We start from the raw sequence: 57,671 nt of genomic DNA on the forward strand, positions 1-57,671 counted from the left end.
ACGGCTTCAACGGTCGTGGGGCTGACATCGGGGAGAATTTTGCAAATCTCGGCTTTGGATAGCGGCGTCAGGCTGTTCAGGACGGTCGCCTCCACACGGGCTTTCTTCGTGATCTTCTTGCCGTGTACCACCGCAAACCGCTTGTCCAGTTCCTTATAGCACATATAGAGTGTGGACAGGAAATTCTCGATAAAGGGGAAATAGGAGTTTTCATTCGTTTCCCATCCTTCCGAGGATTGCCGTAGGGCTTCGTAATAATACGCCTTGTAGTTGTTGATCTGCTCCTCAAAGGACACATATTTACCGGCATCAAAGCCATTTTTGTATAGCAGCAGCAGCGAGAGCAGACGGGACATTCTGCCGTTGCCGTCCCGGAACGGGTGGATGCAGAGAAAGTCCAGAATCACGCAGGGAATCAAAAGAAGCTGATTGATATTCGCATCGCTTCGGGCATCCAGATAGGCAAGCTCCAACTGCTCCATTGCTTTCGGGGTTTCGCTTGCGGGCGTGGGACGGAAACGGACACGGCGGTTTCCGTCAGCATCGATCTCCAGAATTACATTGTCGTCTGTCTTGTACTGCCCGCCGTACTCATAACCCGCAAAGCTCATCATCATTTCGTGCAGCCGCAGAATGTCGCTCTGCCGGAAGTCGATATGCTCATATCCCAAGTGGATCTCGTTCAGCGCATCTCTGTACCCGGCAATCTCCGCCTCGTTGTGGTTCAGCGGGGCGCTGTTCTGATTGACAATGGCAGCGATACGCTCGTCGCTGGTCACAATGCCCTCGATGGCGTTGGAGCTTTTGATGGACTGCACCTTTGCGACAGCTTCCAGCTCCGTGAAGATCTGCGTGTATTCTTCCTTGCGCACGCCAGCCATAGTTTTGAGCGCCGCAATATTGGAAGTGAGGTTCACAAGGTTTGCCGGCAGCAAGCCGTTATTCAAAAAGGAGTAATCGAATCTTCTCATACAGCACCAGCCTTTCTGCATATAATTATAGCATATTATGTGCAGAAAAACAAGCTGATATCCCAATTATCTGCATATACTTCTTTGAGATATATGCAGATAGAGCATCCAAATAGGCAGTAATATGAGAAAACGGCACGGGGTTTCCGTGCCGTCTGCGTCAGATCGCCTTGACTTATTTGAAGCAGGCCGCGGCATTGGTAATTCAAGGCAACAAAGGCATCGTCGACCATGTAAGTGCAATATCCAGCAAGAGGGCGTCGCCATATCCTATTTTTAGTATACCGCATCCACCCTCGTCTTTTAACCTCCACCCCACCCCCCCCCGCGCAAACCCCCTCGATTTTGACCTCTCCCGTGCCTGAAACACCCCTCAAACACCCCATTTACAGGTCAATTTTTTGGCTGATGCGCACAGCTGCCAAACCTGCAAACCTTTGCGCGACAACGGCTTCAAGTCCTTGCCGATAGGGACTCTCTGGATTGGAAGGACTACGATGCGGACACCATCTGCAAGCGTGTGACCTCCAAGGTCCAGCCCGGCAGCATCGTGCTGTTCCACAACGCCGCGCTGCACACGCCGGAGGCGCTGCCCGCCATCCTCACCTGCCTCATCAACGATGGCTACACTGTGGTGCCCATCTCCCGGCTGATCCTGCCCCAGCCCTACACCATCGACCACACCGGCCGGCAGTTCCCTGCGGAAGAATTGTCTTAAAAATACCAAAATGCGCTTGTTTTTCAATAAGCGGAAATGCGGCGGAATTATATCTGACCCTCAAAAAGGGCAGGACCGACAACCACTGCCCATGCAGCGATTGTCGGTCCTGCCCCATATAAGGAAGGGGGTTAGATCATATACTTCAGAACATCTTGTACTCGTTCAGAGCCATGGCCACGCAGCTGATCATGGTGTTGATGTCGAACACGGGGACGTCCAGCTCGTCGCGGATGCGGGCGGAGTAGGGCGGCAGATCCGTACACTCCAGTACCACGGCGCCGATGTCGGGGTGCTCCTCCAGGCCCTTGCGGACCACACCCACCACCTCGTCGGTGACAGCCTCCAGATCGAACTCCTCGTTGGGATGGGTGTAGATACGGCCCCACTCCGGCTGGTCGTGGAGGCTCAGGATCACCAGTTCTTCCGTGCACAGGGCCGCGGGCGCAAATAGCTATACTTGTATATACAAAGCTCTACAACTATGATTTATGCAAAAATTGCTTGCGTTTACTTGTATGATCATGTATAATATATATAGATCGTCAAAGGTGCCGGATGCAGGGCAGCCGCGGCTGCCGCTGCGTCATTTTCATTTCTCCCGTTTTGTCATTTTGCTCAAAATTTGAGCCTCGATCATTCTTTCGGAGGACACAACACTATGGACCGTGCTGCGATGCTCACTCTTGACAAAGCCAATGCCAAACCTCTGCACATTCAAATTGAGGAATCTATCCTCCAGAAGCTGGAATCCGGAGAGTGGGCGCCCGGCAGGCTGATCCCCTCCGAAAACGAGCTGAGCCATATCTACGGCGTCAGCCGCACCACCGTGCGCAACGTCATCACCAAGCTGGTGCAGGAGGGACTACTGTTCCGCATTCCCGGCAAGGGCACCTATGTGGCTGAGCCCAAGATCGTGGCTCACTCCCTGACCTACGCCGGCATCCGCGAGCAGCTGGAGCAGATGGGCTACGAGGTCTCCACCCGCCTGATCTCCATGGGTCTGGAAACTGTGGACCAGAAGATCATGGAGCACTTCCCCGGTCTGGACGACCCCCACTTCTATGTGGTGCGCCGTCTGCGCATGCTGAAGGGCGAGCCCCTGAGCATCCACATCTCCTACCTCCCCCACGCCTACTGCCCCGGCATCGACCAGTACGACCTCAGCGGCGAGCAGCTGTGTACCGTGCTGAGCCGCGTGTACGGCCTGAACCGTGCCAAGGCGGTGGAGACGCTGGAATCCGTGGCAGCCAGCTCCACGGAGGCCTCCCTGCTGAACATCTTCCCCGGCCAGCCGCTGCTGCTGCTGCAGGATCGCATCCTGGATGCCAGTGGCCGCACCTTTGAGTACAGCAAGGTGGTGTTCCGCGGCGAGAAGATCAAGATCACCATGGAGATCTGACGCCGCGTCTCACAGAATACAGCAAAAAGCATCCATCCTTTCGGATGGATGCTTTTTTTGTCGCAGACAGCAGCTTTTATGCGTGGGATCACTTGTCGCACAGGTGACAGGCCACCAGATGCCCGGGAGAGACCTCCTTCAGTACGAAGATGATCTGGAGTTCCTGACGCATCTTCTTCATCTGGCGGGCGTTGTACTTGAATACCCACCTGCTGGAGATCAACCGCGCCATCGGCGGTGCCGGCATCGTGACCGCCGTGGGCGAGCATACCGCCACCGAGGTTCTGGCCGCCCTGAAGGCCGCCAAGAAGAACGGCGCCACCACTTCCTTCGACCTGAACTACCGCCACACCCTGTGGAGCAAGGAAGCTGCTCAGGCCGCCATGGTGGAGCTGATGCCCTACATCGACGTCATCATCGGCACCGAGGAGGCCTACGACGTGATGAACGGCGGCTCCGCCCGCGTCAAGCGCTGAATTTACTGATTACCACCTTCCTAAATATGTGCAGGAGGAGGACACCCATCGGGGGTGTCCTCCTCCTGCCTTTTCTGTTCCCCTGCCGCCCCATGTTAACGGCAGGTCCCCCATCCGCGTGAAGCCTGCGCCGCACTCAACCGGTGAAGCCGCCGCCCACATCCTGCCCCAGATCACAGGTGTAGACCCACTCCACCGTGTCGCCGTCCTGTAAGACGTACCGCGAGCAGCCGTAGTTGGGATACCAGCCGTTGACGGCGTACATCCAGCCGGACTCGCTGCCCGCATCGAACTCATAGAGGTTGCCGATGCCCTCGATATACGCGCTGTTGTATACCGGCGTGAAGCTGGATTCCATGTGGATCCTGTTCTCGCGGCACACCCGCTGCAGAACATCGTAGACGCTCTCGCCCTGGGAGAAGGTGACCTCCGTGGCGGGCAAAAGCACGCCGTCATCAGGCACCAGCGGTTTCTTACTGTCGGCGCACTTATCCCAGTTATCCAGGATCGTGGCGCAGGAGATGGAGATGGTACACGTCAGCTGGGTGCCGGTATCCACCACCGCGTCGTCCGGCTCCACCGGCGCGGGCTTGCCATCGGGCACGGGGTCGGTCTGGTACTGGTCCTTCCCCTCCGTCTGCTGGGCGCCGCCTGGCGGCGTATCCGCTGCGCCGCCCTGGACGCCGCAGCCCGCCGGCAGCAGCAACAGTACCGCCAGCAAAAGCGCCGCAATGGGCGATTTTTTCTGTTTCTTCATCATGCGATTCTTTCCCCTCAGTTTCTTTCGCGCGTTAAAGCGCCGCGCAGGGTTGTTTTTCACAGGCGCTCGCCGCCCAGATACACGGCCTGCCGCGCCAGCGTGTCATCGCACACCACAAAGTCGGCAGGCAGCCCGTCGGCGATGCTGCCGGTCTCCCCCGCCCTGCCGATCTCCCTTGCGGGGATGGCGGTGGCGGCCAGGACTGCCTGCTCCACAGGGACGCCGAAGGCGGCGGCGTTCCGCATGCAGTCGTACAAATTGGCAGCGCTGCCGGCGATGGTGCCGTCGGAGAGCCTCGCCACGCCGCCGGAAAGGAACACATCCTGTCCGCCCAGCGTGTACCGTCCGTCCGGCATGCCGCAGCAGCGCAGCGCGTCGGAGATGAGGCAGACGCGGTTTGGGAACAGCCTGAACGCCATGCGCACGGCGCTGGGATGGACGTGGTGGCCGTCGCAGATCAGCTCCGCCGTGACGCTCTCCCGCTCCGATGCCGCGCCGATGGGACCCGGGCGTCGGTGGTGGATGCCGGGCATGGCGTTATAGAGATGGGTCAGATGGGTGGCTCCCGCGTCAAAAACGGCGGCGGCCTCCTCGTAGGAGGCATCGGTGTGGGCCACGGAGACGGTACACTTTTCCGATGCGCGGCGGGTGAATTCCACCGCGCCGGAAAGCTCCGGCGCCACATCTGCGATGCGCAGCAGGCCCTCCGCCGCGTTGTACAGGCGGGCGAAGGCGTCGTAGTCCGGCAGACGGAGATACGCCGCGTTCTGCGCGCCCTTTTTCTTTTCGGAGAAGAAAGGCCCCTCCATCTGGATGCCCAGCAGGCGGGCGCAGCCCTTCGGCGCGATGCGGTGCAGCCGCACCGCCGTGCGGAACGCCGTTTCCAGCACGTCGTAGGGCAGCGTCATGGACGCGGGAGCAAAGGACGTGACGCCGTTTTTTGCCAGATAGGCGGCCATTTTTACAAGGCCGTCGTAGTCCCCGTCGGAGAAGTCCGCGCCGGAGTTGCCGTGGGTGTGTACATCCACCAGTCCGGGGATGACCCGCGCGCCGCGAAGGTCCACGCCCTCCCCGTCCGCCGCGTCCGCCAGCACGTGGGCGAACCGGCCGTCCTCCACAGAGAAGCCGCCGGAGACAAAACGGCCGCCCACAAAAATCAAACCGTTTTCAAACCGCATATCACACCTCCGGCAGACTGGCTGCCGCCACAGACTGGCCCACGCGGCGGAACTGCTCGTCCGGCAGGGTCACGGAAACGCGCAGCGCCGGATACTCCTCCGCCAGCACGCGGCGGCACTCGGATACGATGAGCTCGCCGCCGATGCCGGAGGCCACGCGGCCCAGCACCATCAGATTTTTCAACTCATACACCCCCGCGTACAGCGGCAGGGTGTGGCCCAGATACACGCCGATGTCACGGAAAATGGCCAGCGCCCGGGGATCGCCCGCCGCGGCCAGCTCCTGCACGGCGCTGAGCTTTTCGGCGGGGGTCAGCATCTCCGGCAGCGGAATACCGGCGGCAGGAGCCAGTCGGATCACGGCGTCCTGCGAGAAATACTGCCCGCCCACGCCGGTGTCGCCAGACCAATCGTCCTTCGCCGCCTGCGGGCTGAGGTCCACGGGGGCAAAGGCCAGCTCGTTGAACCAGCCCAGGATGCGGCCCTCCCCGTCCACGTAGCCTGCGGCCTGGCTGGTGCCCATGGCGAGGCCCATGACGCAGGTGTCCCGCAGGCTCATGGCTCCCGCCAGTGCCGTGACATCGCCGTCGTTGGCCACCGCCACCGGCACGTTCCCCAGCGCCGCGGCGGCGCGGGTATAGATGGTGCGGACCAACTCGTGCTTTTCCGGAGGCACCTGCACGAACAGAGACGACACCATGGGGGAATCATTCAAAATCACACCGGCGGAGGATACGCCGATGGCATCCACCCGCGGCAGATGGGCTGCCGCCGCACGGAGCGCCGACAGGATGCCGTCGTAGTGGTACTGGGGGTCCGGCTGCGTCTTGGGGTGCCAGACCACCTCCTCGGCATAGACCATTTCGCCGTTGATAACGGCGGAGACCTTCCGGTCGGAGCCGCCGGCGTCGAAGCCGATGCGGCAGCCGCCCAGGTGGCCGCCGATCTTCCGCGCGCCGCTGCGGGCGGCGGGAAAGTCCCGCTCCGCCACGGATTCCAGCGTGAAGGGACGCCGGAATACCGTCTCCATCAGCGATGCGTCAAAGGCCCGGGAGCCGTGGGACCCGTATATATCCGCCAAGCGGCGGGTCAGGCCGTCACAGCCGCAGATACGGACCCGCCAGCCGCCCACGCTCCACAGCAGCAGCTTCACGGTGCGCTCCAAAAAGCGCAGGTCGGCGGGGTCTGTCACGCCCCGCAGGCGGGTATCGAACACGGCCACCTGGCCCTCCTGCCGCTCCACGGCGATGCGGACGGGGCAATGGGCCTCCTTCAGATAAGCGTCCCGCCACGGAGCAAAGGGCAGGTACGCCGCGTCCAGGGCGGGACGGTTCTTCACCGCGCAGGGGACGCCCAGGTAGGCGGCGCCCATCACGCCTTCATGCCGCTCCAGGCGGCCTCGTCGCAGATCAGCGTCACGTCGGGGTGGAATTGCAGGATGGACGCAGGCACCCAGGGGGTCACGGGGCCGCAGAACGCCCTGCGCAGGATGTCCGCCTTGTCGGCGCCGGTGACGATCATCAGCACGCGGCGGGCCGCCATCACCGTGCCCACGCCCATGGTGTAGGCGGCGGTGGGCACCTCATCCCCGCCGGCGAAGAAGCGGGCGTTGGCCCGCCGCGTGGACTCCGTCAGCGCCACCTCGTGGGTGCGGACGGGGAAATGGTCGCAGGGCTCATTGAAGCCGATGTGGCCGTCATGGCCCAGACCCAGCAGCTGGAGATCCACGCCGCCCAGCTCCTCGATGGTGCGCTCGTAGCCGTCGCACATGGCGTCCACGTCCGTGGTCATGCCGTCCGGCACCCAGGTGTTCTCCGGCCGGATGGAGATGTGGTCGAACAGGTTCTCCTGCATGAAGCGACGGTAGCTCTGGGGATGGTCGGGGGCAAGGCCCTTGTACTCGTCCAGATTCACGGAGCGGACACGGGAAAAGTCCATGAGCCCCGCCTGCTCCCGCCGGATCAGCTCCCGATACAGGGGGATGGGGGTAGCACCGGTGGCCAGACCCAGCACGCAGGCGGGCTTGGCGCACACCGCCTGCTGGAGCTGGTCCGCCGCCAGACGGCCCGCAGCCTCGGCGTCCGCCGCCTTCAAAACCTTCACATGGTACATAACGATTCTCCTTTATTATATGCAGGGAGGGACGCCGCTTTCGCGCCCTCCGCCGGTTCCTTGCCCGTAGCATACACCATCCGCGGGGAAAAATGCAAGTGCCTTCTCCGGATGGGTTGGGAGAGAGGAGCCCTGCGGGGTCTCCCTCCCCCCTGTGCGCATCCTTCAGGCGTCTTTATTTTGCAGGACGGCGGGACGGATGATAAGGCGCTTTTGCTCTGCCAGCGTTTCGTCCATTTCTTGCGTTTTATGTTAATAATTCGTTAGGAAAACTACGGTTCCGTACTTGAAACTCCGCATACTTCATGCTATTATTGTAATATTTTCGAGAATTTTCGGCATAAATGCCAAAAATTGCGGAGCTTCCCGCGTATAACAGGGATTTCTATGGAAAAAGTATAGGGCGCGCACTGCCACCCTTTTCCAGCGCATACAGATATTACCAGCTGCACAGGAAGTCGTTTCCAATTTGTCCTGCGGGCGTGCAGAATGCGTCCGTTTTTGTCCGCGCAGGGCGGTCATGGCCGCGAACTGTGTGCAAATTCCCTGCAAAACCCGAGCTTTTCCTGAAAATATCGTTTTTTTCGCCGTATTGTGATTTCTGCAACAGACACACGGTGTTTCCCCTGCTATCATACTTCAGCTATTCCGTTGGAAAGGAGACCGCACATGGCCTATATGCGTTTGGGCGATCTGCTGATCGCCGCCGGCGCCATCACCGAGGAACAATTGCAGACCGCCCTGCAGACCCAGAAGCAGAGCGGCCAGCGTCTGGGCGACGTGCTCATCGACAGCGGCATTATCACCCAGCGGCAGCTCATCGATGCTTTGCAGATGCAGTTGGGCGTGGACTATATCGACCTGACCCGCGTGTCTATTCCGGTGGAGCTGGCCAAGTATGTGCCCCGCGCCATCGCCAGAAAGTACTGCGTGGTGCCGGTGAAGCTGGTAAAGGACGAGCTGTACGTGGCGATGAGTGATCCTCTGGACTTCGTGGCTCAGGAGGAGCTGAAGTCCGCGTCCCGCAGGCAGATCGTACCCATGATCGCCACCCGCCGCGCCGTGGAGCAGGCCATCGCCACCCTGTACGGCAACGAGGGCACCGCGCGCGTCATCGAGGAGATGAAGCGGGCGGCCGGCGACAACGGCCGCGACATCGTACCCGCCCAGATGACGGGCGGCCGCGAGGACGCCGACGCCGCGCCCACGATCCGCTTCGTCAACTCCCTCATCGAGCGGGCATTTAACGAGCGGGCCAGCGACATCCACCTGGAGCCTCAGGATGGAGAGATGGTGGTGCGTATGCGCATCGACGGACTGCTGCACAAGATGCTGACCGTCCCCGCCAATTTGCAGAATACCGTGATCTCCCGCCTGAAGATCATGGGCGGCATGAACATCTCCGAGCGCAAGATCCCCCAGGACGGCCGCGCTATGGTGCATATCCACCAGCACGAGCTGGACCTGCGTATCTCCTCCATGCCCACCATCTACGGTGAGAAGGTGGTGCTGCGTCTGCTGGACAAGTCCCGCCGCGACATCAGTAAGGAAGCCATCGGTCTCACCGGTGACGACCTGCGGAAGTATGAGGCCCTGCTGCAGAACAGCTCCGGCGTGATCCTTATCGTGGGCCCCACCGGCTCCGGTAAGTCCACCACCATGTGTGCCATGCTGCAGGAGCTGTGCAGCGAGGAGACCAACATCATGACGCTGGAGGACCCCGTGGAATACGACATCCCCGGTGTCAGCCAGTGCCAGATCAATGAAAAGACCGGTATGACCTTTGCCGCGGGCCTACGCGCCATCCTGCGCCAGGACCCCGATATCATCTCTGTGGGCGAGATCCGCGACGGCGAGACAGGTTCTATCGCCATCCGCTCCGCCATCACCGGACATCTGGTGCTGTCCACGCTGCACACCAACGACGCCGTATCCGCCATTCCCCGTCTGGTGGACATCGGCGTGGAGCCGTACCTCATCGCCAACGCCCTGCGCGGCGTCATCTCCCAGCGGCTGGTGCGGCGCATCTGTCCCCACTGCAAAAAGCCCCACCGTCCCTCCGATGAGGAGCTGTCGCTGCTGAAGCTGCCTGCCGATGCGGACATCACCTTCTACCGCGGCGAGGGCTGTCCCGAGTGCCGCCACACCGGCTTCCACGGACGCCGCGCGGTGTTCGAGATCCTGACGGTCAATGACAGGCTGCGCCGTCTCATCAGCCAGGGCGCCGACTACGACGCGCTGCTGAAGGCCGCGGCTGACACCGATTTTACGTCCATGCGGGACAACTGCCGCGCGCTGGTGCTCTCCGGCGAGACCACCGCTGCCGAGGCCGCCCGCGCCATCCACTCCACCATCGACTGAAGAGGAGCCTATGCTTTCACTGGATCAGCTCATTGAGAAGGCGCGCGCCATGCGGGCCTCCGATGTTCATATCGTCTGCGGCCTTCCGGCGAAGTGCCGTGTAGACGGAAACGTTACCGACCTCACCGGCGAGGTGCTCACCGCCGCCGACTGCGAGATGCTGGCCCGCGAGCTGGCCGGTGCGGAATACGAGGCCATGGCGGACATCGGCGAGCTGGACATGGCCCGCTCGTTCCCCGACGGGGGACGCACCCGCGTCAACCTGTTCCGCCAGCAGGGCAGCGTCTCCGCCGCCATCCGTCTGCTGGCCGACCATATCCCCTCGCTGGACGAGCTGTCCCTGCCGCCTGTGGTGGCGGATTTCGCCTCCTACCGCAGCGGCATCGTGCTGGTCACGGGCGAGACGGGCTCCGGCAAGTCCACCACGCTGGCGGCCCTGCTGGACCGCATCAACCACACCAGAAACGCCCACATCATCACGCTGGAGGACCCCATCGAGTACGTCTACGTGCCGGATCGCTGCATCGTGAACCAGCGGGAGATCGGCGCGGACACCCGCTCCTATGCCGACGGCCTGCGGGCCATCCTCCGCGAGGACCCCGATGTTATCCTCATCGGCGAGATGCGGGACCTGAACACCATCGAGACGGCGCTGACCGCCGCGGAGACAGGCCATCTGGTGTTCGCCACCCTGCACACCAACTCCGCTGCCGACGCGGTGGACCGCATGGTCAATGTGTTCCCCGCCGCCCAGCAGCAGCAGATACGTCTTCAGCTGTCCACTACCCTGCGGGCCGTCCTGTCCCAGCAGCTGCTGCCCCGGCGGGCCAGCAGCGGGCGCGTCGCCGCCTGCGAGATCATGGTCGTGACGGACGCCATCCGCAACCTCATCCGCGAGGGAAAGACCCCCCAGATTGAGAGCTTCATCACCCTGAGCGGGCGGAACGGCAGCATCACTATGGACCAGGCCCTGCGCCAGCTGGTACAGCAGGGCACCGTGGCCTTCGACACCGCCGTGGCCTACGCCCGGGACCGTGAGGCTTTCCAGAGCGCCCGCAGCTTCTGACCCTACCCCCCCTTCCGACACACAAAGCGAGGTGAACTTCCTTGACCACCTATAAGTACAAAGGCGTGTCCCCCGACGGCGCCAGGGTATCCGGCGTCATCAAGGCCTACGATGAGTTTGAGGCCGTGTCCCAGCTGCGGGAGACGTGCTCTGTGGTCACGAAGATCGAGGCCGTGCCGGAGCAGAAGGAGGGCGGTGTCAGCTTCGGCTCCCGCCGCATCAAGGCCAAGGAGCTGGCCATCCTCTGCTCCCAGTTCGCCATCATCCTGACCTCCGGACTGCCCATCGACCGGTGCGTGGAGATGGTGGCGGCCCAGGCCCGCAGCCGCGAGATCCAGCGGGTGCTGGAGCACGTGGCCGAGGATGTCAGCGGTGGATACAGTCTGGCCCAGAGCTTTACCAACGCCGGCACCGCTTTCCCCGTCACGTTTGTCGAGACCATTCGGGCCGGTGAGCAGTCCGGCACGCTGGAGCTGTGCTTCGACCGGCTCCACAAATACTACGACAAATCCGCCAAGACCCACGCCAAGCTGGTCAGCACCCTGACGTACCCCGTGCTGGTGCTGATCGTGGCGGCCATTGTGTTCATGGTCATCATGCTGTTCGCTGTGCCCATGTTCACCTCCGCCTTTGCCGAGCTGGGCAGCGACCTGCCGCCCATCACCAGGGGACTTATCGCCGTTTCCGACTTCTTCCTGCACTACTGGTGGGTGTTTGTGCTCATGATTCTGGCGTTCTGCATCGTGAGGCTGCTGCTGCGCCGCAGCGACCGAGGGCGAATGTTCCTGGCGGCGGGCAAGCTGAAGCGCTCCCCGCTGAAGCGGCTGCACCAGATAAACGCCTCCGCCCAGTTCGCCTCCACCATGGCCACCATGCTGGCCGCCGGTCTGCCCGTCACCCGCAGTCTGGAGGTGACGGCGGGCGTCATCAACAACTACCTGTTTTCCGACTCCGTCCGCCGTGTGCGGCAGGGCGTGGAGCAGGGCCGCGATCTGGCGGGCTGCATGGCCGCCGATCCCACGTTTCCCCGTCTGCTGACGGAAATGACCGGCGTGGGCGAACGCTCCGGCAACTTGGAGCAGACTCTCACCGTCATCGGCGACTACTTCGACAACGAGGTCAGCGTCACCACCCAGCGGCTGCTGTCGTTGATGGAGCCGGTCATCACCATCGCGCTGGCGGTCATCACCGTCATTCTGCTGCTGGCCGTCTACCTGCCTATGTTCACCATGTACGGCAGCATCGCCTAAGTTCGTTGTATCCCGCCTTCCCTCAACCCTAAACAGGCGGCTACATAAATAAATTATTATATAGAAAGAGGAAAAAAGACATGATTTCCAAGCTGCTTAAGAAGAATGAAAAGGGCTTTACCCTGATGGAGATGCTGATCGTTGTGGCCATCATCGCCGTGCTGATCGCCATCGCCATCCCCACCTTCACCGCTTCCCTGAACAAGGCCAAGGTCGCCACCGATGAGGCCAACATCCGCGCCGGTTACGCCTCCGCCATGGCCGAGCTGATCGCCGGTGATACCGACGTTGCTGACGGCGCCACCCTGTACCTGCAGAAGGACGGCTCCGTGGCCGCCACCGGCACCAACGACTACACCTGCCAGGGCAAGCCCGGCGCCGCTGTTGAGATCGCCGGTCAGTCCGTCGCCGCTTGGGATAAGGGCCACAAGGTCGTCTACACCTTCGACGCCGCTGCCAACCACTTTGCCATCTCCACCGCGGAGTAATTTTCGGGCCGAAGTACTTACAACCCATGCACACATACATTACTCTGCGCCACAGGAGCCGGGGGGTTGCGGCTCCTGTGGTGTGGGTATCCAAAAGGAGACTGCCATGCTGTATCTGACCCCTGCCTTCACCGTCTACTGCTGCTTTGTGGCGGCGCTGCTGGGCGCGTGCATGGGCAGCTTCCTCAACTGCATGGCATGGCGCGTGGTACACGGGGAGTCCGTGCTCCGCGGCCGCTCCCACTGCGATGTGTGCGGGCATGTGCTGACGGCGGGGGATCTCATCCCTGTGGTCAGCTATCTTGTTCACAGGGGCCGCTGCCGCTGGTGCGGCGCGAAGCTGTCGGCCCGCCATGTGTGGGGCGAGGCTGCCGCGGCGGTGACGTTCACAGCCCTGCTCCTGCGCTATGATATTTCGCTCCAGATGCTTGAAGCGCTGCTGCTGGCCTGCGTGCTGCTGGCCTGCGCGTTCGCGGATCTGGAGGGGTATATCATCCCCGACCGCTTTGTGGCGGCGGGGGCCATCCTGCGCATCCCGTTTTTCTTCCTGCTGCCCGACCCGAAGGGGCAGGCGCTGGACGCCCTGCTGGGCAGTCTCGCCGTGGGCGGCGGGCTGCTGGCGGTGGTGCTGCTGTACGAAAAGCTGCGCAAAACCGACGCCATGGGAGGCGGCGACATCAAGCTGCTGTGCCTCACCGGCCTGTATCTGGGCTGGATGAAGAACCTGCTGTGTCTGCTGCTGGCCTGTGTGCTGGGCATTGTTTTTGCCCTGGTCACCCTGAAGCGCCGCGGCACGGAGGGGGACGCACGGCTCATCCCCTGGGGGCCCTCCATCTCGGCCGCCGCCATTCTGACGCTTCTGTGGGGCGACGCCATCACCGCCGCCTATCTGAGTCTGTTCTGAAAGTGAGGTATTGCCTATGACCGGAAATATCGTCTCTTTTGATATCGGTTCCGCCCAGATCAAGCTGGTCTGGTGCGCCGGAGGCGTCTGCAAGGCCGCCGTCTCCGCGCCGGTGCCCGATGGGCTGGTGCGGGGCGGCACCATCGTGTCCATGGACGCCATGGCCGATCTCCTGCGCCAGCTGGCCAAAGAAAATAACCTGCCACGCAGCGCGCAGGCCGCAGTGATCCTGCCGGCCCCGCTGGTATTCACCCGCATCACCGAGCTGCCCCCCATGACCGAAGGCCAGCTGACGTATAACCTGCCCTTCGAGTTCAAGGACTACCTGACCCAGGAGAAGAGCCGCTACTACTTTGACTACGCTGTGCAGGAGCTGGTTCGCGGCGAGGACGACAGCGTCACCCGGATGAAGCTGTTCGCCTGCGCCACCCTGAAAACCACCATCGAGGACTACCGCAGCATGATGAACCGCGCGGGCTTCAAGCTGAAGCTGGCCCTGCCGGAGGAGGCGGCCTACGCCGCGCTGCTCACCGACTGCATCCGCCGCACACAGCCGGAGAGCCGGGACTACTGTCTGGTGGACGTGGGTCACGCCGGTATCCGTATGTTCATCCTGCGGGACGACCGGTTCATCACCCGCCGCACCATCGATCTGGGCATGCTGGACCTCATCCGCTCCATCTCCGAGCGGCAGGGCGTGGATGAACACATCGCCCTGGCCCACATGCTGTCCAATTACGAGGGGGCCATGACGGACCCTGCCAGCATGGACCTGTACCACCGGATGGCGGCGGAGATCACCAAGGCCGTCAACTTCTATAACTACAACAACCGGCAGCAGGCGCTGCGCCGCGTGTACCTGTGCGGCGGCGGCGCGGCGGTGGGCCACATCGGCGACGCCATCCGCGAGGTGGCGGATCTGGAGGTACTGCCCGCAGCGGACCTGATGCCGGACACCGGCTCGGACGCCCCGTGGCTCTACACCAGAGCTCTGGGCTGCGCCCTGCAAGCGTAAGGAGGCCGCACTGCTATGAAAAAAGACAACAGCGCAAAGAGCCTCCCCGTCAAGGCGTCCAAATATCCCACCAAGCGCACCGTGAATCTGGCCCAGCGGGAATCCCACTCCCGCAGCACCCTGACGCTGACGCTGGGGCTGGTACTCATCGTGGTGCTGAGCTTCTGCGTGGCCAATTTCGGCGTACTGCGCCAGCTGGACCGCCAGCGGGCGGCAGAGAATGCCTACAACACCGTGCATTCCCAGTACGTCCAGATGCAGCAGGCGCTGGCGGACTACGACGACGTGGAGCTGCAGTACCGCACCTACTCCCGCACGTGGATGCAGGAAGAGGACTCCCCGTTCTACATCCCCGTGGACCGGCTGGAGGTGCTGGACCTGCTGGAGGGGTATCTGATGCCCTACGGCACGGTGAAAACCGTGCTGGTGGAGGACGATGTGGCCATCATCACCATGTCCGGCATGGATCTGGAGCAGATCTCCGCCATGTTCCAGCGTGTGCAGCAGCAACCCATCGTCAAGAGCGCATCGCTGACCATCGCCGCTACGCCCCGGCTGTCCCGTACCGATCTGCTGGATTTCTCCGTGACCATCACGCTCCAGCCCGCGGATAAGGAGGCTGCCGCATGAGACATGTTTTTACCACCCGCGAAAAGGTCCTGCTGGTGATTTTGGCCGTGCTGGTCATCGCCGTGGGCTACTGGAAGCTGATCCTCACCCCCATCAACGACTCCATCGCCGACCTCAACGCCCAGACCGTCTCGGAGCAGGATGCCATCCTGACCAACAGCGCCAGGTTGTCCCGTATGCGCCAGATGCAGCAGGAGCTGGAGACGCTGCTGGCCGATCCCGACGCCAAGCCGCTGCCGGATTATGACAACTCCGAGCGGCTGCTGGTGGAGCTGAACACCATCCTGTCCGGCACGGTGGACTACACCCTGAGCTTCGGGAGCACCTACCTGCTGGAGGACGGCGGCAGCATCATCTGCCGTCCTATCTCGCTGGAATATACCTGCGGCTCCTACACCGCCGCAAGGGCCGTGATGGATGCGCTCCACGGCAGCGATTATGTCAACCTCATCTCCGACGTGACCCTGGACCTGGACGCCGAGCACGGCACCAGGGTGAACCTCACCATCACTTATTTCGAACTGCAAAGCACCGGCAGCGCATCCTGACACCCTGCGCTGCCGCGCGGCTTTTCACCGGCTTGTTTTATCAGGACTTGTTTTACAGGAGCAGAGCATGACCCGTCTTACCTGTCATCACAACAAAACAATGCGGAGCAAAACGGCAAGCGCCGGCTTCACAATGGTCGAGCTGCTGGCTGTGGTCGGCATTCTGGCCATTGTGGGCCTTATTGCCGTTTTTTCTCTTGGCCGCCTGCGCCTTGACCTGCGCCAGCGGGAGCTGGACAGTAAAGCGGAGCTCCTGTACACCGCTGCTCAGAAGCAGATGGCGGAGCTCCATGCCGCCGGCTGGGAGGACTGGTACCAGCCCGGCATCGACGGTGTGGTGACCATGCCCTTCCCGCCCTCTGACGCGGACGAGGAATCCCAGAAAACCTCGTTCTGCTACGTGCTGGCCAACACCGCCGCCGAAAAGGAGACTACGGCGGCAGCCGCCATCCTGCCCATGTCCGCCGTGGACGCGGAGCTGTGGGACGGCTGCTGGTACATCGAGTACGCACCGGACAGCGGCAGCGTCTACGCCGTGTTTTACAGCGCCTCTCCCCTGCCGGACCCCAATACGCTGGACGACTACCGCAGCTATCAGTACCGCCGCCGCATGGGCGCGAAGGTGGGCTACTACGGCGGCGATATCGCCCAGACCCAGCAGACCGGCACGCTCCAGCCCTCCCTGACCATCGAGAATGCGGAGAAGCTCACCGCCACGTTCTACTGCAACCGGCCCACGGAGCAGCCTATCACCCTGACCATCCAGCTGTCCGACGGCATCAGCACCTACACGAAAAAGCTGGCCCAGAGCCAGCTGTACCAGCAGGGCAGCCGCCTGTACCGCTATACCTGGGTGCTGGATGATCTGACCCGCGACAGCACGCGGTTCTATGCCCAGGCCGGCGGCAAGCTGCTGTGCGGCGTACCCATCACCGTGACGCTCACCGCCAGCAGCGACGATCCGCTGGTGGATCAGGTGTCCGTCTCCGCCGTGACCAACGGCCTGTTCGACGACCGCACGGACTATGGCACCGACAGCGCCACCGCCCTCATCTCCTGCGGCCGCCACCTGCAGAATCTGGACGCCGCCTCCCATGCGGCATCCACCATCACCTCCGCCGTGCAGATCAGCGACATCTCCTTTACGGACGATACCACCGATGAGAAGGACTGGTACTCCTGCTATGGGCCGTCCTTCACGCCGATCACCAACCAAAATCTCACCAGCTATACCGGTCTTTCCCAGTTAGAGGGCAGCACTGCCGTGCAGTCCTCCATCTACGGGCTCACCGTGTCCTCTGCCAGGACAGCGGACGTGGGACTGTTCTCCAGCTTCGCCGGAAGCATCGACCATGTGACCCTCACCGGCGTCAAGGCCACTGCCGCCACCGGTGCTGCAGGCGCGCTCATTGGCCGCACCAGCGGGGCCGTCACCATCAGCGACTGCGCCGTGTACCTCAACGCACGGCGGGGCGACCTCGCCGGTATGACCGCCGAGGATGCCGCCGGTGTGCCCGCCCGCATCGCCGGCGGGCAGGCAGGCGGTCTGGTGGGTGTGTCCGGTCAGGAGCTCACCATCCGCGGCAGCTTCGCCGCCACCACCGTCAGCGGCAGCGCCAATGCCGGCGGACTGGTGGGCTATGCAGGCGCTCATGTCTCCGTCACCGGCTCCTACGCCGACTGCTACCTCACCGCGCCCGCCACCGGCGGATTGGTGGGCGGCGCGGCTCAGGGGGCTTATACCACCCTGACCAACTGCTACGCCGTGGGCTATCAGACTGCCGGGACCCGCGCTGCCGGTCTGGTCAACGGCACGCTGGACCGCGCCGAGGCCACGTACAGCGCCTGCGCCTTCTACGGCGACGCACAGGACATCTATACCACCGCCGTGGGGCTGGCCGGAAGCGCCGCCACGGCCATCGACCACGTATTCTATCTGCGGGGCGACCTGTCCGACAACTACACGGCGCTGGAGGGCACCGACGGCCGCACCTACGACCAGCTGTGCAGCGATGCATTCCGCGCCGACATCAACCGGCTGTACGGCGTGTTTACCGCGCCCTCCGGCAGCGACAGCCATCCCTACAACCTGCTGAATCAGGGCCTGAGCACCTACTCCTACCCCCGGCTGACAGCGCTGGAGCACTACGGTGACTGGCAGGCCCAGTTTGAGTCCGACGCGCTGGTGTACTACGAGGTATACAGCGACGGCACCTACGGCTTCTTCGGCGGCAATGTGGACAGTCTGTCCGAGACAAAGACCATCGTGGGCGACGGCTACGCCGTGGCCCTGTCCCAGCAGCCTGCCGCAGGCTGGAGCCTTACCGTCTCCTGCGGTACGTCCAGCATCACCCTGACCTCCGCCAGCACGCGGCACACCGCCTACTACAACGGTGAGGCCTATTATCTGTTCCCCGCGACGTTCCCCGCCGCCGTGACGGCCCCCTCCGGCACCCATGCCGCCTTCCGGCAGGAGGTGACAGTGGGCAGCCGCACCTACTACTTCAACCCCTACTTCGCCAAGAGCGTCACCACCGGCACCGGTACGCCCGATACCATCTATCTCCGCACCGCACGCCATCTCTACGCTCTGAGCCTGTACTACACCAACTACGCCGCCGGTACCGGCTCCAGCACCTATCTGCAGGAGCGGGACATCGACTATGCCACCTATGACTGGTCCGGCTACACGGCCTACACCAGTGTCCGGCAGCAGGCGCCCATCGACAGTGCCAACGGCTTCGCGGCCCAGTACGACGGCGACGGCCACACCATCACCGGCGTGTCCTTCGTGTCCGACAGCCGCGGCAGCATCGGTATGTTCGCCACCGTAGCCCGCAGCGGCCAGGTACGCAATACCGTGCTGATAGCCAGCGGCAGTGAGGCTGTGCGGGTGTACGGCCAGCTGAACGGCAGCACCGTCCGCACCTATGCAGGCGTGCTGGCCGGGCGGAACTACGGCATTATCGCCAACTGCGCCGCCTCCGGCTACGGCTTCGTGGGCTCCTCCGGCAGCCGCGACTACGGCCTGGTAGCCTACAATTACAGCACGCTCTATATCGGCGGGCTGGTGGGCGGCAACTTCGCCAGCGGCTCGTCCCGCAACGGCTCGCTGGGCATCTTCTCCAGCGAGGCCAACTGCCCCTCCGTCATTGTCTCGGCCTACAACGCCTCGGTCTATGCCGGCGGGCTGGCCGGTGTCAACAACGGCGCCATCCAGTCCTCCTACGCGCTGGGCTCCCTGTTCGCCAAGGACGTCCGCAACAGCACCGTGTGGCTGAGCGGCTTCGCCGGAAGCAACAACGGCGGCAGTCTGCGCTACTGTTACAGCGCCACGGCTCTGACCGCCGCCGGTGAGGCGGAGGTCTACGGCCTGACCCGTATCGGCGGCGGCGCGCTGGAGTGCTGCTACCTCAACGGCGGCACCTACTCCTACGGCGGGCACCTGTACGCCTACAACACCGCCGCCAACAGCTTCAGCAGCAGCGCCGCGGGACGGCCCATCACCGGCGCGGATCTGGAAAAGCTGCGGCTGTCCGGCTTCTCCCGCGCCGCCGTCACCCGCTATGACGGCACGGACAGCTATCCCTACCCTGCCGTGGTCCGCAATGATGCCAATCGCGTCGTTCACTACGGCCAGTGGCCCACGCTGGAGCACATCGGCACGCTGGGCGTGTTCTACTGGGAGTATGAGTCCGGCGGCAGCGCCGGTTATCACCTGAGCTATGTGGGTACCGACGACGGCACCCCCATCTCCGGCAGCTCCCTGTGTACCCAGCACAACGATGGCGGTGTGGTGACGCGCTACGGCTACGGCTACTTCTGCGCCACGGATACCGTCACCTCCGCCGCCGACATCAGCTATCGATTCACCAACTGCCGTACCGGCACACGCCGCAGCGAGGTGGAGCAGGCGCTGGCCGCCCAGATGAAGGGTTACTCCTTTGTGGCCTTCGAGACCGGCCCCGTCAGCCGGACGGCCGGTGATGGCTCTGTCAGCTGGACCCGCGAGGATACCATGTACCTCACCGGCGCCGACGTCAACAGCCAGTGGACCCTGTCTTACGGCGGCGGCAGCTACACCTACTCGGTGTGCCCGTTCTTCGCCGATGCCATCACTCTCACCGGCGTCAGCATCGACGGCATAGGCTCCCTGCCCGTAAGCGCGGCGCTGCCCGGGGCCGAGGCAGACAGCGCCTACGAGATCCGGTCCGTGTCCCAGCTGCAGAATATCAACTGGAACTACGGCACCCTCTCCACGGATCACTACGTCTCCGGCTCCACCGACAACAACATCACCAAGTACCCCTATCTGGGCAGCTATCGCAACTCCGTGTCGTCGGGACAGGACAACTTCACCAATGAGACCCGCCGCTACTGGGTCCAGAGCCATGACGTGGACGCCGTTGCCGAGGGACTCGGCGGCACCGACGACCATCCCTTCACCCCTATCGGCAGCATGGTGGACACGGCTCACGTGGACAATGGCGCCAATTCTCAGCCCTATGCGGCCTATTTCGCCTCCAACTACGACGGTGACGCCTATACCATTCGGAACATCCAGATCCGGAGTACCGCCCAGTGCATAGGTCTGTTTGGCTTCACCGTGGGTGCTGACCTGAAGGATATCATCATGTACTCCGATCAGGGCAACGAGGTGATCAACGACGCCGCAGGTACTCATTGGTACGCCATGGGCGGTCTGGTGGGCTTCGCCGGCGCCGGTAAGAATGGCGCATCGTTCACCAACTGCTCCGTGTCCGGCTACATCATCCGCGATCTGCGGGCCAATAACCCCGGTTGGGGCGGCGGCTGCGTAGGCGGTCTGGTGGGCGCCACCAACATGAACATCACCGGCTGCTCCGCCGTGACGGACATTATCATCAACATCAGCTACGATATCGGCTATCGGAACCTTCGTGTGGGCGGTATCGCCGGTGTATGCCGCGCAACGCTGGATAAGTGCTATGCCGGCGGCTCCATCCAGGCAGAGGAGATGCGCAATAACTACAACGGTACCGGCAGATCCACCAATATCTGGGTGGCCGGTCTCGTGGGCGGCGTCATCCTCCGCGATCAGGGCAATCTGGAGAGCAGCATGGGTACTACCAGCAACCCGCTGACCGTGCAGAACTGCTACTCCTATGTGAAGCTTCCCACGACTACCAACGCCAAGACCCACGTGGTCGCCTCCTTTGCCATCGCCTCCAACGGCGAAATGCTGCACTCGTTCTCCATCCGGTACAACAGCAATGGCATCCAGTACACCATCCCCAACCCCCACGCCATCATCCGCAACTGCTATTGTCTGACCAGCGCCGTGGTGAATACCAATGACTACACCAGCTTCCGGAATCTGTCTGACGCGGACTGGAAGGCGGGCAAGAACATCAATATGAAGGATACCTCCAATGTCCGCCGCGTAGTGCTGACCAACGACCGCTCCCCCTACATCTCCTATCAGGATATGGCAGATCCTGATAAGCTGGCTGCATGGCTGAACAATGGCGTCTCCGCTTCTCCCCTGACCTTTGATTTCGTCACCGTGGAGGAGAATGGCGTCCGCATCGACGGCAAGTACAGCTTCCCCGGCGCTGACGCCGGACGGCTGGACGGCCTGAACTATCCCTTCCCCACCATTCTGACCCAGCTGGATGCCTTTGGCCGCACGGTCAACGTCCACTACGGCCCCTGGCCTATGCATGGCCTGTACTGGGAAAGCACCAGCGCCGACCTGGATCTGTTCGCAGACCGCGGCGACGGACGTCTGCCCACCCTGACGGTGGGGCTATACCCCGAAAACAACGCCGTCAACACCGGTCAGACACCTGCCATTACCCTGCTGAACGAGGATGGCACGCCGGCGGATGACACCCTCATCGGCAGCACCGCCGCAGCGGCCTATGACGCCGCCAGCGGCTGCTGGCAGGTGACGTTCACCGCCTCCGCCGCCGGTGGAGAGGGTGTGGTGGTGGCAAGGGCCTCCCTGGGCAGCTACACCGCCGACCTCACCATCCGCGTGGGCGCGGTGCTGTCCCTGACCCACGACAAGCCCGCCGGTGTCACCGTGCGCTACGGCGCACCCTCCGAGACCGTGACGCTGTCCCTGCGGGACAGCCACGGCGATCCCGTCACCGCCGACGCCGCCAAGGGCGAGACCATCGGGTGGTCCGTGGCGGCGGAGACGCTGGCCGACGGCACCGCCGTGGTAGAATGCGACGCTGCGGACATCCGTGCCGTCGCCGGTCAGGCCGGTGATTTCACCCTGCCGGTCACGGGCTTCGCCGCAGGCGACTCCGCCATCACCGTGACGTGTACCTACACCTATCTGGAAAACGGCGTGCCCAAGCGTATCCAGTCCTCCACCATCATCAGTGCCCGTTCCCTCCGCGACGCGGTGGGTCTGGTATACGATGTGGAGGAGGACACGGTGCTCCGCACCACCGTCAACGGCGTGTACCTGCCCTGCGAGGGCACCGGCAGCACCGAGGGCGGCGATGTCACCGCGCCGGACTTTGAACGCCAGACCGGCAGCCTGTATCTGTTCGCCGGAAATGCCTACACCGATCTGAGTGACTTCACCGTGGATCTCAGCGGCCTTACCGCTGTGGACAGCGGCGGCAACGCCCTGGACGGCACCCGATGGGCCATTTATGCGGGCGACGTAATCGAGGCGGACGACTATCGATACCGTCTGCTGACGGTGGAGACGGATCAGCCGCAGCGCCTGTACATCAGCGGCACTGTGACCCTGCGTCGGAATGGCGTGACGTACCGGCTGACGCTGACCAACTACCCTTGCGGGGCGGACCCCGCGCCATAAGAAATGAAAGGCAGGTGACACCGCATGGACGCGCTGCGCCGAAAATTACATGACCAGCGGGGCGTGTCCATGCTGATGGCCCTGCTGCTGATGCTGGTGGCCCTGATGGTCAGCGCCGTGGTGGTGGCAGGCGCTTCCAGCGCCGTGTCCGCCCTGCGCACCGACCAGAAGCAGGAGCAGGCGGCCCTGACCGTAACATCTGCGGCGGAGCTGATCCGAAACAGCTTTCTGGCGTCGGACATGAAGTACGTCAGTACCACTGTCAGCTATGAGTTCTACTACAACTCTAATCAAAATACCTCCAGTACCACCACCCAGACCATTCCCGCCGAGCTGGCGTTCAGCGACTTCGCCAACTACGCCATCGGGCGGCTCCGCGATGGGCAGCCGGTGCTGAACCGTGTCTACACCTTCCACCTGGAGGACGATCGTGTCAGCGATGTCACCGCTACGTTCTCCATGACCTACGACACGCTGGACAGCGGTGAGACCAGCTACGTGCTGACGGCGGCGCTGGAGAGCACGGATCCCGACGCGCCCTACCGCATGACGCTGGTGATGCCCAGCGCTGTCACCACCAGCACCTCTGTCAACGACCAGCGCTTTTACAAGATGACCACCACCGTCGAGACCATTTCATGGACCGATGGCGGCACCATCCATCGAAAGGAGGCGGGCTCATGAGAAAGCTGCGCTCCCGCAGGGGTGAAACACTGGTGGAGACGCTGGTATCCCTGCTGATCGTGGTACTGGTGATGGCCTTTCTGGCCACATCTATCGTGGCGGCCACCCGCGTCAACGCCAAGATGCGGGACGCGGACGTGGCGGTGCGCTACGACGGCATCTCGGAGCCGGCCAGCCTCACCGTGTCCTCCGGACGCGGCACCAGCTCCTTCACCGTCCCCGTGGAGAAATACACCACAGAGAACGGCTACTGCTACTACACCTACGACGGCAATTGACCTGCCGCCGCGCATCGCCGGAACAGGAGGTACCTGCCCGTGAAACAGAAGAAGAAAGCCGGCCTGACCATGGTGGAGCTGCTGTGCGCGCTGGCAGTCCTGCTGCTGGTCGCCGCCTGCATGGTGGTGGGCGTATCGCTGGCGGTCCGCAGCTATGACCGCTCGCTGGCCAGCTCGGAGGCTCAGGTGCTGTGCGCCACGCTGCAGACCACGGTCAGTGACGAGCTGCGCTACTCCGGCACCCTGTTCTACGACCAGACCGGTCGTCTCGCCGGCTTTTTCAGCCAGGAGCACGGCGGCGAGGACGCCAAGGACGGCTTCCAGACCGATGAGAACGGCCAGATCCTGCTGGGCGGCACCAAGCTGCTGCCCAAGAAAGCGTATCCCCACGGCCTGCGGGCCGCGGTGACGGTGGACTACGACAGGGCCACCCGCCTGTTCTCCGTCACCGTGACGGTGACGGATGCGCAGGGCGCGGAGCTGTCGTCCACATCGTTCCAGGTGGAGAAGCTCAACGCCTCCGACGAGGTCGTGGTGGGCTCATAAGAGACGAAACAATAAGGACGCGGCGGCCGAATGGCCGCCGCATCCTTATTGTTTTCCTTATTTCGCGCCGTTCTGCTCCACCCAGCCGCGGACATACGACACGAAGCGCTGCGTGGAGGCGGAAAGGGCTTTCTCATCCTTCACCGCGATGCCGATGTTGCGGTAAAACGTCATGGGCGGGCGGCAGGCCGTCACCGGATAGGGGCTGTGGCGGACCATCAGCTCCGGCAGCAGGCTGATGCCCAACCCCTTGGACACCATGGCCAGAATGGTCCGGTCCTCACGTGCTGTGTACTTGACGTGGGGGCGCACGCCCATCTCATCGAAGGCGGCGCGTATCTCGTAGTCCTCGCCCTCCTCCAGCTGGATGAAGGGCTCCGTGGCCAGCGCCTCCGTGGGGAAAGGGTCTCTGCCGGCCAGAGGATGGTCGCAGGGCAGGATGATCTGGAGCACGTCCTGGTGCAGGGCGTAGGTATGGAGGCGCTTCACGGAGGGCAGGCGCAGGAAGCCGCAGTCCACGGTGCCCTTCAGGATCCACTCCTCCACCTGCTCGTAGAAGTCGCTGGTGATCACGTCAAACTCGATGTTGGGGTAGATCTCGCCGAAGCTCTTGAGGATGGAGGGCAGCCACTGGGCGGAGACACTGGAGAACGTGGCCACCTTCACAAGGCCGGTGTCCACGCCCCGCAGGCTGGCGGCGGACTGCATCAGGGCGCGGTGGGCCGCGCAGAGCTCCTCGATCTGAGGCAGCAGGGCCCGCCCGTCCGCCGTCAGCACTACGCCGCCGCGGTTGCGGCTCAGCAGTGTGACTCCAAGCTCCTCCTCCAGCGACTGCACCGCGTGACTGACGCCGGATTGGGTGAAGTTCATGGCCTCCGCCGCCTTGGAAAAGTTGCCGCAAGCCGCGGTCTTGAGAAACATCTGGTACTTGGATATGCTCATGTCGCACCTCCCTTTCTGCCGCCATTCTATCATACTTTTACTCATAGTTGCAAGTACAATAATGCGTTTTACAAATAGCGAATTCTGTGATACTATCATATCATCAACAAGATCTGTGAAAAATATGGAGGTAATGAACTATGGCTCTGGTAACGAAAATGATCCGCTGCGCTGTCTGCGGCAGCAGCGATGTTTCCTTCGACGGCAAGACTTATCACTGCGCCACCTGCGGGACGGACAGCGATGTGAGCATGCCCGCCGCCGATATTGCCGCGGTGAACCGCATCGTGGCGATGGGCAACGACGCCGAGGCGGAGCTGCCCCGTCTGCGCCGGCAGTACCGCAATCTGGATATCTCCAGCTGGGACAAAGAGAACCGGCTGCAGACCAAATAAACTGCATTTTTCCCTACTTTTCTTTTCCATGTGGGTGATACCACAAAAGAAGAACACCGTGTCTGCGGCACGGTGTTCTTTTTTTATGCAGATGATGGTCCCTGCGGCGCGGTGAAGGCCGCGGCGCACAGGGCGCGGAACGCGAAGCAGGCTGCGGTCATCGCCGCAGCCTGCTTCCCGATACGGAACATATTATCTTCGGCGGGCCGCAGCCCGTGAGGATATGGGGTAAGTGCGCTTACACCAGCAGCAGGGACAGCTGCGGGATATAGGTGGTCAGCATCAGCACCGCGATGATGACGCCAATGAACGGCCAGATCCACTTGACGATCCGCTCGAACGGGATGTGGGCCACGGAGGAGCCCACGAACAGGTTGACGCCGTAGGGCGGGGTGATGAAGCCAATGGCCAGGTTCATGGTCATGACGATACCGAAGTGGACGGGGTTGACACCCAGCGCCACCGCCACAGGCAGCAGGATGGGAGCCAGGATGGTGCAGCTGGAGATGTTGTCCATGAACATACCCACCACCAGCAGGAACACGTTCATCAGCAGCAGGATGATGATCTTGTTGTCGCTGATGCCCAGAATGAAGGCGGACAGGGTCTCGGGGACCTGCTCCAGCGTCATGACGTAGGCGAAGCTGGTGGACATACCCACGATGAAGGAGGTGGCACCGGCGATGACGACGGTGTCCTTCATGCAGTCCACGAATTCCTTCCAGTGGATCTCCTTGTAGACGAAGGTACCGATGATGAAGGTGTAGACGCAGGAGACGGCAGCAGCCTCGGTGGGGGTGAAGAATCCGCCGTAGATACCGCCCAGGATGATGACGGGGCTGAGGATCGCCCAGAAGGAGTCGATGAAGGACTTGCCCAGCGCCTTGAAGTTGAACCGGCGGCCGTTGCCCTTCCAGCCGTACTTCTTACTGGTCGCCCAGTTGTAGAGCATCAGTGCCAGACCCATCAGCAGGCCGGGGATGACACCGGCCTTGAACATATCGCCGATGGAGGTGCCGGTGGCCACGCCGTAGATGACGAAGGGGATGGACGGGGGAATGATGACGCCGATGGTACCGGCTGCCGCAGACAGCGCCGTGGCGTAGCCCTTGTCGTAGCCCTTCTCCTCCATCTCGGGGATCATGAAGGAACCGATGGCGGACACGGTGGCGGGGCCGGAGCCGGAGATGGCGGCGTAGAACATGGCGGTAAAGGTGGTGATGGCGCCCAGACCGCCGGTGAAGAAGCCGACGATGTTGTCAGCCAGATCCAGCAGGCGCTTGGAGATACCGCCGTAGCGCATGAAGTTGCCGGCCAGCATGAAGAAGGGGATGGCCATCAGAGAGAAGCTGTCGATGCCGGCGAAGGCGTTCTGCGCCACCATAATGGGGTCGATATTGGTGGCAAACACCAGACACAGCATGGTGGCAAGGCCCATGGCGATGCCGATGGGAAGGCTGATCGCTCCGAAGATGACCAGGCAGATGATCAAAATAGCTAACATATCAGGCTACCTCCTCCTTGATCTCCTCTTGGGGGCCGTCTTTCATGCCCTGGATCAGCTTCTGCACCAGACGGATGCTCATCAGCGCGCCGCCCAGAGGCACAGAGGCGTAGGGAATGGTCATGGGGATACGCATGGCGGAGGACACCTGACCCATGATGGCGATCTCCTTCACCAGAAGGACACCCTCCACGGTGAGCCACAGGGCGAAGATGAGCCACAGGGTCAGCACCACGGTCTCGGACACACGGCGCTTATTGCCGGTGAGCTTGCCGATCAGCGCGGTGATACGGATGTGGGCGTCCTCGCGGACGGCGTAGGACGCGCCGATCCAGACCTGATAGAGCATGATGTAACGGGCCAGCTCCTCAGCCCAGACAGTGGCGGCGTGGAACCAGCGGAGCACCACCTGCATGAAGATGATCAGCACCATGGCCACCAGGGAGATGATGAGGAACCACTTTTCGAAGTTCTTTTCAATAAATTTCCAAGCTCTCATTTCTCTCACCTCTCCTTAAAAGTCATCGTTGTACTTCATGGCAAGGTCGATCAGTTCCTGTGTGCCGCCGTACTTCTCAATGAACAGGTCGTACACGGAGGCAGCGGACTCGATGAAGGCGTCCTTCTGCTCGGAGGTGACCTCCACCACGTTGATGCCGTTGTCCTTCAGCAGCTGGATGTAACCCTCCTGCGCATCGCGGATCAGCTGGGTCAGGTTCTGGACGAAGTGCTCAGATGCCTCATCGAACCATTCCTTGTCCTGACCCTCCAAGGACTCGTAGAAGTCCTTGTTGATGTTGAAGATACCGGCGGTGTAGAAGTGGCCGGTGAGGGTCACGGTGTTCTGCACCTCGTACAGGCGGTTGGCGGTGATGACGGCCAGGGGGTTCTCCTCGGCGTCCACAGCGCCCTGCTGCAGGGCGGTGAACAGCTCAGAGAACGCCATGGGCGTGGGGCTGGCGCCCCAGGCCTGGAAGGAGGCCATGTGAATGGGGTTCTCCTGCGTGCGGATGGACAGGCCCTTCAGGGCTTCGGGGCTGGTGGCCTCGATGTTGTTGGTGGTAATGTGGCGGTAGCCGGACTCGGTCCAGCCCATGGCGTGGAGGCCCAGACCCTCCAGAATGGGGTCAAGCTCCTTGCCAAGGTCGCCGTTGAGGGTCTTCATGGCCGCTTCGCCGCTCTTGAATACGAAGGGCAGGTCCACCACCATGAAGCGGGTATCGAAGCCCGCCAGCACGGACGTGGGAGGGGTGTTGCCCTGCATGTAGCCGAGGATGACGCTCTCGGTCTGCTGCCGGTCGCCGCCCAACGCGGAGTTGATATACACGCGGACATCGAATCGGCCGTTGGAGATACGCTCCAGCTCCTCTTCAAACATGTAGAGTGCCTGGGAAATGGGGTGGTCAGATGCGACGGTGTCGCCTACGCGGAACACGATGGTTTCCTGCGCAGTGTGGGTCTTGTTGTAAGACATTTTGGCGAAGATGCCGACGTTGGCCAGAACGGCAACAACAAGGATCAGGGCAACGACGCCTTTTGCTTTACTGCTCACGTTTTTTCCTCCGTTCCTCAATTTTGTGGTTCTCTCTTTGTGCTATTTCATCGGGCAAAGCCCGCTGCACACGGGCAATTGGGGGCGCTCAGCTGAGCATGGACACGATGGCCTCGTAGGAGATGTTGGGCACGTTGCGGAAGGTCTGGAGCATATCCACGCGCTCGGTGAGCATGTGCCCGTCGCGGCCGAAGGCGCCGATATTCACCACGGGTACGTTGATCTCCAGGATCTTGTCCACATCGTGGAAGTACTTCACCTTCCAGGAGGGCATGTTCTCCGCCACGGCGTCGAAGGACTCCCGTGTGTCGCACAGGGCCATGAAGCTGGAGTCGGAGATGTAGGGGTAGAACATGCGGGTCTTGATCTGGCGCTGGGCCTCGGGGCGGAGCTTCTCCACCGCACCCTCCACGGCGTCCAGCAGTGCGCGCTCCTTCTCGGTCTTGCCGGTCATCTCGATGCGGGCGCTGAACACGGAGCCGAAGAACAGGACCAGCGCGGGGGATTTGTCCTCGTACCACTTCCAGACCTCCTCCACCACGGCCAGACTGAAGTAGCGCAGGTCCATGGCGGGCTGCTCGCGCTGGAGGTTCTCGGCAAAGGCGGCGATGGCATCCTTGAAGGGCTGGCCGTGACGCTCCGCAGCCTCGTTATAGAACTCCTTCCACGTATACACGCGGGTCTTCCACGGCAGCTTCGTGTAGGGCACGCCGCTGAGGGAGCAGTACTTCTCGTACTGTTCGTTGAGGTAGGCCACCACGCTGTCGAAGGCGTCCACACCCACCTGACGGCTCTTTTCCAGCACCACGTCGGGGCTCATGCCGTGGGTGAAGAAGTTGTAGTAGGAGAAGGCGGTCAGCGCCGTCTGGACGGTGTAGCCATCCTTGGTGTCCGCCTGCTTCAGAGAGATGGGCGGGATGGTCACCTCGCCCTGGGCGATGTCGCACAGGTCGGTGTTCAGGGACATGCGGCGTGTGACCTCGGCGATCAGCAGGTTGGGGTCGAAGGCATTGAAGGCGGAGCCCACGTGGGATTCCTTGCCCAGCGCCACGAAGCAGGGCAGCAGCTTGCCGATGCTGCCGTAGTAGATGTAGCGGTTCTCGTCGCCGGGCATGTAGTTGGTGGAGTAGTCGGCGTTGATGCAGGCCACGTACTCGAAGTGCTCCTTCTTCTTCAGGTCCAGCAGGTAGTCGATGGCGGTGATGATGCCGTGGGAGTTGTCCTCCTCGTCACACTCGGCGATCTGGACCAGATTGCCGTCCAGCTCCTCGGGGTGCTCGGAGAAGTACTTGACAAGGTACATGTGGCCGGCCACGCCGGACTTCATATCCAGAGCGCCGCGGCCGAACATATAGTCGCCGGACTCAATGTCCGCCAGTACCTCCGGCGTCAGGGAGAAGGTCTCCTTCAGCTTCTGAGGCAGCTCGTCGGTCTTGAAGGCGTACTCGCGGATGGTGCCGAAATCGTCCACGCCCACGGTGTCGATGTGGCCGATGAGGATCACGGTGCGGTTGGAGGTACCCTTGGTGCCCTTGACGTAAGCCAGGGTGGAGTGGCGCTCCACAAAGTCGTCCTTGGTCTGGAAGCACATCACCTGCTCCGGATGGGCCTTGAAATAGGGCAGATCCATGAAATAGTTGTACACGTAGCGGGCCACCGCCGTCTCGCCATGGGGTTCTTTGTTGATGCTGGGGATGGCCACCATCTCGGAAGTGAGGCGCTTGACCTCCTCAAAGCAATCCAGTTTCATATGCTGTCTCCTTTTTTATTTGCTGTATACTTCGCGGCCGGCCAGATACGTCTTTTCCACCTGGATATCCATGATCTCGTCGGCGGGGATCTTGAAAATGTCGCGGTCGATGACTACCATGTCGGCGAACTTGCCGGGCTCCAGCGTGCCCAGCACCGCGTCCTGTCCGGCGGCGTAATGCAGGTTCTTGGTGAACATGCATACAGCGTCGTAGACGCTCATCTTTTCCTCCGGCTGGTAGCCGCCCTCGGGGCAGCGGTGGAAGTCCTTGCGGGCCACGGCGGTGTAGATGTTCAGCCATGGAGAGAAGGGCTCCACGGGGCAGTCGGAGCCGCCGGTGAGGATCAGTCCGGCCTTGCGGTACGTCTCCCAGCGGTAGCTGTACGCCGCCCGCTCAGGGCCGATGCGCTCCACAGCCCAGTGCATATCCGTCTCCAGAAAAACCGGCTGCAGATCCAGCACCACCGGCAGCTTCTGCATGCGGCGGATCATGTCGTCGGTGGCCATCTGGGCGTGGATAATGCGGAACGGGTCGCGGTCCGCCTGCTCCCGGGCTGTCATGCCGTGCTCACGGCTCTTCTCCAGTGTGTACTCGATGGCGGTGAGCACGCAGTCCAGACCCTTGTCGCCGATGCAGTGGGTGGCAGGCTGGAGTCCCATCTCATAGGCTTTGAGCATGTGCTCGTTCAGCTCCTGCTGGCTCTGGACCAGGATGCCATCGGTATCGGGCGCATCGCTGTACGGTACCAGCAGCTTGGCGGAGCGGGAGCCCAGCGAGCCATCGGAGAAGATCTTGTGGCCGCCGTAGCACACCTTGTGATAGGGATCGTCCATCTCCCTGCGGGTCAGGTAGGGCTTCTGATAGAGGGTATCCAGATAGATCACCACACGCAGGGGCAGCTGCCCCTTGCGGTCCAGAAGCAGGTAGTCCTCGGGATCCTCAGTGTACTTCCAGATGTCCGCGGCGTAGGTGTGGACGGTGGTGAGACCCTGACTGGAGGCCTCCGCCAGCGCCTCGCGCATGATCTTCTCCTTGACCTCGGGGATCTTGGCGGGGTCGGGGATCAGCTCGTCGAAGATCTTGGTGGCCTGCTCCCGCAGGATGCCGTTGGGCATGCCGTCCGCGTCCAGCTCCACCAGACCGCCGGGGCCGAATTCATAGCCCTTGCCGATACCGGCGGCGGCCAGCGCCGCGGTGTTGGCCACGGCGGTATGCAGACACACGCGCTTCATCATCACGGGGTGGTCCGGACTCACCAGGTCCAGATCCGCTTTGGTGGGCAGGTGGTCGTTGTCGGCGTCCCACTTGGACTCGTCGAAGTTGGAGCCTTTGATCCACTGGCCCTTGGGGGTCTCCGCTGCCCGGGCAGCCAGCTTGCCGATGGCCTCCGCCTTGCTGGTACAGCCGCCCAGGTCCACGGTGGTGTGGGTCTGACAGTAGGCAAAGAAGTGGAGGTGGGAATCACCCATGCCCGGGAGCATGGTCTTGCCCGCCAGATCCACCACCTGCGGCGCTTCGCAGGCGCCCAGCACCTCCTCCGTGGTACCCGTGTATACAATCTTACCGTCACGCACGGCCAATGCCTCCACCACGTCGCCCTCCCGGGCCATGGTGTATATCACGCCGTTTTTCAAAATCAGATCGGTCTGCTTCATATAAACCTCCTATGCAGCAGTGACATTGGCGTCATTATAGCATCGTCAACAATTGTATGCAATATAGCGCGGCCATTTTTGGCGTTTAGCACCAAAAGTTTTGTATTCTTTTGTAAGTTTGTTAAAAGATTGCTAATTATGCATCCGCCATTTTTACGATACGTTGTTCAATAAATCGTGTATTTTATTACTTTTACGGTGTGGTTTGCGCGCAAATAGTTTCTTGAAATGAAATCGCAGGATTGCCATATGTTGGTTTTCACAGCTTGACGGAGCTGTATACCGCCACTATAATCATTGTATCCAATTTTTTGTTCTGGAGGATTTTGGTATGTACAAAGCTGTGCGCATGTTCAATTATAAAGATGGCCTCGGACTGGAGCAGGAAGCGCTGAAGGGCGTGTGCGAGGTGGAGGAGCACGTCTGCTCCACCGAGGACGATATCATCAAGTATTGTCAGGACGCCGACGCCGTCATGGGCATCTTCGAGCCGCTGACCGCACGGGTCATCAACTCCCTGCCCAAGCTGAAGCTCATCGCCTGCAAGAGCATGGGATACAATTATGTGGATCTGGAGGCCGCCAAGGCCCGCGGCATCTCCGTCACCCACCTGCGCAGTGCCTTCTCCATTGATGTGGCAGACTACGTGACGGCCTGCATCCTGGCCCACAACAAGCGGCTGTTCGCCTACGACCGCAGTGTGCGGCGGGACAAAAAGTGGGACTACTCCGTATGCCCCGACATTCACCGCTTCAACGCGGAGACCGTTGGTCTGGCGGGCTTCGGCCAGATCGCCCGTCTGGTGGCCAAGAACCTGTCCGGCTTCGGTGTGCGCATTCTGGCGGCAGACCCCTATATTGACCAGTCTATCGGCGACCAGTACGGCGTCACCATGGTGGATATGAAGACCCTGTTCCGTGAGTCCGACTACATCAGCCTCCACGTGCCTCTGATCGAAGGCACGGAGCACCTCATCGGCAAGGAGCTGTTTGACGAGATCCCCGACCACCTGGTGTTCATCAACTCCGCCCGCGGCGGCGTGGTGGTAGAGCAGGAGATGATCGACGCCATCGACAGCGGTAAGATCTCCTACGCCTATCTGGACGTGCTCACCGACGAGTACCCCGACCTGAACACCCATCCCCTGGCCAATCGGGACAACGTGATCCTGACGCCCCACGTGGCGTTCTATTCCCAGGAGTCCGCGCGGGATGGCCGGCTCCAGTGCTGCGCCGACATCCGCAACTATTTCACCGGCAACTACGACAAGTGCGTCTTTGTACCGGGCGGCAACAACGTACAGAAGTAACGAGAACTGAAGGAGGAGCATTTTATGGAATTCAAACAGGCACATCGGCTGGAAAATCTGCATGTATCCGGCACCCGCGTGGTGTTCGGCAAGTGCGCCGAGCTGGCGGCGCAGGGCATCCCCGTCACCGCCCTGACTCTGGGCCAGCCCGATTTTGACACGCCCCAGTATATCATCGATGCCTGCAAGAAGGCGCTGGACGAGGGCAAGACCCGCTATACCGATGGTTCCGGCATTCAGGAGCTGAAGGAGGCTGTCTGCCAGAAGCTGGAAAAGGAGAACGGCCTGCACTACACGCCCAGCGAGATCTCCGTCACCACCGGTGTGGCGCAGGGTATGTTCGTGGCGCTGCTGAGCACCCTGAATCCCGGGGATGAGGTGCTGGTGCCCGATCCCGTGTATCTGACCTATTCCGAGATCCCCAACATCGCGGGGGCCGTCATCAAGAAGTACGACCTGCTGGAGGAGAACGACTATCAGGTGGATGTGGACCAGATCCGCTCCCTCGTCACCGATAAGACGAAGATGCTGGTCATCGTCTCTCCCAGCAACCCCACCGGCGGCGTGCTGAGCCGCGCCTCGCTGGAGGCCATCGCCGCCATCGCCAGGGAGCACGATCTGCTGGTGCTCAGCGACGAGATCTACGACCGCTTTGTATACGATGATGAGCAGGAGCTGGTGAGCATCGCCTCTCTGCCCGGCATGAAGGAGCGCTCCATCGTGCTCAACGGCTTCTCCAAGAGTATGGCCATGACCGGCTGGCGTCTGGGCTACATCGCCGCGCCGGAGAACATGATCGAGCCTATGAACCGGCTGTCCTTCTACATGACCGCCGGCGCCACCACCTTCGTGCAGTACGCCGGTGTGGCGGGCCTGCTGGAGGAGGACGGCTCTATTGAGCGGATGCGGCAGGAGTTCAAGCGCCGCCGCGACTATCTGGTGGAGGAGATCAACAAGATGCAGCACTTCAGCTGCAAGAAGCCGGAGGGCGCGTTCTACATCTTCATGAACATCAAGAAGTCCGGCATGACCGCCGATGAGTTCTGCGCCTACGCTATCGATAAGTACCGTCTCGCCACCATCCCGGGCACCGCCTTCGGCCGCAACGGTGAAGGTTATGTGCGTCTGTCCTACGCCTCCTCCATGGAGGTGCTGCAGAAGGCTATCTCCATCCTGCATCAGATCGATCAGGAGCTGTAAATACGCTGCGCCGGCGTCCCCCCCTTGTGGTTTACCTCCCACACCACCTGCGCCGGTCGGAGATAAAAAAAGCGCCCCGCCAGACCGTTTCGGTCCGGCGGGGCGCTTTTTTGCCGGTATATGCCGCCGCTCACTCGCCGTGGGGACGAATGGTATAGCCCTCCCGCGCGTTCCGCAGCTCCACCGAGGGGTCGAAGCCCTTGGCGAGGCCCATCAGCACCGCGTCCTTCACCTTGGACAGGTGGTTGCGGACGTGGGCCTGGGCCAGCTGGCTGTCGCGGCGCTCGATGGCGCCCAGGATGTCCCTGTGTTCCTGAGCGATGCGGGCGGACCAGTTCATGTGCATGGAGTAGAAGATGTAGCGCAGGCACAGGTCGTAGATCCACACCGTCTCCCGCTCCAGCAGGCGGTTGCCGGACAGGTGGGCCAGGGCGCGGTGGAACTCGCGGTCCACCGCCTGCACAGCCTGGGAATCCACCGGCGTCTGGGTCGCCAGCTCAAACTGGCGGTCCACCAGATCACGGGCGGCGTCGATCTGGCTGTGGTCCTGCCAGGCGTAGGCCGCCAGCGAGACGCACAGCATCTCCATGGCCTCACGGACCTCGTACAGCTCCACAAAGTTGTCCACCGAGACGCCGGACACCACGGTGCGCTTGCCCGCCGTCTCGTCCACGAAGCAGTCCGCCACCAGCCGCTCGATGGCGGCGCGGATGGGCGTGCGGCTCATGGAAAGCTGCTCGCTGAGCTCCAGCTCCCGCAGGGGCTGACCCGGGGCATACTCCAGCATCAGTATCTTCTGTTTGATCAGCTCGTAGGCCTGTTTCGTCTTGCTGCCGTACATGACCTCCACGGTCATCTCTTCCCTTTCGTCCATGTCGCCTTCCTTATTTCTCCGGCGGCGGCAGGCCGCAGGGCCCGTCCGCCGATCAATGATAATCGTTGTATGGTAACGGTTAAAGTATATCATACCGCGGGGCGCGGCACAAGGGGCAGACTAAAAATCGCGCAGCAGGGGCAGAGCGGGTGAAAAAAGGACATCCGCACAGGGCGGATGTCCTTTTTTTGCTCAGGCGCTCTGCTGCACATAGTTGCCGTCCTCCAGCCGGACTTGATCCGCCAGAGGGCCGGCGATCACTGTGTCGTTGTCGGTAAAGGTGCTGTTGTGTACGTAGTAGGTCATCCAGTCCCCGGGCATGCGTTGGATATCCAGCGCCGTACCGTTGCGGATAAAGTTCCCGCCGTGGAGATCACTGCCCCAGGAGGAGCTCTCCGTGGTGTCGATGCGCAGAGCCGTGGCGTTGCGGGTGAAGCTGCTTTTCTCCACCCAGATCCAGCCGCCGTCCGCCGCCAGCGCGCCTACATCCCAGTTGGTGATCCAGCAGTTGTTCAGGTAAGTAGGGGCCTTGGCGGTGACGCCGGTACCGGTCATGTCCCCCGCGCCGCAAAGGCGCAGGCCCGACAGCACTACGTGGATGTCCGTGACCTCGCTGTATGCCATATGGTTCACCGTGATGGGGGCGGTGAACTCCGTGCCGTCCGCGTGAGCCTGCAGCGTCATGGCGCGGCGGATGGTCAGCGGCTCCGTGTAGGTCACGTTGGGCAGTTCCACCACCAGTTCCGTCTCCGCGTCCAGGTTCAGCGTCAGATCGTCCAGCAGCGCCTGCAGATCCGCCGTGGTGTCCATGGGGGTATCCTCCCAGCTGACGGTACGGCGCTGCTTTTCGCTGCATTCCTCCACCTGGCGGAGGGTGATCTTGTCGCCGGTCTTCATGTGCAGCGTCCAGATGATGTCATTATAGGTGCAGGCACTGGTGACCTCATGCTCGTGGGCCAGCAGGACCCCCGCGTTGTAATAGGAATCCGTCTCCCCCAGGATGGTGCAGGTATCGCTGCCCTCGGCAGCCACGGCCTCCACCGTGTGGTAGGCCAGCAGGGCACTGAAATCCTCCCGCACGTCCAGAGAGGGGTCCTCCGCGTCCTCCACGAACAGGCAGAGCGGGCTGGTACCGGACGCGTCGGCCGGAAGCAGCTCCGAGCGGTGGCTGGCGGGAGCCCCGCCGCCGTTGGACTGAGGGCTGAAGCAGACGTACAGGTGGTACATCCGCCCATCTGCGCCGTCGTACCAGGTCTGGCAGTCGCCGCTCTGGTAGTTGCCGGAAAGGCCGGTAGGCTCCGTTGGATCGGCGGGCTCCAGCGCCTGGGCACCGTCGGTCCGGGGCGGAGTCTGGGCAGCGCGGCCGCCGAGGGTCGCCCACAGTACCGCTCCCAGCAGCACCACCAGCAGCACCGCGCAGGCCAGCGCCCCGCGGCGCTTTTCGCTGCGGGGCGGGGACATAGGCTCCCGTGCCAGCTGGCTGGCGGTGCAGCAGGGGCAGAAGGACGCCTCCTGCGGCAGCAACGCGCCGCATTTGATACATTTTTTCCGATTCTCCACAGCTACCTCACAAAGCGTCCCGCAGTTCCAGCACATCGCGGAACCGCTGATTTGGATTCATCATGGTGCAGCGGCGGACGATCCGCCCCGCATGGCCCTCCGCCAGCAGGCGGGAGGGGTGCTGTCCCGTCAGCATCACATTCAGCAGCACGCCCAGAGAGTAGATGTCCGCCCGCCCATCGGTCTGGGACAGGCCGAACTGCTCCGGCGCGGCATAGCCGGTGGTTCCCAGGATCACCGTGTCGCTGTGGACCTCCGGCTTCATGATGCGGGAGGCGTCAAAGTCGATGAGCACCGCCTCACCGCCCCGCAGGATGACGTTGCTCTCCTTGACATCGCGGTGTACCGCGCCCATGCTGTGCAGCACCCACAGCGCCGCGCACAGGTCGCGGGCTACCTTGCGGGCCTCGGGCCAGTCCAGCAGCCCGCCCTCCAGCAGATACAGCAGGGTGTCGCCCTGAACATACTCCTCCAGCGCGGCCACGCGGCCGTGGGACTCGGCCACCTCCTCCACCCGCGGCAGGTAAGGGCTGGACACGGTCAGCAGCCGCCGGTAGACATCAGCGGCGCCGTCGAAGCGGCGGAACACGTAACGCTGCCCCGTCTGCCGGTGGCGCACCAGTGTCACCGTGCCGCGGGCGCCCCGCTTCAGCACCTTCACCTCGTCAAAATACTGCTCCATGGCACGCAGCAGCTCGTCGTACATGTCCGTCCCCCCCTTCTTTGCGGTTTTTACCAGTATAGCCGAAATCTCGCCATCTGTAAAGCTGCGGGCAGAAAAATGAGGAAATTTGCCAACTATGCAGCGCGCATATTGTCTTTTCAGCGAATTTTGTCTATAATGGTAAGCAGCATAGAGATAAGGGTGGTATGTGTGATGAAACGCAAAAATACGGATCAGCTTTTGAAGGAGCTGATGGACTCCAACGATCTGAGCCGCGTACTCTCCGATAATTCCGCCTGCTTCCGCGAGGGCGACCTGCCCCACGGGCTGCAGATGCTGTTTGACCAGCAGGACATGAGCAAATCCGCGCTGGCCAAGGCCTCCGGCATCAGCGAGGTCTATCTCCACCAGGTGTTCTCCGGACGGCGCACCCCCTCCCGCGACCGGCTGCTGTGTCTGTGCATCGGGCTGGGCGCCTCGGCAGAGGAGGCCCAGAGTCTCTTGCAGCAGGCACACCACGCGCCGCTGTACGCCCGGGACAAGCGGGACGCGGTGCTGCTGTTCGGCCTGAGCCACAGCCTGACGCTGCCGGAGATCAATGACGCGCTGTTCACCGCCGGCGCAGAGACACTGCTTTGACGCAATACAGCAGACCAGAGCGCCCAGCCTTTCGGCTGGGCGCTTCGGCGTTCTCTATCGCTTGGCACAGGCCAAGGGATCTCAGAAGATGGAATAGTTCACGATCAGGCCAGCGAACACAATGGACACCATGCTCAGCAGCTTGATGAGAATGTTGATGGCGGGGCCGGAGGTGTCCTTGAAGGGGTCGCCCACGGTGTCGCCCACCACGCCGGCCTTGTGGCAGTCGCCGCCCTTGCCGCCGAAGTTGCCCGCCTCGATGTACTTCTTGGCATTGTCCCACGCGCCGCCGGCGTTGGCCATGTAGATGGCCATCAGGAAGCCGGTAACGGTGGCGCCGGCCAGCAGGCCCACGACGCCCTTATAGCCCAGCACCATGCCCACGACGATGGGCGTTACCACCGCGATGACGGTGGGCAGCACCATCTCCTTCAAGCTGGCCTTGGTACACAGGTCCACGCAGCGAGCGTAGTCGGGGTCAGCCTTGCCCTCCATGAGGCCGGCGATCTCGCGGAACTGGCGGCGCACCTCCAGCACCACGCTCTGGGCCGCGCGTCCCACGGAATTCATGGTCAGAGCGGCAAACACAAAGGGCAGGCAGGCGCCAATGAACAAGCCTGTCAGCACCAGCGGGTTCATCAGGGAGAAGTCGTTGAATGTGACATCCGCCGCGCCCACCTCCTTGACCTTCTCAATATAGGAGGCCATGAGGGCCAGGGCCGTCAGGGCGGCGGAGCCGATGGCGAAGCCCTTGCCGGTGGCGGCGGTGGTGTTGCCCAGAGAGTCCAGTGCATCGGTACGCTTGCGAACCTCAGGGTCCAGACCGGCCATCTCGGCGATGCCGCCGGCGTTGTCGGCCACAGGGCCGTAGGCATCGGTGGCCAGGGTGATGCCCAGCGTACTCAGCATGCCTACGGCGGCCAGCGCGATGCCGTACAGGCCCATGCTGGCGTTGGTACCGCCGCCGGACAGGAAGAATGCCAGCAGGATGCACACCGCCACGATGAGGATGGGCAGCGCGGTGGACAGCATGCCCAGGCCCAGACCGCCGATGATGATGGTAGCGGAACCAGTCTGGCTCTTGCCGCTCAGCTCCTGGGTGGGCTTATAGGTGTCGGAGGTGTAGTACTCGGTGGCCTTGCCGATGAGCACACCGGCCACCAGACCGGACAGGATGGCCACGTACAGTCCCCAGTGCTCCAGCCCCAGCAGAGCCCACACCAGGAAGAAGGAAATGACGGCGATGAGGATGGCGGACAGATTGGTACCGCGGGACAGCGCCTTCAGAAGGGTGCGCTGGTCGGCATTCTCCTCCGTCTTAACGAAGAAGGAGCCGATGATGGAGCACAGGATGCCCACGGCCGCCATGACCATGGGGATAGCCATAGCCTTGAACGCCTGATTGGAGAAGGCCGCCACGCCCAGCGCGGAGGCGGAGATGATGGAGCCCACGTAGGACTCGTACAGATCCGCGCCCATACCGGCCACGTCACCCACGTTGTCACCCACGTTGTCGGCAATGACGGCAGGGTTGCGGGGATCGTCCTCGGGGATGCCGGCCTCCACCTTGCCCACCAGATCCGCGCCCACGTCGGCGGCCTTGGTGAAGATACCGCCGCCCACACGGGCAAACAGAGCCATGGAGCTGGCGCCCATACCGAAGGTCAGCATGGCGCTGGTGATGTCGGCGGCCTCCAGCTTGAACACAAAGCGCAGCAGGGCAAACCAGACGGAGATGTCAAACAGGCCCAAGCCCACCACGGTGAAGCCCATGACGGAACCGGCGGAGAAGGCCACCCGCAGGCCCTTGTTCAGCCCCTCGCGGCAGGCGTTGGCGGTGCGGCAGTTGGACTTGGTCGCGATGCGCATGCCCACGAAGCCGCTGAGACCGGAGAAAAAGCCGCCGGTCAGAAATGCGAAGGGCACGAACCAGGTCAGCAGATGGCAGGCAGCCATGATGCACAGCACCACGATCATGCAGGCGAAGAAAATACCGACGACGGTGTACTGCCGCCGCAGGTAGGCGTTGGCGCCTTCGCGGATCGAACGGGAGATCTTGCTCATCAGAGGGGTTCCCTCCTCAAAGCGCAGTACCCGTTTTCCCGTGAAAAGCGCAAACAAAAGCGCGATGACGGAGCCAACGAATGTGGCAAGGACCAGATACTTTTCCATGTGTGTTTTCCTCTTTCCTCCCCCTCATTACAGGGGATATTCACTTTTTTGTTCCGTCTATCATTATAAAAAATTTTGATTTTCTCGTCAAATTTTCATACAAATTTTCAGGTAGTCTTAAAAAGTATGGATAATCATCCGTGATTTTGCCTACAACTTTTTTCGTATAAATAGACCGTTATCCCCCTGTTTTTTCCGCCGCAAAACGCTTCTATACACAAGTTTGACATATTTCTGTCATTTTCTCCTGTGCATTTGTTCCCATTTGTATTTTTTAAAAAATTTTTATGCAACTATTTTTGTATAAAAAGAAAAAAATCTCCCGAAAATGGGAGAAAATTCTTTTTGGCATATTCTTTAGAATCTTCACGCAGGCGCGCATGTCTTCCTGCAAAGTTGTTGACGTTTTGCACAAAGCATTTTTGCAACATTTTACGCCGCGGGAAACCGTGGCAGAGAAAGCGTCCGGCATAGCCGAACGCTTTCTCTGCTTTCGGAGAGGACTATTACGCTGCCGCAGAAGCGCTGGCGCGCTTGTTGGACAGGTATTGGTACGCGACGATGGCGCCCACCAGCAGCAGACCCGCCAGGTCGGTGACGGTGCCGGGGATCATCATGCCCAGGCCGCCCACCACCAGCAGGATCCGCAGAGGCCAGCCAATCTTTTTGAACAGGTGGCCGTTGAGGGCCGCGGCGATGCCGAAGATGCCCAGCAGGGCGCTGACACAGATCTGCACCACCTCCCACCAGCCGGAGATGTTCTCAAACAGCAGTGCCGGACTGTATGCGAAGATGTACGGCACGATGAAGGCCGCGATGGCCAGCTTCGTGGCGTTGAGGCCCGTCTTCATGGGGTTGGACTTGGCGATGGCCGAACCGGCGTAAGCCGCCAGCGCCACAGGAGGCGTGATGTCGGCCACGATGCCGAAGTAGAACACGAAGAAGTGGGCAGCCACCACAGGGAACCCCAGCTGGATCAGAATGGGGGCACAGGTGGAGGCCATGATGCAGTAGTTGGCCGTGGTGGGCACGCCCATGCCCAGCACGATGCAGCACAGCATGGTCAGCACCAGGCCGATGATGGTGGCGTTGCCGGCCAGCTGAACGATGGCGTTGATGAGGATGGAGGCAAGGCCGGTGACGGTGATGCAGCCGGCGATGATGCCCGCCATGGCGCAGGCCACGGCCACGGTAATGGCGCCGCGGGAACCGGCCTCCAGAGATTCCACCGCAGAGAAGAAGGAGCGCTTACCGGCGGAGGCCAGCGCCTTGCCGGCGGACTGAGCCTCATGCTCCTCATCGCCGCGCTTTCCCTGCAGGAAGAAGTTGACGAAGCCCACAACGATGGCCGCCAGAATGGAGTAGGCGGCAGAGTGGGACATGGTCTTGCTGCCGGAGGAAACCAGCCACACCAGCAGGATCAGGGGAATGATGAGGTAGCAGTCCCGGGCCAGCAGCTTCCACTTAGGCAGCTGGTCGCGGGAGATACCCTTCAGACCCAGCTTCTTGGCCTCCAGATGGACGGCAATGAAGATGCCGGTGAAGTACAGGATGGCAGGCAGGATGGCCTTCACGGCCACCTGGGCGTAGGGCAGCTTCATGTACTCCGCCATCAGGAAGGCAGCAGCGCCCATGATGGGCGGCATGATCTGGCCGCCGGTAGAGGCGGCGGCCTCCACGGCGCCCGCGAACTCCGGCTTGTAGCCGGTCTTCTTCATCATAGGGATGGTGAAGGAACCGGTGGTGACGGTATTACCCACAGAGGAGCCGGACACCATGCCGCACAGAGCGGAGCTGATAACAGCCACCTTGGCGGGACCGCCGCTGGACCAGCCGGCGATGCGGTTGGCGAAGCTGATGAAGAAATTGGCGATACCGGTGCGCTCCAGGAACGCGCCGAAGATGATGAACAGCACGATGTACGTGTAGCACACGCTGATGGGCGTGCCGATAACGCCGGAGGTGGTGTAGAACAGCTTGTAGATGATGGTCTTGAGGGCGTCATACAGCGTAGCGCCGTTGACGGCACCGGCGTAGCTCAGCTGGTTGATGAACGCATAGACGATCAGCACACCGGCCACGCACAGGATGGGCACGCCCACGCAGCGGCGGCACAGCTCCATCAGGATCAGGATGCCCACCACGCCGATGACGACGTGGACAGTCTCGATACGGGTGGACAGGCGCACCAGCGTCATGGCGTTCAGCGCGAAATAGAAGAAGCAGAACGCGCCCACCACCATCAGCACGATGTCGTACCAGGGCAGGTAGTTCACCCGCACATGATGCTTGTTGGCAGGGTAGGTCAGGAAGCCGATGATGACGATGCAGCCCACGAACAGGGTGAGCCGGATCTCCGGCATATCCTTGGAAAACAGGGTCATACCGATGCAGAACACGCCGAAGACCGCCATCAGGATGCGGATCAGCAGCTGGGGCGTGCCTTCCCACATGCGGGTGGCAGATTCGCGGTCATACTTCCGCATCACCGCATCCAGATCCGCAGCCTCCTCGGCAGAGGTCTCCGCCCCTGCCGCTGGGCGGGTATCCGGTTTTTTCTTATCTTTGCTCATAGTGGCGATCCTCTCGATCTTTTCAGAATAATGCGAGGGCTACGGCGGGATGCCCCGCCGCAGCCTCGTAAAGTGTCAAATCCGCGTTAAGGATCAGTCGCCGAAGTACACGTCCTTGGCGATAACAGTCTTGGTGTAGTAGTCAGAGGTCTCCAGCAGCTTGGTCACGTGCTCATCATCCAGGCTCACCAGATAGGTATCCTTGGTGGTGGCCAGGTCGGTGACGGCGGTGGTGGGCGCACCGGCCACGATGAAGGCAGCGTCGATCTGGCCGTTCTTCAGGGCGTCAGCGCTGTCGCCGAAGGACTGGTAGGTGGGCTTGATGTCGTTCTCGGTCAGGCCGTAGGCACCCAGCACGTCGATAGCGTTGAAGTACACGCCGGAGCCGGGAGCACCGATGGACACGGACTTACCGGCCAGGTCGGCCACGGTCTTGATGTCAGGGTTGGTGGTGACGATCTGCACCTGCTCCATGTACAGGGCAGCCACCGTGGAGAAGCCCTCCACCTTGGTGTCGAACAGGTTGGTGCCGTTGTAGGCGTAGGCCATGACGTCAGACTGGCAGAACGCAAAGTCGGCGGTGCCGTCCACCAGCTCCTGCACGTTGGCCTGGGAGCCGTTGCCGGACAGGCCCACCACGTTCACGCCGGCGTTGTTGGTGGCGTGCTGGGCGATGACGGAGCCGAAGGCGTAGTAGGTGCCGGACTCGCCGCCGGTGACGAACCGCAGGTTGCGGGAAGCGCCGGTGCCAGCGCCATCCTTGACGGCGGCCACATCGATGCCCTTCTCAGCGAAGTACTTGGCAGCGCCGGGGTGATAGGGTACGGAGGTGATGGACGCGCCGTACTCCAGGCTCAGCTCGCCGTACTTGGCGTGGCTGGTCACCAGGTCTGCGGCGTTGTCGAAGATATCGGCCACGAACTTGTACACATCGTCCTCAGCCACATCGTCGCGGGCCAGGATCACCGCGCCCACCGCCACCGTAGTGGTGTCGGTATGCTCGGGCTTGCTGGCGCTGTCGCCGTTGTCGCCGTTGTCGCCGCTGCCGCCCTTATCGCCGCAGGCCACCAGGCTCAGCGCCATCATCAGGGCAAGGATCATGCTCATCAGTTTCTTCATAACAGTCTTCTCCTTCATATACCCCTCCGCTTGAGGGGCTTGCTCTTACAGCGCCCATTATAACGCGGCTTTTCCTGTTTTGCAACATCCAAATACATAAAAATTCATTTTTTTGAAAAAGTTTTTTCACAAGCGTTGTCCGATCTGTCTGATTTCGCCGCCGTTTTTTATGCACTCTTTCGATTCTGTCGGAGTTTTGGCACGATCGATGTTTTCACTGAGCAACATGGTAAATTGTGATTTTGATGGGCAATCCTGCAAAATTGCAGGAATTTTCCGCTTTTCCTGCAAATCAACCGGTCAAAATGCAGGGGCAGGGGCGCAAAAAAGAGGAGCATCCAAGATGCTCCTCTTTTTTAACGGTATGCGTTCCGCTTACTTGCGGGCCTTGCTGTCCACCACATCGCGCAGCAGAGCGCTGAAGTCCGCCAGGGACATGGCGCCCAGATCCTCGCCGGTACGGGTACGGACGGAGACGGTGCCCGCCTCCATGTCGCGGTCGCCCACCACCAGCATATAGGGGATCTTCTCCAGTGTGGCCTCGCGGATCTTCTTGCCCACCTTCTCGTTGCGGCTGTCCACCTCCACGCGGAAACCCTGCTTACGCAGCTCCGCGGCCTGCTGGGCGCAGTAGTCGGCGGCGCGGTCGGTAATGGGCAGGAAGCGCACCTGCTCCGGCATCATCCACGTAGGCAGCGCACCGGCGTACTCCTCGATAAGGTAGGCCAGCGTCCGCTCGTAGCAGCCCAGAGACGTGCGGTGGATGATATAGGGCAGGGCCTTGTTGCCGTTCTCGTCGATATAGTACATACCGAAGCGCTCGGCCAGCAGCATATCGATCTGGATGGTAACAAGGGTATCCTCCTTGCCGTAGACGTTCTTGTACTGGATATCCAGCTTGGGGCCGTAGAACGCGGCCTCGTCGATGCCCACGGTGTAGTCCACGTCCAGGTCCTTCAGGATGCGCTCCATCACGGACTGGGCGTGATCCCACTGCTCCGCCGTACCCTCATACTTGTTGTTGGGGTTGGCGGGATCCCACTGGGAGAAGCGGAACGTACATTTATCCAGCAGGCCCACGGTGCCCAGGCAGTACTTGGCCAGATCGAGGCACTGCTTGAACTCCTCCTCCAGCTGGTCGGGGCGCAGCACCAGATGACCCTCGGAGATGGTGAACTGGCGGACGCGGATCAGACCGTGCATCTCGCCGGAATCCTCGTTGCGGAACAGGGTGGACGTCTCGCCCAGCCGCATGGGCAGGTCGCGATAGCTGCGGCCCCGGTTCAGGAAGACCTGATACTGGAACGGGCAGGTCATAGGACGCAGGGCAAAGCACTCCTTGGTCTCGTCCATGGGGTCGCCCATGATGAACATACCGTCCAGATAGTGATCCCAGTGGCCAGAGATCTTATACAGCTCCCGCTTTGCCATCAGGGGCGTCTTGGTCAGCAGATAGCCTCTCTCCTGCTCGGTGTCCTCCACCCAGCGCTGCAGCAGCTGGATGACCCGTGCGCCCTTGGGCAGCAGGATGGGCAGGCCCTGACCGATGCAGTCCACGGTGGTGAAATACTCCAGCTCGCGGCCCAGCTTGTTGTGGTCGCGCTTCAGCGCGTCCTCACGCTCCTTCAGATAGGTCTCCAGCTCGTCCTTGTTGGGGAAGGCTACGCCGTAGATACGCTGGAGCTGCTGGCGGCTGGAATCGCCGCGCCAGTAGGCGGCGTTGCAGGCGGTCAGCTTGATGCCGTTGCCCTTGATGCGGCCGGTGGAGTCCACGTGGGGACCGGCGCACAGGTCCACGAACTCGCCCTGCTTGTAAAAGGAGATGTGGGAGTCGGCAGGCAGGTCGTTGATCAGCTCCACCTTGTAGGGCTCCTCCTTCTCCTCCATGAACTTCAGGGCTTCCTCGCGGGGCAACTCAAAGCGCTCCAGCTTCAGCTTCTCCTTGCAGATCTTCCGCATCTCCGCCTCGATCTCCGTCAGGTTGTCGGGGGTAAAGGCAAAGGGTGCGTCCAGATCGTAGTAAAAGCCGTTGTCGATGCTGGGGCCGATGGCCAGCTTCACCTCCGGCCACAGGCGCTTCACCGCCTGCGCCAGAATGTGGGAGCAGGTATGCCAGTACGTCTTGCGGTACTGCTCGTTTTCAAACGTGTAGATGTTTTCCTCGCTCATGGTACAGTCCTCCTTGTTTTGGGGGCGGGTATAAAAATAACCCCACCCCTGATGTGTTTCAGGGGTGAGGTAAATGACTTTACTCCACGGTTCCACCCTGCTTACGGCATACGCCGTCGCTCGTGACTTCTGTAACGGGAAGCCCCCGTCCTGCTCGTCGCAGGCGGCTCGGGAGTGGTACAGGCTGCGCCGCAGGCAGGACGCTTTCAGCCGGGGCGTCCCTCTCTTTGGCCGTTGGAAAAACAGCTTCTTCTCCGTCAATGCCTTTTTGATGGGGAATAGTATAAACCGCTTTTTGCGGTTTGTCAACAGGTCTTGCCGCGTTTTACCGCAGAACCTCCAGCAGCTCCGCCGCCGTGTCCACGATGACCGCCGCGCCGGCCTCTGCCAGCGCCTGACGGCCCCGAAAGCCCCAGCTCACCGCTGCCAGCGGCAGTCCCGCGTTACGGGCCGTGGCCACGTCCACCTCGCTGTCCCCCACGTAGACGGCGTCGGCAGCGGCTACGCCCAGCGTGTCCAGCGCGCGGAACACCAGATCCGGCGACGGCTTGGGCGGCACATCGTCCCGCTGCCCAAAGGCGGGCAGCCCCGGAAAGAACCGGGCGGCCAGCGTTTTGGTGGTGGCGTCCGGCTTGTTGGACACCACCGCCGTCTTAATGCCCGCCGCATCCAGCGCCGCCAGCACCGCCGGAATACCGGCGTAGGGCGCGGTGTCCACGCAGTTGTGGGCCTGATACCAGTCCCGGTACTCCGCCAGCACCGCCTCGAAGTCCTCGCCGGTGACGGTGGGCGGCATAGCCCGCTCCATCAGCCGCCGTGCGCCGTTGCCCACGAAGGCGCGGACCTCCTCCGTTGTGCGCAGGGGCCAGCCGTGAACAGACAGGATGTGGTTCACCGCGCTGACCATATCCGCCAGCGTGTCCAGCAGCGTGCCGTCCATATCAAATAAGATCGCTTTGTATTTCATGCAGCATCGTTCCTTTCATCGGCGGGACACCCCGCCGCAGGTCGGTGCTATCTTACCACGCCTTCCCGCAGATGGCAAGAGGGATGAGGTGCTCCTCATCCCTCTTGTATGGCCGCCAGCACTACGGTGCGGGCGTCGGTGAACGCCGACGAGCAGGTGGACATGGCCAGCACCCGCTGCGGTCGGTCCGTCGTCTCCCAGCACAGGGCCTCCCCCTCGGCCCAGTCCAGCAGCGGCGATACGTCCTCCTGCCAGTACTCCGGCCGGAAGATGTGTTCCTCCGATGCCGGCACCAGCAGGCAGGCGAACATCTCCAGCGTGCAGGCGCCGTCCGGCAGCAGCAGGGTTCCCGTCCGGTGCTCCCGCAGGAACGCCGCATCCTGATACTTCTCCAGATCGCCGAACATCTGGCCGCTGACCATGTGGTGGCCGTACAGCAGGCTGTACCCGCCGGCGAAGTCCGGTGCGCAGCGGGTATCCAGAAAGATGGTGCCCGCCAGGGAGAAATTCCCGTACACGTCGGTGTTCACGTAGGTCAGGTTGTCCTTTCCCTGCACCACGGGGTAGTCTACGCCGGTACCGTCCAGCGTCACCCAGGCGCACACGTCGGCGTTCACCGCCCGCAGCTCCGCAAAGGGCGCCCCTCCCTCCTGGGGCTTCAGGGTCAGAAGAGACGCCTGCACCTCCTCCGCCGCCGCGTACACCTGCCGGTTGTCCCACAGGGCGTAGCCCGCGTATACCGCCAGCAGCGCCAGCAGCACCGCCACCAGCGCGCTGGTGACATCGTCGAAAAATTTCAGCACCTTATAGGGCAGCATGTCCGTTCCCCCTTACAGCCCGCGGCGGCGCAGCAGGGTGATGACCTTCCCCGCCGCGTCCTGCTGCGGCACCGCGCCGAAGTGACGGCTGTCCCGTCCCCGGGTGCGGTAGTCGTTCAGTATGAACAGACAGCCCTCCGGCACGGTGTAGGGATACGTCACCCCACCGGCGGGATATGTGGGATACAGCACCTCTCCCGCGTGGAGGGTACCGTTGACCCGCAGCGTACCGTCCTCCTCCAGCATCACCACATCGCCGCCCACGGCGGCCACGCGGCCCAGCCGCAGCACCCCCTCCTGCCGGTACAGCACCAGGTCGTCCTGCGCCCACCGGCGCTGGAGCCGGTAGGCGATGAGCAGATCCCCGTCCTTTACGGCGGGGAACATGTCCTGTCCCTCCGCCTGCGTCACCAGCAGCACCACGCCCAGCAGCACCGTCAGTGCTGCCGCCGCTGCCGCCAGCCGCGTCAGCAGTGAGAGGGCCAGCCGCCGGTCCCGCTGCCGCTCCTCCGCCGTTCGCGGCGGGCGCGGCCGTGCCGTCCCCTGCGGTACGGCGTTTCTCTGTTCCATGATGCTCCCCCCTGTCGTTTGCTGGAGCTATGGTAGCACACGCGGGCCGCAGAATACGCCGTTTTCTGTCGGAACCCCGATCTTATTCCCGCACAGGAAAAATAAAAGTCCCCCGGCAAAGCCGGGGGATTTTCCTGTAAGATGCCGTTACGCCGTCCGGCCGCGAAATACCGCGCCGATGAGTTCGATGACCGCGAACACCACCAGATACCACGCCACATTCACGCCGTGGGAGTAGACGGCTGCGAACACCATGAACAGTGAGCATAGGATCGCCAGCACCGGCATAACCTTTCCGCGGAAGGCGGGCAGGTCGCGGCGGCGCATCAGAGCGATGTAGATGGGGATATACAGGACGTACAGCGTGATAATGGGCAGCTCCGAGGAGTCGAATTTGAAGGGGCCGAAGCCGTTCATGATCGTGCCGCCGTAGAAGTACAGCAGCCACAGAGAGCTGACCAGCAGGCCGAACACCGCAGAATTGTTGGCCATACCGGTGTTGGGATCCACGCTGCGGAACATGGCCAGCCGCGGGCTTTCGCACTCGCTGGCCAGGTCGAACATGCCGCGGGTCACGGCCATGGTCAGGCCGTTGCAGGTTCCCCAGCAGGATATGACCACGAACGCAAAGATCAGCGCGCCGCCCACCTGCCCGAATACGTTCTGGAAGGCCAGCTTTGCGCCGGCCTCGCCGCCGGCCATCATGACCTCCGACTCCACCGCGCCGGCAAGGCCAATGTAGTACACCACATACACCACGGCGATGATGACGGTGCCGATCAGCAGGGCGCGGGGCATGTTCTTCTTGGGGTTCTCCAGCTCCGTGCCGATGGAGGTGGCGCAGATCCACCCCTCAAAGGCGAAGGCCAGCGACACCACTGCGCCGAACAGTCCTTCCGCGAAGGGGATCTCCGTCACCACGTGGGTGAAGTTGAAGCTGGTCATACCGTTGCCGAGTCCTACGATAGTGCCCACCACGGCCATCAGCAGCAGCGGGATCAGCTTGATGACGGTGGTGGTGATGGCAAACCGCCCCGCCAGCCGTGGGGCCAGCGCGTTCATGGTGTAGGTGACGATCATGAACACCCCCGCCAGCATCATGGTACGGCCGCCTACCACCGCATCCTCCCAGCCCATCAGCACGCCGAAATAGCGGGCGGGCAGCCAACTGAGCACCGCCACCAGCGAGGGGTAGTAGATGACCGCCATGAACCATCCCACATAGTAGCCGTAGGTCTTTCCGCAGGAGGCCCGGGCGTAGCCCACCAGCCCCTCCACGTCCTGATGGCTCTGGGCCACCACGCCGAAGGTGCAGGCGCTGATGATCATCACCACGCCCATAATAATGAAAGCCAGAATGCCCACGGACAGATTGCCGCCGGTCTTTGTCAGCACCGCCTCCGCCTTGAAGAACACGCCGGAGCCGATGACCGTGCCCACCACCAGCGCGATGGCAACAGGCAGCGTATACCGTTTTTCCATATAGATTTCCTTTCTCTCCCGTTTCGCTTGTGCCCAAATCACAATAATGGGTTTATTATACGCCGTACCGCCCGCGCCGGACAAGCACTTTCCCGTCTTGTGCGGTAGAAATTATGTGTTCTTTTTTGGATAATATGCCCAAAATCCGTTTATTTTTGTCCACTCGGCATATAAAAAGGCGGCGCAGAGCTGCCGCCTGCGCCGTCTCCGGATGGTTTTTTACACGTTGAAGCGGAAGTAGATCATGTCGCCGTCCTTCACCACGTACTCCTTACCCTCGGAGCGCAGCAGGCCCTTCTCCTTGGCGGCGGCCACACTGCCGCCGCAAGCCATCATCTCGTCGAAATTGATGGTCTCCGCGCGAATGAAGCCCCGTTCGATGTCAGAATGGATCTTGCCTGCGGCCTGGGGGGCCTTGGTGCCCTTTTTGATGGTCCAGGCGCGGCACTCGTCCTTGCCGTAGGTCAGGAAGGAAATTAGGCCCAGAAGGTCGTAGGAGCACTGGATCAGCCGGTCCAGACCGGACTTCTCAATGCCCAGATCCGCCAGAAACATGGCCCGCTCCTCGGGATCGTCCAGCTCGGCGATATCCTGCTCCAGCTTGGCGCAGATAGGCAGCACCTGCGCGCCCTCCTTCTCCGCCAGCTCACGGACGGACCGGAAATAGCCGTTATCCTCGTAGTTGGCAAAGCCGTCCTCATCCATGTTGGCGGCGTAAATAATGGGCTTCAGGCTCAGCAGATCCGCCGTCTCGATGATGGCGCGGTCGTCCTTATCACACTCGAAGGTGCGGGCGGACTTACCGGCATCCAGATGGGCAGCCAGCGCCTTGAACACCTCGGCCTCGTGGAGGAACTTCTTGTCGCCCTTGGCAGCCTTTGCCGCCTTCTCCACGCGGCGGTTCACCATCTCCAGATCCGCCATGATCAGCTCCAGATCAATGGTGCCGATATCGCCCAGCGGATCCACCGGCACGTTCTGGCTGGCGTCCGCCACCACGTGCATGATGTTCTCGTCATCGAAGCAGCGCACTACATGAACGATGGCGTCGGTGCGGCGGATGTTCTCCAGGAACTTGTTGCCCAGGCCCGCGCCCTGACTGGCGCCCTTCACCAGGCCCGCGATGTCCACGAACTCAATGACGGCGGGCGTCTTTTTGTCCGGCTGGTACATCTCTGCCAGCTTGTCCAGCCGCGCGTCCGGCACGGCCACCACGCCCACGTTGGGCTCAATGGTGCAGAAGGGATAGTTGGCGCTTTCGGCGCCGGCATTGGTGATGGCGTTGAACAGGGTACTCTTGCCCACGTTGGGCAGCCCCACGATACCTAATTTCATAGAGGATAACCTCCCTTATATTTTTCGACTATATATCATACCATCTTTCCGCGGCGCATGCAAGCGCGGTGGAAAAAAAGACCGCCCGAGGCGGTCTTTTTCCGGTATTTCGTGTGCGCTTACGCCAGGAAGCCCCTGAGAATGGTGTCCTCGGCCTCCTCCTCCGTCAGGCCCAGCGTCTCCAGCTTCAGCAGCTGGTCGCCGGCGATCTTGCCGATGGCCGCCTCGTGGATGAGCTGCGCATCGGGACAGTTGGCGGTGATGGCCGGTACGGACTCGATCTTGGCCCGGCCCATGATGATGCTGTCGCACTGGACGTGGCCGAAGCACTGGGCGTTGCCCACCATGACGGGGCGGAATACCTGATGGGACTGGTCCTGCGCCACGGAGCGGGAGATGACGCGGCCCTTGGCATCGCAGCCGTTGAGCTGGATGTTCATATCGCTCTCCGCCGTCTGGCTGCCATGGGTCAGCAGGCGCTCCGTCACCACCACCTCGCTGCCGGCCTCGCAGAAGAAGTCCGTCTCCCGCTTGGTGGAGTCAATGCCGCGGATCTGGATGGTGTCCATCTGCATGGTGGAGTTCTCTCCCAGATACACCACGGTCTTGGGGTTCATCACGTTGCCGCCGGTCTGACCGGGGTCGTTCTCGCCGTAGTGCTTTTCGCTGTATCGCACCCGGGCGTTTTTGCCGATGTGGAACGTATGGATGCCGTCGTGGCGGCTCTCGTCGCAGCCGGAGTTGTGAATGCCGCAGCCTGCCACGATCTCCACGTCGCAGTCGTCGCCCACGTAGAAGTCGTTGTAGACCAGCTCGCTCAGGCCGGTCTTGCTGATGATGACGGGGATGTAGCACTTCTCCCCCTTAGTGCCCGCCTTGATGCGGATGTCGATGCCCTGCTTCCCGTCGGCGCGGGGCGTGATCTCAATATGCTCGGTGGACTGGCGGGCCTCGCAGCCGCTGTCCTTGCGGATGTTGAAGGCGCCCACGGGCTTGCCCGTCAGGTCCGCGATTTTTTCCAGCAGCTTGGCATCAATATCGGTGATCATTGTACGCCCTCCTTTCTATCCAGCACGGGACAGCCGCCCAGCGTATTCGCCAGGATCAGCGGGAATATCTCCTGGGTGCTGCCGCGGTGGGCGATCTGTCCGTTGGCGATGACCACGATCTCGTCCGCCAGACGGATGATGCGCTCCTGATGGGAGATGATGATCATGGTGGCGTGACCCTCCTGATGGATCTGCTCAAAGGTCTCGGTGAGCCGCGCGAAGCTCCACAGGTCGATGCCCGCCTCCGGCTCGTCGAAGATCATCAGGTCGCTCTGCCGCGCCAGAATGGTGGCGATCTCGATGCGCTTGACCTCGCCGCCGGACAGGGACACGTCCACCTCGCGGTCCAGATAGTCGTTGGCGCACAGGCCCACCTTGGTCAGGTACGCGCAGCACTTGTCCTTGCTGAGCTTCTCCTGTCCCGCCGCCAGAAGCAGCAGGTCGTGGACCGTGATGCCCTTGAACCGCGGCGGCTGCTGAAAGCCGTAGCTGATACCGCGGCGGGCCCGCTCCGTGATGGACATGTCCGTCACGTCCTCGCCGTTATACAGTACGCGGCCGGACGTGGGCTGCACCAGCCCCATGATAACCTTGGCCAGCGTGGTCTTGCCGCCGCCGTTGGGGCCAGTGAACACCACCAGCTTGTGGTCGGGAATGGTGATGGAGACGTTTTTGAGAATGTCCTGCTCCCCATCGGGAGTGGATACGCGATAACAGATATTCTGCAGTTCCAGCATGAATGCCTCTCCCCTCTTTGAGGTAATATCTGACAGCAGTATACCAGAGCTTTCCACGCCGCTTTATGGCATCTGCAACAGTCAAAAGAAAAAGTGCTGTGACTTCACAACCCCGTCAGTGTAACAGATTCCCCCGCAAAAAGCAATCTTTTCCTGCGTATTTTGCCGCAACCAGGCGCCGCAGGCGCACCGCCGCCCCTCTGCGCATAGTATGCCGTGAGAAGGAGGCGTTCAAACATGGAGCAGGAACTGAACATCGCCTATGACCAAAAGCTGACCCGCGAGGTCTGGCAGCGGGTGGCACAGTCGCTGCCGCCGCTGGAAGCGCCCGCCGCGGATACCGGCAGCTGCGGCATCGCCGCCCCGCCGCCGGAGGACAGCACCCATCGCCTGCGGCGGTTTATCGATGAGGAGCTGTCCATGGCCCGCGCCTACCGCCGTCAGGTCCGCTGCGCTCCGCCTTCGGCCCGCCGGACGCTGCTGCGCCTGTCGGATGAGGAGTTGGCCCATGCCCGCACACTGCTGGCCGCCCACTATCTGCTGACCGGCCGGTACTACCGGCCCCCCACCCCCGTGGGAGAGGAGCCCCGCTCGTCCTGGTGCCGGCTGCTGCGGGAGCTGTACCGCGAGGAAACCTGCGGCGGCTGGGCCTACGCCCAGGCTGCGGAAGACACGGAGGACGTGTGTCTGCGGGACATTTTCCGCCGCTTCAGTCAGGCGGAGTACGGCCACGCCGCCTCCCTGCTGCACCTGTTGGAAAGCAGCTTGACAACAGGGAATAACCTGCTAAAATAGGGGGCAATTCAACACCACAAAGGAGGTCTGGAAGATGAAAGAGTGCATCTCCCGCGAAGCGGCGCTGGCCGCCCTGAAAGAATATAATAAGGAACCGTTCCACATTCTGCACGGTCTGACGGTGGAGGGTGTCATGCGCTGGTATGCCAACGAGCTGGGATGCGGCGAGGATGCGGACTTCTGGGCCACGGTGGGCCTGCTCCACGACATTGACTTTGAGATGTGGCCGGAGCAGCACTGCGTCAAGGCGCCTGAGCTGCTGAAGAAGGCCGGCTGTTCCGATGAGTTCATCCACGCCGTCTGCTCCCACGGCTACGGCCTGTGCTGCGATGTGGAGCCCACCCACGAAATGGAGAAGGTGCTGTTCGCTGCCGACGAACTGACGGGCCTCATCGGCGCCGCCGCCCGCATGCGTCCCAGCAAGAGCGTCATGGACATGGAGGTCAGCAGTCTGAAGAAAAAGTACAAGGACAAGAAGTTCGCCGCCGGCTGCTCCCGCGATGTCATCAACACCGGCGCCGAGCGCCTGGGCTGGCCCATCGAGGAGCTGATGGAAAAGACCATTCTGGCCATGCGCAGCTGCGAGGAGCGCGTCAATCAGGAGATGGAGACTCTGGCCTGACCCACGCAGCACTGTAAAGCGTGTCCCCTGTACCGCCGCCGCACCCCAAAGAATGCCCTGTGTGAATACACAGGGTGTTCTTTTTGCCGTTTTATACGATTTGTTGTCGTTTCTCTGCACTGTATTGCCGTTGTGCTGAATAAGCCGCCGATAAGAAGCAGCCTTTTTCCTTGCCTTTCCCTCCCGTTTATGGTACAGTAAAAACGTTGAAAATCGCGGGTTTCTCCCCGCATTTGCCGGGTATCCCGCCCCTGCGGCGCAAAAGCCTGCACATACTTCATCCACTTCTGCGCCCCCGCTCATAAGGAGGTCCCCTATGCGTATCGCCATCGCCGGGACCGGCTATGTCGGTCTGTCCATGGCCGTCCTGCTGGCCCAGCACAACACGGTCACAGCCGTGGACATCGTCCCCGAGAAGGCGGACCTTATCAACCGCCGCATCTCCCCCATCGCCGACTCCGAGATACAGGAGTACCTGTCCGCCCGCCCGCTGGACCTGACCGCCACCACCGACGGCGACAGCGCCTATCGTAATGCGGAGCTGGTGCTGATCTCCACCCCCACCAACTACGACCCCGACCAGAATTATTTCGACACCTCGTCGGTGGAGAGCGTCATCCGTCAGGTCATGGCCGTGAACCCCAGTGCCGCCGTGGTGATCCGCTCCACCGTGCCCGTGGGCTTCACCGAAAGCGCCCGGATCAAGCACGGCTGCCGCCGTCTCCTGTTCAGCCCCGAGTTCCTGCGGGAGGGCCGCGCACTGTACGACAACCTCTACCCCAGCCGCATCGTGGTGGGCGTCTCCCAAGACGACTCCCAGCTGCGGCAGACCGCAGAGGCCTTCGCCGCCCTGCTGCGGGAGGGTGCCGTCAAGAAGGACATCCCCGTCCGCTTCATGGCCCCCACGGAGGCGGAGGCTGTCAAGCTGTTCGCCAACACTTATCTGGCCCTCCGCGTCAGCTACTTCAACGAACTGGACACCTACGCCCAGGTCCGCGGTCTTGACACCCGGGCCATCATCGAGGGCGTCTGCCTGGATCCCCGCATCGGTGACCAGTACAACAACCCCTCCTTCGGCTACGGCGGCTACTGCCTGCCCAAGGACACCAAGCAGCTGCTGGCTAACTACCGTGATGTGCCCCAGAACATCATCTCCGCCATCGTGGCGGCCAACAGCACCCGCAAGGACTTCATCGCGGAGCAGATCCTGGCCAGACACCCCCGGATCGTGGGCATCTACCGCCTGACCATGAAGGCCGGCAGCGACAACTTCCGCCAGTCCTCCATTCAGGGCGTCATGAAGCGCATCAAGGCCAAGGGTGTGGAGGTGGTGGTCTACGAGCCCGCCCTCCGCGAGGACCGGTTCTTCAACAGCCGCGTCATCCGCGATCTGGACGAGTTCAAGCGCGTCAGCGACGTGATCGTGGCCAACCGGTACAGCGACGATATCCGCGACGTGCCGGACAAGGTCTACACCCGCGATCTGTATTTCCGTGACTGACCCCAAAGGAGGTGCCCCTATGGACCGGATCACCGGCGTGATGATGTCCCTGCTGACCGGTCAGGTCTGCGGCGGAGAGCCGCCCCTCCCCGCCCTGACGGCGGATGAGGCGGCACACCTGTACGCCCTGTCTAAAACCTACGATCTGGCCCACCTCGCCGGCAGCGCCCTGCTGCACCGCGGCCTGCTGCCGGACGGTCCCCTGCGGGCCGCTTTTGAAAAGCAGGTGCTGCTGGCCGTCTACCGCTGCGAGACGCAGGGCAGCGACCTGGCCCAGCTGGATGCCCTGCTCACCCACGGGCAGATACCGTTCCTGCCCCTGAAAGGCTCGGTGCTGCGGCAGTACTACCCCCAGCCGTGGATGCGTACCAGCTGCGACATCGACGTGCTGGTACACCCCGCTGATCTGGACCGCGCCGTGGCCCTTCTCTGCGAGAATGGCTTCACCATCGGTGAGAAAAGCACCCACGATGTGGCCCTCACTGCCCCCGCCGGCTCCCACATAGAGCTGCACTACGACCTCATTGAGGACGGCATGGTGAACGACGCCGCCGCAGTGCTGCGCCGCGTCTGGGATACCGCCGTGCCCCACGGGGACAGCACCCTTCGGTACGACATGCCGGACGATCTGTTTTACTTCTACCACATGGCCCACATGGCCAAGCACTTCGTCTCCACCGGTGGCTGCGGCATCCGCCCACTGCTGGATGTCTGGGTGCTGACCCACCGCATCCCCTTCGACCGCCGGAGCCGCGACCGCCTTTTGGCGGAGGGCGGCCTGTCCGCTTTCGCCCAGCAGGCGGAGCTCCTGTCGGAGGTGTGGTTCGGCGGCGCGGCCCCCACCGCCGTCACCGACCAGATGACCTCCTACATCCTCCGCGGTGGCCTGTACGGCAGCATGGAAAACCGCATCACGGTGCAGCAGCAGAAGCAGGGCGGCAAGCTGCGGTACGCCGCCTCCCGCATCTTCCTGCCCTACGACACCCTGAAGCACCACTACCCCGTGCTGGAGCAGCACCGCTGGCTCACCCCCCTGATGGAGGTGCGCCGCTGGGGGAAGCTGGTGTTCTGCGGCGGCCTGAAGCGCTCCGTGCGGGAGCTGCGCTGCAACAGCGCCACGCCGCGGCAGCAGGCGTCGGAAACCCAGTCCCTCCTATCCGTTCTGAACCTGTAACCGAAACCAAAAGGACCCGTGACCACCCTTACAGGGCGTTCACGAGTCCTTTTTCTCTACCGTCCGCAATATTCTCGTCGAATATTACGCTTTGTTGTCGCTATTCAATGGCCACGATGTAGTAATACACCGGCTGCCCGCCGGGCAGGGCGCTGACCTCCGCCTGAGGGCACACTGTCTCGAACAGGGCCGCAGCCCGGGCGGCGTCCTCGTCAGACACGCCCTCACCGGCGTAGATGGTGATGAACTCGGCGCCCTTGTCTGACGCCATGCGGGCCAGCCGCTCCAGCAGCACGTCCAGATTCCGGTCGGTACCCATCAGCTTGCCATCGC

General features: G+C 62.1%; 50 protein-coding genes (1 of these 50 running past the window's edge). 23 read left to right on the forward strand and 27 right to left on the reverse strand.

What is annotated here, in order from left to right; translation table 11 throughout:
• On the reverse strand, positions 1-971 hold a 971-nt coding region (locus ACZM22_RS06910; RefSeq protein WP_489543546.1), incomplete at its 3' end, for a Fic family protein.
• Positions 972-1,491: 520 nt separating this feature from the next.
• Between ACZM22_RS06910 and ACZM22_RS06915 the strand changes: the two genes are divergently transcribed.
• A complete protein-coding gene (locus ACZM22_RS06915) occupies positions 1,492-1,689 on the forward strand; it encodes a hypothetical protein (RefSeq protein ID WP_483267314.1) in 198 nt (65 codons plus the stop codon).
• 145 nt (positions 1,690-1,834) lie between these two features.
• On the opposite strand, the gene ACZM22_RS06920 is transcribed toward ACZM22_RS06915, so the two are convergent.
• Positions 1,835-2,107, reverse strand: coding sequence for a hypothetical protein (locus ACZM22_RS06920; protein ID WP_489543547.1), 273 nt, complete (start codon positions 2,105-2,107; stop codon positions 1,835-1,837).
• Between the two features lie 243 nt (positions 2,108-2,350).
• Here ACZM22_RS06920 and ACZM22_RS06925 point away from each other — a divergent pair, with 243 nt between their 5' ends.
• Entirely contained in the window at positions 2,351-3,091 is a 741-nt protein-coding gene (locus tag ACZM22_RS06925; protein ID WP_489543548.1) for a GntR family transcriptional regulator, read from the forward strand.
• A 197-nt stretch (positions 3,092-3,288) separates the two neighbouring features.
• Positions 3,289-3,567, forward strand: a complete 279-nt coding sequence (locus ACZM22_RS06930; RefSeq protein ID WP_489543549.1) for a hypothetical protein — start codon at positions 3,289-3,291, stop codon at positions 3,565-3,567.
• Between the two features lie 136 nt (positions 3,568-3,703).
• Here the strand turns inward: ACZM22_RS06930 and ACZM22_RS06935 are convergent, their stop codons facing one another.
• The 4 genes from ACZM22_RS06935 to nagB are packed head-to-tail and all read right to left on the reverse strand — an operon-like array spanning position 3,704 to position 7,608.
• The gene (locus ACZM22_RS06935) at positions 3,704-4,327 is read right to left on the reverse strand and encodes a DUF4430 domain-containing protein (protein ID WP_489543550.1); all 624 of its coding nucleotides are present in this window, start codon (positions 4,325-4,327) and stop codon (positions 3,704-3,706) included.
• 56 nt (positions 4,328-4,383) lie between these two features.
• On the reverse strand, positions 4,384-5,505 hold the full coding sequence (gene nagA / locus ACZM22_RS06940; protein WP_483267318.1) for an N-acetylglucosamine-6-phosphate deacetylase: 1,122 nt from the start codon (positions 5,503-5,505) through the stop codon (positions 4,384-4,386).
• A 1-nt stretch (position 5,506) separates the two neighbouring features.
• Positions 5,507-6,877, reverse strand: coding sequence for an ROK family protein (locus ACZM22_RS06945; protein ID WP_483267319.1), 1,371 nt, complete (start codon positions 6,875-6,877; stop codon positions 5,507-5,509).
• On the reverse strand, positions 6,877-7,608 hold the full coding sequence (gene nagB / locus ACZM22_RS06950) for a glucosamine-6-phosphate deaminase (protein ID WP_483267350.1): 732 nt from the start codon (positions 7,606-7,608) through the stop codon (positions 6,877-6,879). Before nagB ends, ACZM22_RS06945 begins: the two co-directional genes overlap by 1 nt.
• Before the next feature lie 678 nt (positions 7,609-8,286).
• On the opposite strand from nagB, the gene ACZM22_RS06955 reads away from it, so the two are divergent.
• The 12 genes from ACZM22_RS06955 (at position 8,287) to ACZM22_RS07010 (ending at position 24,210) form a co-directional block, all read left to right on the forward strand.
• Positions 8,287-9,978: a GspE/PulE family protein gene (locus ACZM22_RS06955; protein WP_489543551.1), complete on the forward strand. Its 1,692-nt coding sequence runs from the start codon at positions 8,287-8,289 to the stop codon at positions 9,976-9,978.
• Between the two features lie 10 nt (positions 9,979-9,988).
• Complete coding sequence (locus ACZM22_RS06960; protein ID WP_489543552.1) at positions 9,989-11,044, forward strand: type IV pilus twitching motility protein PilT; 1,056 nt, start codon at positions 9,989-9,991, stop codon at positions 11,042-11,044.
• 41 nt (positions 11,045-11,085) lie between these two features.
• A complete protein-coding gene (locus tag ACZM22_RS06965) occupies positions 11,086-12,294 on the forward strand; it encodes a type II secretion system F family protein (protein ID WP_489543553.1) in 1,209 nt (402 codons plus the stop codon).
• An 80-nt stretch (positions 12,295-12,374) separates the two neighbouring features.
• Complete coding sequence (locus ACZM22_RS06970; RefSeq protein WP_484424575.1) at positions 12,375-12,782, forward strand: prepilin-type N-terminal cleavage/methylation domain-containing protein; 408 nt, start codon at positions 12,375-12,377, stop codon at positions 12,780-12,782.
• 106 nt (positions 12,783-12,888) lie between these two features.
• Positions 12,889-13,686 carry a prepilin peptidase gene (locus tag ACZM22_RS06975; protein WP_484424576.1) on the forward strand — a complete coding sequence of 266 codons (798 nt, stop codon included), beginning with the start codon at positions 12,889-12,891 and terminating at the stop codon, positions 13,684-13,686.
• A gap of 16 nt (positions 13,687-13,702) precedes the next feature.
• Positions 13,703-14,701, forward strand: coding sequence for a pilus assembly protein PilM (gene pilM, locus ACZM22_RS06980; RefSeq protein ID WP_489543554.1), 999 nt, complete (start codon positions 13,703-13,705; stop codon positions 14,699-14,701).
• Between the two features lie 15 nt (positions 14,702-14,716).
• Entirely contained in the window at positions 14,717-15,331 is a 615-nt protein-coding gene (locus ACZM22_RS06985; protein ID WP_489543555.1) for a hypothetical protein, read from the forward strand.
• A complete protein-coding gene (locus ACZM22_RS06990) occupies positions 15,328-15,879 on the forward strand; it encodes a hypothetical protein (RefSeq protein WP_489543556.1) in 552 nt (183 codons plus the stop codon). Before ACZM22_RS06985 ends, ACZM22_RS06990 begins: the two co-directional genes overlap by 4 nt.
• Before the next feature lie 67 nt (positions 15,880-15,946).
• Positions 15,947-22,702, forward strand: a complete 6,756-nt coding sequence (locus ACZM22_RS06995; protein ID WP_489543557.1) for a hypothetical protein — start codon at positions 15,947-15,949, stop codon at positions 22,700-22,702.
• Between the two features lie 24 nt (positions 22,703-22,726).
• Positions 22,727-23,386, forward strand: a complete 660-nt coding sequence (locus tag ACZM22_RS07000; protein WP_489543558.1) for a hypothetical protein — start codon at positions 22,727-22,729, stop codon at positions 23,384-23,386.
• The gene (locus ACZM22_RS07005) at positions 23,383-23,664 is read left to right on the forward strand and encodes a prepilin-type N-terminal cleavage/methylation domain-containing protein (protein ID WP_489543559.1); all 282 of its coding nucleotides are present in this window, start codon (positions 23,383-23,385) and stop codon (positions 23,662-23,664) included. Before ACZM22_RS07000 ends, ACZM22_RS07005 begins: the two co-directional genes overlap by 4 nt.
• A gap of 39 nt (positions 23,665-23,703) precedes the next feature.
• Positions 23,704-24,210, forward strand: coding sequence for a prepilin-type N-terminal cleavage/methylation domain-containing protein (locus ACZM22_RS07010; protein ID WP_489543560.1), 507 nt, complete (start codon positions 23,704-23,706; stop codon positions 24,208-24,210).
• Between the two features lie 57 nt (positions 24,211-24,267).
• Here the strand turns inward: ACZM22_RS07010 and ACZM22_RS07015 are convergent, their stop codons facing one another.
• The gene (locus ACZM22_RS07015) at positions 24,268-25,152 is read right to left on the reverse strand and encodes a LysR family transcriptional regulator (protein WP_489543561.1); all 885 of its coding nucleotides are present in this window, start codon (positions 25,150-25,152) and stop codon (positions 24,268-24,270) included.
• 140 nt (positions 25,153-25,292) lie between these two features.
• Here ACZM22_RS07015 and ACZM22_RS07020 point away from each other — a divergent pair, with 140 nt between their 5' ends.
• Positions 25,293-25,547, forward strand: coding sequence for a hypothetical protein (locus tag ACZM22_RS07020; protein ID WP_489543562.1), 255 nt, complete (start codon positions 25,293-25,295; stop codon positions 25,545-25,547).
• 238 nt (positions 25,548-25,785) lie between these two features.
• Here the strand turns inward: ACZM22_RS07020 and ACZM22_RS07025 are convergent, their stop codons facing one another.
• From ACZM22_RS07025 to ACZM22_RS07045, 5 genes are all read right to left on the reverse strand, one after another.
• The gene (locus tag ACZM22_RS07025) at positions 25,786-27,051 is read right to left on the reverse strand and encodes a TRAP transporter large permease (protein ID WP_489543563.1); all 1,266 of its coding nucleotides are present in this window, start codon (positions 27,049-27,051) and stop codon (positions 25,786-25,788) included.
• 1 nt (position 27,052) lies between these two features.
• On the reverse strand, positions 27,053-27,550 hold the full coding sequence (locus ACZM22_RS07030; protein ID WP_484438267.1) for a TRAP transporter small permease: 498 nt from the start codon (positions 27,548-27,550) through the stop codon (positions 27,053-27,055).
• Positions 27,551-27,565: 15 nt separating this feature from the next.
• On the reverse strand, positions 27,566-28,603 hold the full coding sequence (locus ACZM22_RS07035) for a TRAP transporter substrate-binding protein (RefSeq protein ID WP_483267338.1): 1,038 nt from the start codon (positions 28,601-28,603) through the stop codon (positions 27,566-27,568).
• 88 nt (positions 28,604-28,691) lie between these two features.
• On the reverse strand, positions 28,692-30,353 hold the full coding sequence (locus tag ACZM22_RS07040) for a M20/M25/M40 family metallo-hydrolase (RefSeq protein ID WP_489543564.1): 1,662 nt from the start codon (positions 30,351-30,353) through the stop codon (positions 28,692-28,694).
• A 15-nt stretch (positions 30,354-30,368) separates the two neighbouring features.
• On the reverse strand, positions 30,369-32,009 hold the full coding sequence (locus ACZM22_RS07045; RefSeq protein WP_489543565.1) for an amidohydrolase: 1,641 nt from the start codon (positions 32,007-32,009) through the stop codon (positions 30,369-30,371).
• A 331-nt stretch (positions 32,010-32,340) separates the two neighbouring features.
• Between ACZM22_RS07045 and ACZM22_RS07050 the strand changes: the two genes are divergently transcribed.
• Positions 32,341-33,318, forward strand: coding sequence for a C-terminal binding protein (locus ACZM22_RS07050; RefSeq protein ID WP_489543566.1), 978 nt, complete (start codon positions 32,341-32,343; stop codon positions 33,316-33,318).
• Between the two features lie 24 nt (positions 33,319-33,342).
• Positions 33,343-34,518, forward strand: a complete 1,176-nt coding sequence (locus ACZM22_RS07055; RefSeq protein WP_489543567.1) for a pyridoxal phosphate-dependent aminotransferase — start codon at positions 33,343-33,345, stop codon at positions 34,516-34,518.
• A 130-nt stretch (positions 34,519-34,648) separates the two neighbouring features.
• Here ACZM22_RS07055 and ACZM22_RS07060 read toward each other — a convergent pair whose 3' ends face one another.
• The 3 genes from ACZM22_RS07060 to ACZM22_RS07070 all read right to left on the reverse strand — a co-directional run bounded on the left by ACZM22_RS07060 (position 34,649) and on the right by ACZM22_RS07070 (position 37,658).
• Complete coding sequence (locus tag ACZM22_RS07060; protein ID WP_484424590.1) at positions 34,649-35,392, reverse strand: GntR family transcriptional regulator; 744 nt, start codon at positions 35,390-35,392, stop codon at positions 34,649-34,651.
• 192 nt (positions 35,393-35,584) lie between these two features.
• The gene (locus ACZM22_RS07065; protein WP_484424591.1) at positions 35,585-36,952 is read right to left on the reverse strand and encodes a hypothetical protein; all 1,368 of its coding nucleotides are present in this window, start codon (positions 36,950-36,952) and stop codon (positions 35,585-35,587) included.
• A 7-nt stretch (positions 36,953-36,959) separates the two neighbouring features.
• A complete protein-coding gene (locus ACZM22_RS07070) occupies positions 36,960-37,658 on the reverse strand; it encodes a protein kinase domain-containing protein (RefSeq protein ID WP_484424592.1) in 699 nt (232 codons plus the stop codon).
• 171 nt (positions 37,659-37,829) lie between these two features.
• On the opposite strand from ACZM22_RS07070, the gene ACZM22_RS07075 reads away from it, so the two are divergent.
• Entirely contained in the window at positions 37,830-38,255 is a 426-nt protein-coding gene (locus ACZM22_RS07075; protein WP_489543568.1) for a helix-turn-helix domain-containing protein, read from the forward strand.
• A gap of 81 nt (positions 38,256-38,336) precedes the next feature.
• Here ACZM22_RS07075 and ACZM22_RS07080 read toward each other — a convergent pair whose 3' ends face one another.
• The 11 genes from ACZM22_RS07080 to ACZM22_RS07130 form a co-directional block, all read right to left on the reverse strand.
• Entirely contained in the window at positions 38,337-40,427 is a 2,091-nt protein-coding gene (locus ACZM22_RS07080) for a sodium-translocating pyrophosphatase (RefSeq protein ID WP_489543569.1), read from the reverse strand.
• 506 nt (positions 40,428-40,933) lie between these two features.
• The gene (locus ACZM22_RS07085) at positions 40,934-43,000 is read right to left on the reverse strand and encodes a TRAP transporter permease (RefSeq protein ID WP_484424595.1); all 2,067 of its coding nucleotides are present in this window, start codon (positions 42,998-43,000) and stop codon (positions 40,934-40,936) included.
• Positions 43,001-43,093: 93 nt separating this feature from the next.
• The gene (locus ACZM22_RS07090) at positions 43,094-44,119 is read right to left on the reverse strand and encodes a TAXI family TRAP transporter solute-binding subunit (protein ID WP_489543570.1); all 1,026 of its coding nucleotides are present in this window, start codon (positions 44,117-44,119) and stop codon (positions 43,094-43,096) included.
• 375 nt (positions 44,120-44,494) lie between these two features.
• The gene (gene thrS / locus ACZM22_RS07095) at positions 44,495-46,288 is read right to left on the reverse strand and encodes a threonine--tRNA ligase (protein WP_489543571.1); all 1,794 of its coding nucleotides are present in this window, start codon (positions 46,286-46,288) and stop codon (positions 44,495-44,497) included.
• 325 nt (positions 46,289-46,613) lie between these two features.
• Positions 46,614-47,255, reverse strand: coding sequence for an HAD family hydrolase (locus ACZM22_RS07100; RefSeq protein ID WP_489543572.1), 642 nt, complete (start codon positions 47,253-47,255; stop codon positions 46,614-46,616).
• 95 nt (positions 47,256-47,350) lie between these two features.
• Positions 47,351-48,073, reverse strand: coding sequence for a class B sortase (locus ACZM22_RS07105; RefSeq protein ID WP_489543573.1), 723 nt, complete (start codon positions 48,071-48,073; stop codon positions 47,351-47,353).
• A 12-nt stretch (positions 48,074-48,085) separates the two neighbouring features.
• Positions 48,086-48,643, reverse strand: a complete 558-nt coding sequence (lepB, locus tag ACZM22_RS07110; protein WP_483267887.1) for a signal peptidase I — start codon at positions 48,641-48,643, stop codon at positions 48,086-48,088.
• Positions 48,644-48,790: 147 nt separating this feature from the next.
• Positions 48,791-50,125 carry an APC family permease gene (locus ACZM22_RS07115; RefSeq protein WP_484424601.1) on the reverse strand — a complete coding sequence of 445 codons (1,335 nt, stop codon included), beginning with the start codon at positions 50,123-50,125 and terminating at the stop codon, positions 48,791-48,793.
• 219 nt (positions 50,126-50,344) lie between these two features.
• Positions 50,345-51,460 (reverse strand): redox-regulated ATPase YchF, encoded by a 1,116-nt coding sequence (gene ychF / locus ACZM22_RS07120; protein WP_489543574.1) that lies wholly within the window; start codon positions 51,458-51,460, stop codon positions 50,345-50,347.
• 119 nt (positions 51,461-51,579) lie between these two features.
• Positions 51,580-52,509, reverse strand: coding sequence for a SufB/SufD family protein (locus ACZM22_RS07125; RefSeq protein ID WP_489543575.1), 930 nt, complete (start codon positions 52,507-52,509; stop codon positions 51,580-51,582).
• A complete protein-coding gene (locus ACZM22_RS07130) occupies positions 52,506-53,246 on the reverse strand; it encodes an ABC transporter ATP-binding protein (protein WP_489543576.1) in 741 nt (246 codons plus the stop codon). Before ACZM22_RS07130 ends, ACZM22_RS07125 begins: the two co-directional genes overlap by 4 nt.
• A 237-nt stretch (positions 53,247-53,483) precedes the next feature.
• Here ACZM22_RS07130 and ACZM22_RS07135 point away from each other — a divergent pair, with 237 nt between their 5' ends.
• The 4 genes from ACZM22_RS07135 to ACZM22_RS07150 all read left to right on the forward strand — a co-directional run bounded on the left by ACZM22_RS07135 (position 53,484) and on the right by ACZM22_RS07150 (position 57,338).
• Positions 53,484-54,041: a hypothetical protein gene (locus tag ACZM22_RS07135; protein WP_489543577.1), complete on the forward strand. Its 558-nt coding sequence runs from the start codon at positions 53,484-53,486 to the stop codon at positions 54,039-54,041.
• A 34-nt stretch (positions 54,042-54,075) separates the two neighbouring features.
• Complete coding sequence (locus ACZM22_RS07140) at positions 54,076-54,663, forward strand: hydrolase (protein WP_484424605.1); 588 nt, start codon at positions 54,076-54,078, stop codon at positions 54,661-54,663.
• A gap of 316 nt (positions 54,664-54,979) precedes the next feature.
• Positions 54,980-56,164: a nucleotide sugar dehydrogenase gene (locus tag ACZM22_RS07145; protein ID WP_489543578.1), complete on the forward strand. Its 1,185-nt coding sequence runs from the start codon at positions 54,980-54,982 to the stop codon at positions 56,162-56,164.
• Between the two features lie 19 nt (positions 56,165-56,183).
• Positions 56,184-57,338 carry a nucleotidyltransferase domain-containing protein gene (locus tag ACZM22_RS07150; protein WP_489543579.1) on the forward strand — a complete coding sequence of 385 codons (1,155 nt, stop codon included), beginning with the start codon at positions 56,184-56,186 and terminating at the stop codon, positions 57,336-57,338.
• A 100-nt stretch (positions 57,339-57,438) separates the two neighbouring features.
• Here the strand turns inward: ACZM22_RS07150 and ACZM22_RS07155 are convergent, their stop codons facing one another.
• A protein-coding gene (locus tag ACZM22_RS07155) for a DAK2 domain-containing protein (RefSeq protein ID WP_489543580.1) crosses the window boundary here: on the reverse strand, positions 57,439-57,671 show its 3' portion. It continues 1,435 nt past the right edge of the window; only the last 233 of its 1,668 coding nucleotides appear in the window; the start codon falls outside the window, past its right edge — the gene reads right to left on this strand; its stop codon occupies positions 57,439-57,441.

The sequence above is a fragment of the Vescimonas sp. genome, from assembly GCF_057856985.1.

Excerpts from the sequence above, each read along its gene's own strand:
- ACZM22_RS06925 (WP_489543548.1), top strand. The coding sequence starts at position 2,351 with ATGGACCGTGCTGCGATGCTCACTCTTGACAAAGCCAATGCCAAACCT.
- ACZM22_RS06935 (WP_489543550.1), bottom strand. The coding sequence starts at position 4,327 with ATGATGAAGAAACAGAAAAAATCGCCCATTGCGGCGCTTTTGCTGGCG.
- nagA (WP_483267318.1), bottom strand. The coding sequence starts at position 5,505 with ATGCGGTTTGAAAACGGTTTGATTTTTGTGGGCGGCCGTTTTGTCTCC.
- ACZM22_RS06945 (WP_483267319.1), bottom strand. The coding sequence starts at position 6,877 with ATGGGCGCCGCCTACCTGGGCGTCCCCTGCGCGGTGAAGAACCGTCCC.
- ACZM22_RS06955 (WP_489543551.1), top strand. The coding sequence starts at position 8,287 with ATGGCCTATATGCGTTTGGGCGATCTGCTGATCGCCGCCGGCGCCATC.
- ACZM22_RS06960 (WP_489543552.1), top strand. The coding sequence starts at position 9,989 with ATGCTTTCACTGGATCAGCTCATTGAGAAGGCGCGCGCCATGCGGGCC.
- ACZM22_RS06970 (WP_484424575.1), top strand. The coding sequence starts at position 12,375 with ATGATTTCCAAGCTGCTTAAGAAGAATGAAAAGGGCTTTACCCTGATG.
- ACZM22_RS06975 (WP_484424576.1), top strand. The coding sequence starts at position 12,889 with ATGCTGTATCTGACCCCTGCCTTCACCGTCTACTGCTGCTTTGTGGCG.
- pilM (WP_489543554.1), top strand. The coding sequence starts at position 13,703 with ATGACCGGAAATATCGTCTCTTTTGATATCGGTTCCGCCCAGATCAAG.
- ACZM22_RS06985 (WP_489543555.1), top strand. The coding sequence starts at position 14,717 with ATGAAAAAAGACAACAGCGCAAAGAGCCTCCCCGTCAAGGCGTCCAAA.
- ACZM22_RS06990 (WP_489543556.1), top strand. The coding sequence starts at position 15,328 with ATGAGACATGTTTTTACCACCCGCGAAAAGGTCCTGCTGGTGATTTTG.
- ACZM22_RS06995 (WP_489543557.1), top strand. The coding sequence starts at position 15,947 with ATGACCCGTCTTACCTGTCATCACAACAAAACAATGCGGAGCAAAACG.
- ACZM22_RS07000 (WP_489543558.1), top strand. The coding sequence starts at position 22,727 with ATGGACGCGCTGCGCCGAAAATTACATGACCAGCGGGGCGTGTCCATG.
- ACZM22_RS07005 (WP_489543559.1), top strand. The coding sequence starts at position 23,383 with ATGAGAAAGCTGCGCTCCCGCAGGGGTGAAACACTGGTGGAGACGCTG.
- ACZM22_RS07015 (WP_489543561.1), bottom strand. The coding sequence starts at position 25,152 with ATGAGCATATCCAAGTACCAGATGTTTCTCAAGACCGCGGCTTGCGGC.
- ACZM22_RS07020 (WP_489543562.1), top strand. The coding sequence starts at position 25,293 with ATGGCTCTGGTAACGAAAATGATCCGCTGCGCTGTCTGCGGCAGCAGC.
- ACZM22_RS07025 (WP_489543563.1), bottom strand. The coding sequence starts at position 27,051 with ATGTTAGCTATTTTGATCATCTGCCTGGTCATCTTCGGAGCGATCAGC.
- ACZM22_RS07030 (WP_484438267.1), bottom strand. The coding sequence starts at position 27,550 with ATGAGAGCTTGGAAATTTATTGAAAAGAACTTCGAAAAGTGGTTCCTC.
- ACZM22_RS07040 (WP_489543564.1), bottom strand. The coding sequence starts at position 30,353 with ATGAAACTGGATTGCTTTGAGGAGGTCAAGCGCCTCACTTCCGAGATG.
- ACZM22_RS07045 (WP_489543565.1), bottom strand. The coding sequence starts at position 32,009 with ATGAAGCAGACCGATCTGATTTTGAAAAACGGCGTGATATACACCATG.
- ACZM22_RS07050 (WP_489543566.1), top strand. The coding sequence starts at position 32,341 with ATGTACAAAGCTGTGCGCATGTTCAATTATAAAGATGGCCTCGGACTG.
- ACZM22_RS07055 (WP_489543567.1), top strand. The coding sequence starts at position 33,343 with ATGGAATTCAAACAGGCACATCGGCTGGAAAATCTGCATGTATCCGGC.
- ACZM22_RS07060 (WP_484424590.1), bottom strand. The coding sequence starts at position 35,392 with ATGGACGAAAGGGAAGAGATGACCGTGGAGGTCATGTACGGCAGCAAG.
- ACZM22_RS07070 (WP_484424592.1), bottom strand. The coding sequence starts at position 37,658 with ATGTACGACGAGCTGCTGCGTGCCATGGAGCAGTATTTTGACGAGGTG.
- ACZM22_RS07075 (WP_489543568.1), top strand. The coding sequence starts at position 37,830 with ATGAAACGCAAAAATACGGATCAGCTTTTGAAGGAGCTGATGGACTCC.
- ACZM22_RS07080 (WP_489543569.1), bottom strand. The coding sequence starts at position 40,427 with ATGGAAAAGTATCTGGTCCTTGCCACATTCGTTGGCTCCGTCATCGCG.
- ACZM22_RS07085 (WP_484424595.1), bottom strand. The coding sequence starts at position 43,000 with ATGAGCAAAGATAAGAAAAAACCGGATACCCGCCCAGCGGCAGGGGCG.
- ACZM22_RS07090 (WP_489543570.1), bottom strand. The coding sequence starts at position 44,119 with ATGAAGAAACTGATGAGCATGATCCTTGCCCTGATGATGGCGCTGAGC.
- thrS (WP_489543571.1), bottom strand. The coding sequence starts at position 46,288 with ATGAGCGAGGAAAACATCTACACGTTTGAAAACGAGCAGTACCGCAAG.
- ACZM22_RS07100 (WP_489543572.1), bottom strand. The coding sequence starts at position 47,255 with ATGAAATACAAAGCGATCTTATTTGATATGGACGGCACGCTGCTGGAC.
- ACZM22_RS07105 (WP_489543573.1), bottom strand. The coding sequence starts at position 48,073 with ATGCTGCCCTATAAGGTGCTGAAATTTTTCGACGATGTCACCAGCGCG.
- lepB (WP_483267887.1), bottom strand. The coding sequence starts at position 48,643 with ATGGAACAGAGAAACGCCGTACCGCAGGGGACGGCACGGCCGCGCCCG.
- ACZM22_RS07115 (WP_484424601.1), bottom strand. The coding sequence starts at position 50,125 with ATGGAAAAACGGTATACGCTGCCTGTTGCCATCGCGCTGGTGGTGGGC.
- ychF (WP_489543574.1), bottom strand. The coding sequence starts at position 51,460 with ATGAAATTAGGTATCGTGGGGCTGCCCAACGTGGGCAAGAGTACCCTG.
- ACZM22_RS07125 (WP_489543575.1), bottom strand. The coding sequence starts at position 52,509 with ATGATCACCGATATTGATGCCAAGCTGCTGGAAAAAATCGCGGACCTG.
- ACZM22_RS07130 (WP_489543576.1), bottom strand. The coding sequence starts at position 53,246 with ATGCTGGAACTGCAGAATATCTGTTATCGCGTATCCACTCCCGATGGG.
- ACZM22_RS07135 (WP_489543577.1), top strand. The coding sequence starts at position 53,484 with ATGGAGCAGGAACTGAACATCGCCTATGACCAAAAGCTGACCCGCGAG.
- ACZM22_RS07140 (WP_484424605.1), top strand. The coding sequence starts at position 54,076 with ATGAAAGAGTGCATCTCCCGCGAAGCGGCGCTGGCCGCCCTGAAAGAA.
- ACZM22_RS07145 (WP_489543578.1), top strand. The coding sequence starts at position 54,980 with ATGCGTATCGCCATCGCCGGGACCGGCTATGTCGGTCTGTCCATGGCC.
- ACZM22_RS07150 (WP_489543579.1), top strand. The coding sequence starts at position 56,184 with ATGGACCGGATCACCGGCGTGATGATGTCCCTGCTGACCGGTCAGGTC.